General features: G+C 71.5%; 54 protein-coding genes (2 of these 54 running past the window's edge). 20 read left to right on the plus strand and 34 right to left on the minus strand.

The genetic code is table 11. The annotated features are described in order from the left end of the window. From ABXJ52_RS06590 to argH, 4 genes are all read right to left on the minus strand, one after another. Window positions 1-67: the start of an MFS transporter gene (locus tag ABXJ52_RS06590; RefSeq protein ID WP_367040078.1), read on the minus strand. The gene continues 1,472 nt to the left of window position 1, outside the view; 67 of the gene's 1,539 nt are visible here — the first part of the coding sequence; its start codon is at window positions 65-67; its stop codon lies off the left edge, out of view. Continuing rightward, window positions 64-615 carry a TetR/AcrR family transcriptional regulator gene (locus tag ABXJ52_RS06595; RefSeq protein WP_367040080.1) on the minus strand — a complete coding sequence of 184 codons (552 nt, stop codon included), beginning with the start codon at window positions 613-615 and terminating at the stop codon, window positions 64-66. Before ABXJ52_RS06595 ends, ABXJ52_RS06590 begins: the two co-directional genes overlap by 4 nt. Window positions 616-698: 83 nt before the next feature. After that, a complete protein-coding gene (locus ABXJ52_RS06600) occupies window positions 699-1,673 on the minus strand; it encodes an aldo/keto reductase (RefSeq protein WP_367040082.1) in 975 nt (324 codons plus the stop codon). Between the two features lie 125 nt (window positions 1,674-1,798). Further along, entirely contained in the window at window positions 1,799-3,229 is a 1,431-nt protein-coding gene (gene argH, locus ABXJ52_RS06605; protein WP_367040083.1) for an argininosuccinate lyase, read from the minus strand. A gap of 151 nt (window positions 3,230-3,380) precedes the next feature. Here argH and ABXJ52_RS06610 point away from each other — a divergent pair, with 151 nt between their 5' ends. From ABXJ52_RS06610 to ABXJ52_RS06640, 7 genes are all read left to right on the plus strand, one after another. Beyond that, window positions 3,381-3,968 (plus strand): pyridoxamine 5'-phosphate oxidase family protein, encoded by a 588-nt coding sequence (locus ABXJ52_RS06610; protein WP_367040085.1) that lies wholly within the window; start codon window positions 3,381-3,383, stop codon window positions 3,966-3,968. A gap of 3 nt (window positions 3,969-3,971) precedes the next feature. Further along, the gene (locus ABXJ52_RS06615) at window positions 3,972-4,685 is read left to right on the plus strand and encodes a L,D-transpeptidase family protein (protein WP_367040087.1); all 714 of its coding nucleotides are present in this window, start codon (window positions 3,972-3,974) and stop codon (window positions 4,683-4,685) included. Window positions 4,686-4,766: 81 nt separating this feature from the next. After that, a complete protein-coding gene (locus tag ABXJ52_RS06620; RefSeq protein WP_367040088.1) occupies window positions 4,767-5,750 on the plus strand; it encodes a bile acid:sodium symporter family protein in 984 nt (327 codons plus the stop codon). 79 nt (window positions 5,751-5,829) lie between these two features. Next, on the plus strand, window positions 5,830-6,546 hold the full coding sequence (locus tag ABXJ52_RS06625) for a GntR family transcriptional regulator (RefSeq protein WP_367040090.1): 717 nt from the start codon (window positions 5,830-5,832) through the stop codon (window positions 6,544-6,546). Next, window positions 6,546-7,550, plus strand: coding sequence for an ADP-ribosylglycohydrolase family protein (locus ABXJ52_RS06630; RefSeq protein ID WP_367040092.1), 1,005 nt, complete (start codon window positions 6,546-6,548; stop codon window positions 7,548-7,550). The genes ABXJ52_RS06625 and ABXJ52_RS06630 overlap by 1 nt, the downstream gene beginning before the upstream one ends. A gap of 65 nt (window positions 7,551-7,615) precedes the next feature. Continuing rightward, on the plus strand, window positions 7,616-9,085 hold the full coding sequence (locus ABXJ52_RS06635; RefSeq protein WP_367040095.1) for a cytosine permease: 1,470 nt from the start codon (window positions 7,616-7,618) through the stop codon (window positions 9,083-9,085). Continuing rightward, window positions 9,082-10,053, plus strand: coding sequence for a PfkB family carbohydrate kinase (locus tag ABXJ52_RS06640; protein ID WP_367040097.1), 972 nt, complete (start codon window positions 9,082-9,084; stop codon window positions 10,051-10,053). Before ABXJ52_RS06635 ends, ABXJ52_RS06640 begins: the two co-directional genes overlap by 4 nt. A gap of 164 nt (window positions 10,054-10,217) precedes the next feature. Here the strand turns inward: ABXJ52_RS06640 and ABXJ52_RS06645 are convergent, their stop codons facing one another. From ABXJ52_RS06645 to argC, 5 genes are read right to left on the minus strand one after another with little or no spacing between them, the layout of a single operon-like run. After that, window positions 10,218-10,772, minus strand: coding sequence for an arginine repressor (locus ABXJ52_RS06645; RefSeq protein ID WP_160503870.1), 555 nt, complete (start codon window positions 10,770-10,772; stop codon window positions 10,218-10,220). 7 nt (window positions 10,773-10,779) lie between these two features. Continuing rightward, the gene (locus tag ABXJ52_RS06650) at window positions 10,780-11,988 is read right to left on the minus strand and encodes an acetylornithine transaminase (protein ID WP_367040099.1); all 1,209 of its coding nucleotides are present in this window, start codon (window positions 11,986-11,988) and stop codon (window positions 10,780-10,782) included. Continuing rightward, the gene (gene argB, locus ABXJ52_RS06655; RefSeq protein ID WP_367048847.1) at window positions 11,985-12,938 is read right to left on the minus strand and encodes an acetylglutamate kinase; all 954 of its coding nucleotides are present in this window, start codon (window positions 12,936-12,938) and stop codon (window positions 11,985-11,987) included. The genes ABXJ52_RS06650 and argB overlap by 4 nt, the downstream gene beginning before the upstream one ends. A gap of 20 nt (window positions 12,939-12,958) precedes the next feature. Next, window positions 12,959-14,113: a bifunctional glutamate N-acetyltransferase/amino-acid acetyltransferase ArgJ gene (argJ, locus tag ABXJ52_RS06660; RefSeq protein WP_367040101.1), complete on the minus strand. Its 1,155-nt coding sequence runs from the start codon at window positions 14,111-14,113 to the stop codon at window positions 12,959-12,961. Continuing rightward, window positions 14,110-15,138, minus strand: coding sequence for an N-acetyl-gamma-glutamyl-phosphate reductase (gene argC / locus ABXJ52_RS06665; RefSeq protein WP_367040102.1), 1,029 nt, complete (start codon window positions 15,136-15,138; stop codon window positions 14,110-14,112). The genes argJ and argC overlap by 4 nt, the downstream gene beginning before the upstream one ends. A 184-nt stretch (window positions 15,139-15,322) precedes the next feature. Here argC and ABXJ52_RS06670 point away from each other — a divergent pair, with 184 nt between their 5' ends. The 3 genes from ABXJ52_RS06670 to ABXJ52_RS06680 all read left to right on the plus strand — a co-directional run bounded on the left by ABXJ52_RS06670 (window position 15,323) and on the right by ABXJ52_RS06680 (window position 17,504). Further along, on the plus strand, window positions 15,323-15,796 hold the full coding sequence (locus tag ABXJ52_RS06670) for a VOC family protein (RefSeq protein ID WP_367040103.1): 474 nt from the start codon (window positions 15,323-15,325) through the stop codon (window positions 15,794-15,796). Window positions 15,797-15,939: 143 nt separating this feature from the next. Beyond that, entirely contained in the window at window positions 15,940-16,926 is a 987-nt protein-coding gene (locus ABXJ52_RS06675; RefSeq protein WP_367040105.1) for an aldo/keto reductase, read from the plus strand. A 47-nt stretch (window positions 16,927-16,973) separates the two neighbouring features. Beyond that, the gene (locus tag ABXJ52_RS06680) at window positions 16,974-17,504 is read left to right on the plus strand and encodes a DUF6314 family protein (RefSeq protein WP_367040107.1); all 531 of its coding nucleotides are present in this window, start codon (window positions 16,974-16,976) and stop codon (window positions 17,502-17,504) included. On the opposite strand, the gene ABXJ52_RS06685 is transcribed toward ABXJ52_RS06680, so the two are convergent. After that, the gene (locus ABXJ52_RS06685) at window positions 17,419-18,057 is read right to left on the minus strand and encodes a deaminase (RefSeq protein ID WP_367040109.1); all 639 of its coding nucleotides are present in this window, start codon (window positions 18,055-18,057) and stop codon (window positions 17,419-17,421) included. The genes ABXJ52_RS06680 and ABXJ52_RS06685 overlap by 86 nt on opposite strands. 137 nt (window positions 18,058-18,194) lie before the next feature. Continuing rightward, window positions 18,195-19,640: a PLP-dependent aminotransferase family protein gene (locus tag ABXJ52_RS06690; protein ID WP_367040111.1), complete on the minus strand. Its 1,446-nt coding sequence runs from the start codon at window positions 19,638-19,640 to the stop codon at window positions 18,195-18,197. Between ABXJ52_RS06690 and ABXJ52_RS06695 the strand changes: the two genes are divergently transcribed. Together ABXJ52_RS06695 and ABXJ52_RS06700 are read left to right on the plus strand one after the other, a co-directional pair. Continuing rightward, a complete protein-coding gene (locus ABXJ52_RS06695; protein WP_367040112.1) occupies window positions 19,639-20,571 on the plus strand; it encodes a DMT family transporter in 933 nt (310 codons plus the stop codon). The genes ABXJ52_RS06690 and ABXJ52_RS06695 overlap by 2 nt on opposite strands. A gap of 91 nt (window positions 20,572-20,662) precedes the next feature. Then, on the plus strand, window positions 20,663-20,857 hold the full coding sequence (locus ABXJ52_RS06700) for a DUF1918 domain-containing protein (protein WP_367040113.1): 195 nt from the start codon (window positions 20,663-20,665) through the stop codon (window positions 20,855-20,857). A gap of 18 nt (window positions 20,858-20,875) precedes the next feature. Here the strand turns inward: ABXJ52_RS06700 and ABXJ52_RS06705 are convergent, their stop codons facing one another. Further along, window positions 20,876-22,108, minus strand: coding sequence for a family 10 glycosylhydrolase (locus ABXJ52_RS06705; RefSeq protein WP_367040115.1), 1,233 nt, complete (start codon window positions 22,106-22,108; stop codon window positions 20,876-20,878). A 179-nt stretch (window positions 22,109-22,287) separates the two neighbouring features. On the opposite strand from ABXJ52_RS06705, the gene ABXJ52_RS06710 reads away from it, so the two are divergent. Both ABXJ52_RS06710 and ABXJ52_RS06715 read left to right on the plus strand, forming a co-directional pair. Continuing rightward, window positions 22,288-23,148 (plus strand): 3-hydroxybutyryl-CoA dehydrogenase, encoded by an 861-nt coding sequence (locus tag ABXJ52_RS06710; protein WP_363210927.1) that lies wholly within the window; start codon window positions 22,288-22,290, stop codon window positions 23,146-23,148. Window positions 23,149-23,347: 199 nt separating this feature from the next. After that, entirely contained in the window at window positions 23,348-23,605 is a 258-nt protein-coding gene (locus ABXJ52_RS06715) for a hypothetical protein (RefSeq protein ID WP_367040116.1), read from the plus strand. Here ABXJ52_RS06715 and ABXJ52_RS06720 read toward each other — a convergent pair. From ABXJ52_RS06720 to infC, 10 genes are all read right to left on the minus strand, one after another. Next, entirely contained in the window at window positions 23,602-24,144 is a 543-nt protein-coding gene (locus tag ABXJ52_RS06720; protein WP_367040117.1) for an NUDIX hydrolase, read from the minus strand. The genes ABXJ52_RS06715 and ABXJ52_RS06720 overlap by 4 nt on opposite strands. Before the next feature lie 76 nt (window positions 24,145-24,220). Then, window positions 24,221-25,570 (minus strand): transcriptional regulator, encoded by a 1,350-nt coding sequence (locus ABXJ52_RS06725; protein ID WP_367040120.1) that lies wholly within the window; start codon window positions 25,568-25,570, stop codon window positions 24,221-24,223. A gap of 269 nt (window positions 25,571-25,839) precedes the next feature. Continuing rightward, the gene (locus ABXJ52_RS06730) at window positions 25,840-26,829 is read right to left on the minus strand and encodes a PP2C family protein-serine/threonine phosphatase (RefSeq protein ID WP_367048848.1); all 990 of its coding nucleotides are present in this window, start codon (window positions 26,827-26,829) and stop codon (window positions 25,840-25,842) included. A gap of 429 nt (window positions 26,830-27,258) precedes the next feature. Beyond that, window positions 27,259-29,769 (minus strand): phenylalanine--tRNA ligase subunit beta, encoded by a 2,511-nt coding sequence (pheT, locus tag ABXJ52_RS06735; RefSeq protein ID WP_367040123.1) that lies wholly within the window; start codon window positions 29,767-29,769, stop codon window positions 27,259-27,261. Then, window positions 29,769-30,899: a phenylalanine--tRNA ligase subunit alpha gene (gene pheS, locus ABXJ52_RS06740; RefSeq protein ID WP_367040124.1), complete on the minus strand. Its 1,131-nt coding sequence runs from the start codon at window positions 30,897-30,899 to the stop codon at window positions 29,769-29,771. The genes pheT and pheS overlap by 1 nt, the downstream gene beginning before the upstream one ends. 178 nt (window positions 30,900-31,077) lie before the next feature. Further along, window positions 31,078-32,229, minus strand: coding sequence for an ATP-binding protein (locus ABXJ52_RS06745; protein WP_367040125.1), 1,152 nt, complete (start codon window positions 32,227-32,229; stop codon window positions 31,078-31,080). 55 nt (window positions 32,230-32,284) lie between these two features. Then, window positions 32,285-33,130, minus strand: coding sequence for an RNA methyltransferase (locus tag ABXJ52_RS06750; RefSeq protein ID WP_367040127.1), 846 nt, complete (start codon window positions 33,128-33,130; stop codon window positions 32,285-32,287). A 152-nt stretch (window positions 33,131-33,282) separates the two neighbouring features. Further along, a complete protein-coding gene (rplT, locus tag ABXJ52_RS06755) occupies window positions 33,283-33,666 on the minus strand; it encodes a 50S ribosomal protein L20 (RefSeq protein ID WP_003970214.1) in 384 nt (127 codons plus the stop codon). A gap of 94 nt (window positions 33,667-33,760) precedes the next feature. Then, the gene (gene rpmI, locus ABXJ52_RS06760) at window positions 33,761-33,955 is read right to left on the minus strand and encodes a 50S ribosomal protein L35 (RefSeq protein WP_030560333.1); all 195 of its coding nucleotides are present in this window, start codon (window positions 33,953-33,955) and stop codon (window positions 33,761-33,763) included. A 105-nt stretch (window positions 33,956-34,060) separates the two neighbouring features. After that, window positions 34,061-34,735, minus strand: a complete 675-nt coding sequence (gene infC / locus ABXJ52_RS06765; RefSeq protein ID WP_367048850.1) for a translation initiation factor IF-3 — start codon at window positions 34,733-34,735, stop codon at window positions 34,061-34,063. Window positions 34,736-35,135: 400 nt separating this feature from the next. Here infC and ABXJ52_RS06770 point away from each other — a divergent pair, with 400 nt between their 5' ends. Next, the gene (locus ABXJ52_RS06770) at window positions 35,136-35,522 is read left to right on the plus strand and encodes a DUF1844 domain-containing protein (RefSeq protein ID WP_367040130.1); all 387 of its coding nucleotides are present in this window, start codon (window positions 35,136-35,138) and stop codon (window positions 35,520-35,522) included. A gap of 2 nt (window positions 35,523-35,524) precedes the next feature. On the opposite strand, the gene ABXJ52_RS06775 is transcribed toward ABXJ52_RS06770, so the two are convergent. The 4 genes from ABXJ52_RS06775 to ABXJ52_RS06790 form a co-directional block, all read right to left on the minus strand. Next, entirely contained in the window at window positions 35,525-36,259 is a 735-nt protein-coding gene (locus tag ABXJ52_RS06775; RefSeq protein ID WP_367040132.1) for an SseB family protein, read from the minus strand. Window positions 36,260-36,355: 96 nt separating this feature from the next. Next, entirely contained in the window at window positions 36,356-37,558 is a 1,203-nt protein-coding gene (locus ABXJ52_RS06780; RefSeq protein ID WP_367040134.1) for an IS110 family transposase, read from the minus strand. A 558-nt stretch (window positions 37,559-38,116) separates the two neighbouring features. Further along, on the minus strand, window positions 38,117-39,283 hold the full coding sequence (gene mycP / locus ABXJ52_RS06785; RefSeq protein ID WP_367040136.1) for a type VII secretion-associated serine protease mycosin: 1,167 nt from the start codon (window positions 39,281-39,283) through the stop codon (window positions 38,117-38,119). Beyond that, entirely contained in the window at window positions 39,280-41,064 is a 1,785-nt protein-coding gene (locus ABXJ52_RS06790) for a hypothetical protein (protein ID WP_367040137.1), read from the minus strand. Before ABXJ52_RS06790 ends, mycP begins: the two co-directional genes overlap by 4 nt. Window positions 41,065-41,452: 388 nt before the next feature. Here ABXJ52_RS06790 and ABXJ52_RS06795 point away from each other — a divergent pair, with 388 nt between their 5' ends. After that, the gene (locus ABXJ52_RS06795) at window positions 41,453-42,655 is read left to right on the plus strand and encodes an amino acid deaminase/aldolase (protein WP_367040138.1); all 1,203 of its coding nucleotides are present in this window, start codon (window positions 41,453-41,455) and stop codon (window positions 42,653-42,655) included. A gap of 35 nt (window positions 42,656-42,690) precedes the next feature. Here ABXJ52_RS06795 and ABXJ52_RS06800 read toward each other — a convergent pair whose 3' ends face one another. The 5 genes from ABXJ52_RS06800 to ABXJ52_RS06820 all read right to left on the minus strand — a co-directional run bounded on the left by ABXJ52_RS06800 (window position 42,691) and on the right by ABXJ52_RS06820 (window position 48,822). Then, on the minus strand, window positions 42,691-43,650 hold the full coding sequence (locus ABXJ52_RS06800) for a DUF2510 domain-containing protein (protein WP_367040139.1): 960 nt from the start codon (window positions 43,648-43,650) through the stop codon (window positions 42,691-42,693). Window positions 43,651-43,762: 112 nt separating this feature from the next. Next, complete coding sequence (locus ABXJ52_RS06805) at window positions 43,763-45,130, minus strand: haloacid dehalogenase-like hydrolase (protein WP_367040141.1); 1,368 nt, start codon at window positions 45,128-45,130, stop codon at window positions 43,763-43,765. 163 nt (window positions 45,131-45,293) lie between these two features. Then, window positions 45,294-46,076 carry a 3-oxoacyl-ACP reductase gene (locus ABXJ52_RS06810; RefSeq protein ID WP_367040142.1) on the minus strand — a complete coding sequence of 261 codons (783 nt, stop codon included), beginning with the start codon at window positions 46,074-46,076 and terminating at the stop codon, window positions 45,294-45,296. 6 nt (window positions 46,077-46,082) lie between these two features. Beyond that, complete coding sequence (locus tag ABXJ52_RS06815; protein WP_367040144.1) at window positions 46,083-47,444, minus strand: aldehyde dehydrogenase family protein; 1,362 nt, start codon at window positions 47,442-47,444, stop codon at window positions 46,083-46,085. A 7-nt stretch (window positions 47,445-47,451) separates the two neighbouring features. Further along, window positions 47,452-48,822, minus strand: coding sequence for a glutamine synthetase family protein (locus ABXJ52_RS06820; RefSeq protein ID WP_367040145.1), 1,371 nt, complete (start codon window positions 48,820-48,822; stop codon window positions 47,452-47,454). Between the two features lie 77 nt (window positions 48,823-48,899). On the opposite strand from ABXJ52_RS06820, the gene ABXJ52_RS06825 reads away from it, so the two are divergent. The 3 genes from ABXJ52_RS06825 (at window position 48,900) to ABXJ52_RS06835 (ending at window position 52,019) form a co-directional block, all read left to right on the plus strand. Next, on the plus strand, window positions 48,900-49,670 hold the full coding sequence (locus ABXJ52_RS06825) for an FCD domain-containing protein (protein WP_367040147.1): 771 nt from the start codon (window positions 48,900-48,902) through the stop codon (window positions 49,668-49,670). Between the two features lie 148 nt (window positions 49,671-49,818). Next, window positions 49,819-51,264: an ethanolamine permease gene (gene eat / locus ABXJ52_RS06830; RefSeq protein WP_367040149.1), complete on the plus strand. Its 1,446-nt coding sequence runs from the start codon at window positions 49,819-49,821 to the stop codon at window positions 51,262-51,264. Window positions 51,265-51,293: 29 nt separating this feature from the next. Then, window positions 51,294-52,019, plus strand: coding sequence for a gamma-glutamyl-gamma-aminobutyrate hydrolase family protein (locus tag ABXJ52_RS06835; RefSeq protein ID WP_367048852.1), 726 nt, complete (start codon window positions 51,294-51,296; stop codon window positions 52,017-52,019). Between the two features lie 452 nt (window positions 52,020-52,471). On the opposite strand, the gene ABXJ52_RS06840 is transcribed toward ABXJ52_RS06835, so the two are convergent. Next, window positions 52,472-53,458, minus strand: a complete 987-nt coding sequence (locus ABXJ52_RS06840; protein ID WP_367040151.1) for a LysR family transcriptional regulator — start codon at window positions 53,456-53,458, stop codon at window positions 52,472-52,474. Window positions 53,459-53,528: 70 nt separating this feature from the next. Here ABXJ52_RS06840 and ABXJ52_RS06845 point away from each other — a divergent pair, with 70 nt between their 5' ends. Beyond that, complete coding sequence (locus ABXJ52_RS06845) at window positions 53,529-54,716, plus strand: TDT family transporter (RefSeq protein WP_367040153.1); 1,188 nt, start codon at window positions 53,529-53,531, stop codon at window positions 54,714-54,716. Here the strand turns inward: ABXJ52_RS06845 and ABXJ52_RS06850 are convergent. Both ABXJ52_RS06850 and ABXJ52_RS06855 read right to left on the minus strand, forming a co-directional pair. Continuing rightward, window positions 54,643-55,356: a helical backbone metal receptor gene (locus tag ABXJ52_RS06850; protein ID WP_367048854.1), complete on the minus strand. Its 714-nt coding sequence runs from the start codon at window positions 55,354-55,356 to the stop codon at window positions 54,643-54,645. The two genes, ABXJ52_RS06845 and ABXJ52_RS06850, sit on opposite strands and share 74 nt — an antisense overlap. A 71-nt stretch (window positions 55,357-55,427) precedes the next feature. Beyond that, window positions 55,428-55,843, minus strand: the 3' portion of a protein-coding gene (locus ABXJ52_RS06855; RefSeq protein WP_367040155.1) for an XRE family transcriptional regulator. Its footprint extends 163 nt past the window's final position; the window shows 416 of its 579 coding nt (coding positions 164-579); the start codon falls outside the window, past its right edge; its stop codon occupies window positions 55,428-55,430.

Here is a 55,843-nt window from a genome sequence, read left to right on the forward strand (position 1 = left end):
GCGCGAGCCAGCGGCCGGGGCTGCGCTCGACCTCCGCCGACGCGGTCCGCTGTTCGATGCTGGTCATGGTTCCACTCTCCGTTGTGCGCCGCCGATCAGCAGCTCGGCGATCATGTGTGTGAAGTCGTTGGCGGCCACGCGGCCGTCCAGTACGGCCCAGGCGCCCGCGCCGATCAGGCCGTACAGCGCCTCTGTGAGCCAGACGGGGCTCAGGTCGATGCGGAACTCTCCGCCCTCCTGGCCGCGCCGGAAGAGGGCGCCGATGTTGTCGTCGAGCCGGGACCAGCCCTCGTGCTGTGCGTCGTCCTCGAAGAGCTGGTTCTCGGTGACGAGGAACGCGAGCAGACCAGCGGCCGGCTGGATCTCCTTCACCAGCCGGCGCAGCGCCTCCTGGGCGCTGTCGTCGCCGAGCCTGGCCGCTTCGAGCGCGGCCTCGCACTCCTGGATCCCGAGCTCTTCCAGGGCGCGTACGAGGGCGTCGCGCCCGGCGAAGTGACGGTGCAGGGTGGCCCGGCTGATCCCCGCCGCGCGCGCCACCTCGTCCATCGTGGACGAGCCTTTGCGGGTGAGGAGCGCCGCGGCGCTGCGCAGCACCTGGTCGCGATCGACTGACATGAGACAACCATAGACCACATGAGACATTTTTGTCTCACGGAATCTGCGCGCCTCTCACCGGAGGGGTGCCCTCCGGTGCTTTCTCAGTTCCAGGGCAGCTGCCCGCGCCGCTCCCAGTACGCAGCGGGCTCCTCCGCGAGGCCCGCGAGCCGCTCCAGCTGCCCGGCGTCGAGGTCGACGGCTGCCGCGTGCAGGTTCGACACGAGCTGGACCGAGGTGGCGGCGCCGGAGAGCACCACCCCCGCCCACGGCTGCCGGAGCACCAGGGCGAGGGCGACCGCGTCACAGCCGAGCCCGGCCTCCCCGGCGGTCTCGCGCAGGGCCGCCGGCGCCTGCGGGCCGGCGAGGCGGCCGTTGGCCATGGCCTCCTTGACCAGCACGGTGAGCCCCGCGTCGTGGGCCTCGGCGAGCGCGGGGCCCGCCGATGTCTCCAGGGCGTTGTACGTGGCCTGGACGGTGCGGAAGAGCGGCTCGCCGTCGACGGTCACCTCGAGCGCGGCGCGGATCGCGGCCGCCTGCTCCGGGCCGCTGACGGAGAGTCCGACCGTCACGCCCGCTGCCGCCAACTCGGCGAGTTTGCCGTGCAGTTCCTTGTCGGTGAGGGCGGGGCTCTCCGGAGTCACGGAGTGGATCTGATAGAGGTCGAGCCGCTCACCGAGCAGCTGGGCACTCTCCTCGCGCTGACGGACGTACGCGGCGACGCTGTGGTCCTTGACCTCGTGCGGGCCCGCGGCGTCGGCGTTCCAGGCGGCCGTGTACGTGTAGCCCCACTTGCTGCCGATCACGACGTCCCGGATGTCGGGCCTGGCGTGCAGCCAGTCGGCGAGGAACTCCTCGGAACGGCCGTACGAGCGGGCCACGTCGATGTACCGCACGCCCAACGCGTAGGCGGCGTCCAGGAGTTCGAGGGTGCGCTCGCGCAGGGCCTCGACGCTGCGGGATGGCGGCAGGTCCGCCTCGCGGCCGAGCGTGATGTAGCCGGGCCTGCCGACGGCGGCCAGGCCGAAGCCGATGTGGGCGGTGGGGGTGGTCGCTGCGGCCAGGCGCGAGAAAGGCATCGCGGGCTCCGTTCGGTCGGCTCCTTCGGCTCCTTGCGAAGACGACCAACGTAACCCGCGATGCCCACGTCAACGCGGCACGCACCGCCCCGGCGTCACGTGCGCGCCGCGACACTGCTCCCGCGTCACCCGCGCGCCGCGGCCCACTCCTGCTGGACCGTCAGGTCGGCCTTGACCTCGGCGAGCTGGGCGGCGACGGCCGAAGGGGCGGTGCCGCCACGGCCGTTGCGGGACGCCAGGGCGCCGGGGACGTTCAGGACGGTCCTGACCTCGGGCGTGAGGTGCTCGGAGATCTTGGCGAACTGCTCGTCGGTGAGCTGGTCGAGCTCGATGCCGTGCGCCTCGCACTCCTTGACGCACTCACCGGCGACCTCGTGCGCCACGCGGAACGGCACACCCTGCTTGACCAGCCACTCGGCGATGTCCGTGGCGAGCGAGAAGCCGGCCGGGGCCAGCTCCTCCATACGCTCGCGGTGCACGGTGAGCGTCGCCATCATGCCGGTGAAGGCGGGCAGCAGGACCTCCAGCTGGTCGCAGGAGTCGAAGACCGGCTCCTTGTCCTCCTGGAGATCGCGGTTGTAGGCGAGCGGAAGCGCCTTGAGCGTCGCCATCAGGCCGGTCAGATTGCCGATCAGGCGGCCCGACTTGCCGCGCGCCAGCTCGGCGATGTCCGGGTTCTTCTTCTGCGGCATGATCGACGAGCCGGTCGAGAACGCGTCGTGGAGCGTGACGAAGGAGAACTCCTTCGTGTTCCAGAGGATGATCTCCTCGGCGATCCGGGAGAGGTTCACGCCGATCATCGCGGTGATGAAGGCGAACTCCGCCGCGAAGTCACGGGCGGCAGTGCCGTCGATGGAGTTGGCCGCCGAGCCGCGCTCGAAGCCGAGGTCGGCGGCGACCGCCTCAGGGTCGAGACCGAGGGAGGAGCCCGCGAGCGCTCCCGAGCCGTACGGCGACACGGCCGTCCGCTCGTCCCACTGCCGCAGGCGTTCCCCATCCCGGGAGAGGGACTGGACGTGCGCGAGGACGTGGTGCGCGAAGAGCACGGGCTGGGCGTGCTGGAGGTGCGTGCGTCCCGGCATGGCGACGTCGGGGTGCGCCTCGGCGAGGCCGACGAGCGCGCCCTGGAGGTCGGCGATCAGGCCGCCGATGACGCGGGCGTGGTCCCGCAGGTACATCCGGAAGAGGGTCGCCACCTGGTCGTTGCGCGACCGGCCTGCGCGCAGCTTGCCGCCGAGGTCGGGGCCGAGCCGCTCCAGGAGGCCACGCTCCAGGGCGGTGTGCACGTCCTCGTCGGCGATGGTGCCGACGAAGGAGCCGTCGGCCACGTCGGCTTCGAGCTGGTCGAGGCCGCCCAGCATGCGGGTCAGCTCGTCCTCGGTGAGCAGCCCGGCCTTGTGGAGCACGCGCGCGTGGGCGCGGGAACCGGCGATGTCGTACGGCGCGAGGCGCCAGTCGAAGTGGACCGATGCCGACAGCTTGGCCAGGGCCTCTGCCGGGCCGTCCGCGAACCGGCCGCCCCAGAGCCGGACGTCACCGCCGTTGTTGCTGCTCACTTCACGTGCTCCTTAACCTGCATGCGCCGTAGTGCATGAGTATGCAGTGTGCCGTATGTTTCGTCAATCCGGCCACGATGCGAGACCCACCATGCGAGACATCGACCAGGTCGTTAGACAGGCGAACTAACTTTGTGAATAATCGTTAGGCATGGGAAAGACCTACGAACGCATAGACGGCAGACTCCGCTCGTTCATCGAGGCTCAGCCTCTCTTCTTCACCGCGACCGCGCCCCTCTCCGGCGACGGCACGATCAATCTCTCCCCCAAGGGCATCACGGGTTCCTTCGCCGTCATCGACGAACACACCGTGGCGTATCTGGACTTCGCGGGCAGCAACGCCGAGACGGTCGCGCACCTGCGCGAGAACGGCCGCATCACCCTGATGTGGACCGCCTTCCAGGGCCCGCCGAACATCGTCCGGGTGCACGGCCGGGGCGAACCCGTCTTCCGCGACGACCCGCGCTGGGCCGACCTGCTCGGCCACTTCCCCGCCGTCGACCCGACCCCGCACGGCCTGCGCGCCATCATCGTCGTGACGGCCGAACTCGTCCGTGACACCTGCGGATACGCGGTGCCCTTCATGTCGTACGACGAGGACCGCGACCTGCACGCCAAGCGCTTCGCGCGCGAGGACGACGCGTCGCTGAGCGCCTACTTCACCAAGAAGGAGCACATCGCGCAGAGCATCGACGGCCTGCCGGGGCTGCCGCTGCCGTTGCCGCCCAGTACGGTCTGAGCCATGCGCCCCCGTGCCGTCGCCCTCGCGTCCGTAAGCGCCCTCATCCTGGCCGTCGCCGGCACGCTCGGCGCCGCGCCCCACGCGAACCCCCCACTGCCGGACCGCATGGCCGACACGGGCGACGGCACCCAGCTCATCACCGCCGAGGCCGCGCGCACCAGTTCCACCACCGGCACGGTCACGTGGTGGGACCGCAGCGGCGGGCGGTGGGCAAAGACCGGGGCCTCCGCGGCCCGGTTCGGCGCGAAAGGCCTGACGGAGGGCGGCTCCCGCAAGCAGGGGACGAACACGACGCCCACCGGGCTCTTCCGGCTCCCGTACGCCTTCGGGATCAAGCCCGCGCCGCCCGGCACGGACTACTCCTACCGCCGCGTCGCGAAGAACTCCTGGTGGTGCCAGGACAACGACTCGCGCTCCTACAACCGCTGGACCCAGCCGCGCCCCGCCGACTGCCGCGCCGCCGAGTCCGAGCACCTCATCACGTACGACCCCCAGTACGCGCACGCCCTGGTGATCGGCTTCAACTACGACCGGCCGGTGCGCGGACGCGGCGCCGGCATCTTCCTGCACGTCAACGGGCGCGGGGCGACGGCGGGTTGTGTGTCCGTGCCCGAGGACGCGATGCGGCGGATCCTCGCGTGGGCCGACGAGGCGCGGCGGCCGCACATGGCGATCGGGACGCAGTCGGGGGCAACGGCCATCACGCGCTACTGACCGCCCGCCGCCAGCTCGGTGTAGCGACCACATATCGAGACGGGGTTGCGTCCGCGCGGCGTGGCGGCGTTGCATCGCCGGGTGCAATCCGAACAGACGATCCCCAGCTCAACGGAGAGCGGCGACAAGGCGGCCCGCCTCGCCGTCACGGTCTTCCCCGTCCTCGTGCTCGCCGCGGGCGCGCTCGGCCTGATGGCGCCGGACGCCTTCAAGGGCTGGGGCACGGACGTCCCGTACCTCCTGGGTCTCGTGATGTTCTGCATGGGGCTCACCATGACCCCGCTCGACTTCCAGGGTGTCGTCAAGCGGCCCTGGGCCGTCGCGCTCGGCCTTGTCGCGCATTACGTGATCATGCCGGGGCTCGGCTGGCTGATCGCGCACGCTCTCGGGCTCTCGCCGCAACTGGCCGCCGGTGTCATCCTCGTCGGCTGCGCGCCGAGCGGGACCGCGTCCAATGTCGTGACCTATCTGGCGCGCGGCGACGTGGCCCTCTCGGTCTCGGTCGCCACCGTGTCGACCGTGCTCGCGCCGCTCATCACTCCCCCGCTCACCCTCCTCCTCGCGGGCGAGTACCTGCCCGTGGACGCGGGTTCGATGGTCACGGACATCCTCAAGACCGTGCTGCTCCCGGTCATCGCCGGTCTCGTCGTGCGTCTGCTGTTCGGGCGCTACATCGGGCGTGTGCTCAGTGCGCTGCCGTGGCTGTCCGCCGTGACCATCGCCGTCATCGTGGCCATCGTCGTCGCGGGCAGCGCGGCGGCCATCAAGTCGGCCGCCCTGCTCGTGTTCCTCGCCGTCGTCCTGCACAACGGCCTCGGCCTCGCGCTCGGCTACGGAGCGGGCAAGCTGGCCCGCCTGGGCCCGCCCGCGTCGCGCGCCATGGCCTTCGAGGTCGGGATGCAGAACTCCGGGCTCGCGGCCTCGCTCGCAACCGCCCACTTCAGCCCGCTCGCCGCGCTGCCCGCCGCCGTGTTCTCCGTGTGGCACAACGTCTCGGGGGCGCTCGTCGCCGCCTGGATGTCCCACCGGGCGCGGCGGACGGAACGGCGGGCCGAGCAGGCCTGACGGGCACCCCGCAACCCCGCCACAAAGAATCTTCAGGCAGCCGTAGACAGGACGGATCAGCTCCGCTTAGCTTCTAGACATGCCTGGACAGGTTCATAAGCATCATCGTGTCGCGCACGTACTCGCCGACGAGATCCGCGCCGGAGTCCACGCCGACGGCAGCCGCCTGCCCGGCGAGCATGCCCTGCGGGAGCGGTTCGGCGTCAGCCGTACGACCGTGCGGCAGGCGCTCAGCGCGCTCGGCGAGCAGGGGCTCATCGAGACGCACGCCGGGATCGGTTCGATCGTCACGTTCGACGGCACCCCGCTCGACCAGCAGCTCGGCTGGACCCGGGCGCTCGCCGACCAGGGCACCGAGCTCTCCACCGAGACCCTCCGCTTCGAGCGGATCACGGACCCGGAGCTGGCCGCCGAACTCGGCCTGACGGAACCGCGCTTCGTCGCCCTCGACCGCGTCAGGCGACTGCCCGACGGCGCGGGCGTCTCCCTGGAGCGCAGCCGCGTCCCCGCCGTGCCCGCCCTCGCCGACCTGCCCGAGCGCGGCCTCGAAGGCGGCTCCCTCAACCGGACGCTGCTGGCGGCGGGCCGTGTCGCCGCGTCCAGCGACGCCCGCATCGCGGTGTCCGGCCTCGGCGACCGGGACGCGGGGCACCTCCACCGCTCCCCCGGTGAGCCGTTCATCCGGCTCACCCAGGTCTTCCGCGATGCCGATGGGGAGGTCGTGGAGCAGGTGACGAGCCTGCTCGACCCGTCCCGGTTCCAACTGCACGTACGCACCGGCCGAGGAGGCCACTGATGACCACCGCACCGCCCGACCTGCTCGACCGGGCACTCGGCGCCTTCTACGGGCTCGCGCTCGGCGACGCGCTCGGCATGCCGACCCAGGTCATGTCCCGCGAGGACGTCGTGCGCGTCTACGGCACGCTGACCGGGTTCGAACCCGCCCGTGACGACAACCCAGTGAGCGCGGGGATGCCCGCCGGCGCCGTCACCGACGACACCGACCAGGCGGTCATCGTGGCGCGGCTGCTCGTCGAGGGCGGCGGGCACGTCGGCCCGCTGCGGTTCGCCGACGAACTCCTCTCCTGGGAGCGGGAGATGAAGGCCAAGGGGTCCTTCGACCTGCTCGGCCCGTCCACCAAGGCCGCCCTTGACGCCGTCGCGGCGGGCGCCGATCCCAAGGAGGCGGGCAGGTACGGCACCACCAACGGCGCCGCGATGCGCGTCACCCCCGTCGGCATCGCCTTCACCGCCGATCCGCTGCCGGACTTCCTCGACCGGGTCGTGGAGTCCTGCCAGGTCACCCATGACACGAACATCGGCATCGCGGGCGCGGCGGCCGTCGCCGCCGCGGTGAGCACAGGGGTCGCGGGCGGCACGCTCGACGACGCCTTCGACGCCGCCGTCGCCGCCGCGCGGGCCGGAGCCCGGCGCGGCAACTGGATCGCCGGGGCCGACATCTCCGCCAGGATCGCCTGGGCCCGCGAGCTGGTGACCGGCCTGGACGAGGCCACGGCCCTCGATCGGGTCGTCGCGCTCATCGGCACCAGCGTCGCCAGCCAGGAGTCGGTACCCGCCGCGTTCGCCGTGCTCGCGCTGACCGGCGGAGATCCCTGGCGCAGCGCGCTGCTCGCCGCGAACCTCGGCGGCGACAGCGACACCATCGCCGCGATCGCGGGTGCGGTCGCCGGATCGGTACGCGGCCTCGCGGGCCTCCCCGCCGACGCCGTACGCACCCTGCGCACGGTCAACCACCTCGAACTGGAGCCGCTGACGGCCCAGTTGCTCACCCACCGCTGAGACCACCGAGAGCTCTCCGCCCACTCCCCGTCCCCGCCCCACGTACCGCGCAAGGAGGTTCCGTCATGGCCGCTTCGACGAAGAACGTGTCGGTCGGCACCGTGGAGACCCGAGGGATCGAGCCGGTCCCCGACAGCGAACGTCACGGCCACGCCGGCCAGATGTTCTGGACCTGGTTCGCCGCCAACATCTCGATCCTGGGTCTGCCGCTCGGCGCGACGCTCGTCGCCTTCCGCGGCCTCAACATCTGGCAGGCCGCGCTGGTCGCGATCGTCGGCTCGGTAGGGTCGTTCGCGCTGGTGGGGGCCTTGAGCCTGGCGGGCAAGAAGGGCGGGGCGCCTGCCCTCACGCTCTCCCGCGCGGTGTTCGGGCAGCGCGGCAACGCGGGCCCGACGCTCGTCAGCTGGCTGAGCAGGGTCGGCTGGGAGACGATCACGACGACCACGGCGGCGTACGCGCTGCTCGCCCTCCTCGGCGTGGCCTTCGACGTCCGCCGGAACTCCTTCCTGACCGTGCTCTGCCTGCTGGTCTTCATCGCCTGCACGCTGCTGATCAGCGGCCTCGGACACGCCACGATCATGTGGATCAACAAGTGGGCGACCGTCCTGTTCGGCGTCCTGAACCTGATCGTGATGGGCTTCCTGGTCGCGACCGTCGACTGGTCGAAGGTCCTCGAAGCCCCGGCGGGGCCGGCCAGCGGTGTCGTCGCCGGCATCGGATTCATCGCCGCGGGCACGGGCATCGGCTGGGCCAACGCCGGTGCGGACTACGCCCGTTACCTCCCCCGTACGATCCCCGGGCGACGCCTGGTCACCGCGTCGGCCTTCGGCGCGGGCATCCCGCTCGTGCTGCTCATCTCGCTCGGCTCGCTCCTGACAGCAGGCGACCCGTCGCTCGCCACGTCCTCCGACCCGGTCTCCGCGATCAACGCGATGCTGCCGTCCTGGATGGCGATCCCGTATCTGATCGCGGCCTTCGGCGGCCTGCTGATGTCCAACCACCTGTCGACCTACTCGGCGGGGCTCACCATGATCACGCTGGGTCTGCGGGTGCCGCGGGCCTGGGCCGTGGTCATCGACATCGTCCTGATGTTCCTCGGCGGCATCTACTTCATGCTGATCGCCGACGACTTCTACGGGCCCTTCTCCACCTTCCTCACCCTCCTCGCCGTGCCGATCTCCGCCTGGATCGGGGTGATCGCGGTCGACATGCTGCGGGGCCGCGACTACGACCCCGACGCCCTGATGGACACCTCGCGGACCAGCCGCTACTGGTACACGGGCGGCTTCCGGATGCCCGCCGTGCTCGCGTGGGTCGCGGCGATCGTGTCGGGGCTCCTGTTCACCACCGCCGGTACGGGCGCGGACGACGTGTGGTTCTCCGGGCCGCTGGCCGACACATGGTTCGGGGTCAACGGGCTCGGCTGGGCGGTGTCCATCGTGGTGGGCGCGGCGGTCTACGCGGCGCTCGGCGGACGCGGCTCCCTTTCATCAACTCCCGCGTCCACCTCAGCAGTCGAGGAGCCCGTCCGATGAGCACCACCGCAGCTTCTCCCCGCCTCGTCCTCGCGGGGAACGTCATCGCCGACCTCGTCATCGAGGTCCCCGCGCTGCCCGAACGGGGCGGCGACGTGATCGGCTCCCGTACGGAGCTGTACGCGGGCGGCGGCTTCAACGCCCTGACGGCGGCGCGGCGGCTGGGGTCGGAGGCGGTGTACGCGGGGCTGCACGGGACCGGGCCGTACGGAGACCTCGTCCGCCGCTCCCTCGCCGAGGAGGGCATCGGGACGCTGCTCCCGGTGCGTACGGACGGGGACACGGGGTTCTGCGTGGCGCTGGTGGACGCCGGGGGCGAGCGGACGTTCGTGACCAGTTTCGGGGTGGACGCGCGGATGACGGCGGCGGAGACGGGCGTGGTCGCGGGGGCGCTGCGGGCGGGCGACACGGTCCAACTGTCCGGGTACGGCCTCGTGATGGAGGTCAACGGTCCGCTGCTGTCCGCGTTCGCGGCGGGGCTGCCGGGCGATGTGCGGGTCTGTTTCGATCCGGCGCCGCTGGTCGCCGACATCCCGGCGTCCGTCCTGGAGCCGGTCCTCGCGCGGACCGACTGGCTGAGCTGCAACGCGCGTGAGGCCCGCCTGATGAGCGGCCACTCCGAGCCGCGGGCCGCCGCTGCCGCCCTGCGGGGGCGGCTCGCGCCGGGGGCGGGGGTGTTGGTGCGGGCCGACAAGGATGGGTGCTGGGTGACTGCGCCGGGCTTGGGTGGGGTGGTGCATGTGCCCGGGTTTCCCGTGGACGCGGTGGACAGTAACGGTGCCGGGGATGCCCATGTGGGCGCGTTCCTCGCCCTGTTGGGGCGGGGGCTCGATCCTCTCACCGCTGCGCGGGGCGCGAACGCTGCGGCGGCTTGTGCGGTGACGCGGCGGGGGCCCGCTACTTCGCCGGGGCTTGCGGAGTTGGTGGCGTTTCTTGGGGATGATCCGCTGGGTGGGGTGCTGGGGTAGGAGCACTACTCGTTCCCCAACCCCGCCCCTTCCCGACAGTGACATTTTGCGGCTCCGCCGCGGGCCGCTCGGCGCGGGGGCCTTGGCTGCCGCCATCACCGGCTCCGCCGAGTTCGTCCTCAAACGCCGGACGGGCTGGATTTCCAGCCCGTCCGTCGGGAAACTCAGTGTTCGTTCGAAGCCAGGCGCAGCAAGTGATCGGCCAGGGCCTGCCCCCCAGTAGCCTCCCTGCTGATCAGCATCAGCGTGTCGTCCCCCGCGATCGTCCCCAAGATGTCATGCAGCTCCGCCTGGTCGATCGCCGAGGCGAGGAACTGGGCGGCGCCCGGCGGCGTTCGCAGGACGACGAGGTTGGCCGAGGCTTCGGCGGAGATCAGCAGCTCCGCCGAGAGGCGACGCATCCGCTCCTCCTTGGCGGACTCCCCCAGCGGCGCACGCGGCGTGCGGAAGCCGCCCTCGCTCGGCACCGCGTAGATGAGGTCGCCCTCTGCGTTGCGGATCTTCACGGCGTTCAGCTCGTCCAGGTCCCGCGAGAGCGTCGCCTGCGTGACCGTGAGCCCGTCGTCCGCCAGCAGCTTCGCCAGCTGGCTCTGGGAGCGCACGGGCTGCCGGTTGAGGATGTCCACGATCCGGCGGTGGCGTGCGGTGCGGGTCTGCGGCACGGCGGGCCCGGCGTGATCCGGGTGTTCCGCGTGCTCGTTGCCTTGCGCCTGGCTCATCGTCGTCTCATTCTCCGGATCGTCCGTCCCCGTTGGCCACGGTGGCCTGGTCAAGCACGCCGGGCAGGGCCCGCAGCAGCGCGTCCACCTCGTCGTCGCGCACGTTCAGCGGCGGCATCAGCCGTACGACATCGGGGGCGGGCGCGTTCACCAGGAAGCCGGCGTCCTGAGCCGCCTGCTGCACCTGGGGCGCGAGCGGCTCGGTGAGCACGATACCCAGCAGCAGGCCCGCACCCCGGACATGGCCCACGAGCGGGTGTCCGAGTGACTCGATTCCGTCGCGCAGCCGCTCGCTCGTGCGCTTCACGTTGTCCAGGAGTCCATCGGCCTCGATCGTGTCGAGCACCGCGAGTCCCGCGGCGCACGCCACCGGGTTTCCGCCGAACGTCGTTCCGTGGTGGCCGGGCTTGAGGAGCTCGGCCGCCGCGCCGAACGCGACCGTCGCGCCGAGCGGCAGGCCGCCGCCGAGACCCTTCGCGAGCGTGACGACGTCGGGCTGGACGCCCTCGTGCGCGAGGTACTCGAACCAGTGGCCGGTACGGCCGATCCCGGTCTGCACCTCGTCGAGGACGAGGAGGGTGCCGGTGGCCTTGGTGATGTCGCGGGCCGCCTTGAGGTAGCCCGCGGGCGGCACGACCACGCCCTTCTCGCCCTGGATGGGTTCGATGACGACGAGGGCGGTCTCCTCGGTGACCGCTGCCCGCAGGGCCTCGACGTCGCCGTACGGCACATGCGTGACGTCGCCGGGCAGCGGCAGGAACGGCTCCCGCTTTCCGGGCTGGCCGGTGAGCGCGAGCGCCCCCATCGTCCGGCCGTGGAAGCCGCCGTCCGTGGCGACCATGTGCGAACGCCCGGTCAGGCGGCCGATCTTGACGGCGCCTTCGTTGGCCTCGGCGCCGGAGTTGCAGAAGTACACCCGGCCTTCGCGCCCGAAGAGCTGGAGCAGCCGCTCCGCGAGCGCGACCGGCGGCTCGGCGACGAAAAGGTTCGAGACGTGGCCGAGGGAGGCGATCTGGGTGCTGACGGCCTCGACGACCGCCGGGTGGGCGTGGCCGAGCGCGTTGACCGCGATGCCGCCGACGAAGTCGACGTACTCCTTGCCGTCGGCGTCCCACAGCTTGCTGCCCGCGCCGCGGACCAGGGGCAGCCTGGGCGTGCCGTAGTTGTCCATCAGCGCGTCCTGCCAGCGCTTGGTCAACTCCTCGTTGCCGGTCATGCCGCTTCCCCCTCCATGTCGTCCACAGGCGCGTCCGGCACGACCATCGTGCCGATGCCCTCGTCGGTGAAGATCTCCAGGAGGATCGAGTGCTGGACCCGCCCGTCGATCACGCGGGCCGTCTCGACGCCGTTGCGCACGGCGTGCAGACAGCCCTCCATCTTCGGGACCATGCCGCTCGCCAGCTCGGGAAGGAGCTTCTCCAGCTCCTTCGCGGTCAGGCGGCTGATCACCTCGTCGCTGTTCGGCCAGTCCTCATAGAGGCCCTCGACGTCCGTGAGGACCATGAGGGTCTCGGCGTCCAGCGCAGCCGCAAGTGCCGCAGCCGCCGTATCAGCATTGACGTTGTAGACATGTCCGTCGTCCTGGGAGCGGGCGATCGAGGAGACCACCGGGATACGGCCGTCGGCGAGCAGCGCCTCGATGGCGCCGGTGTCGATCTCGGTGATCTCGCCGACGCGGCCGATGTCGACCAACTCGCCCTCGATGCGAGGCTGGTGCTTGGTGGCGGTGATGGTGTGCGCGTCCTCGCCGGTGAGGCCGACGGCGAGCGGGCCGTGCTGGTTGAGCAGGCCGACCAGCTCGCGCTGGACCTGGCCCGCGAGCACCATCCGTACGACGTCCATGGCGTCCTCGGTGGTGACGCGCAGGCCCGCCTTGAACTCGCTGACGATGCCGTGCCGGTCCAGGGCCTTGCTGATCTGCGGTCCGCCGCCGTGCACGACGACAGGCTTGAGCCCCGCGTGGTGCAGGAAGACGACGTCCTGCGCGAAGGCGGCCTTCAGTTCCTCGTCCACCATGGCGTTACCGCCGAACTTGATGACGACGGTCTTGCCGCGGTGCCTGGTCAGCCAGGGCAGCGCCTCGATGAGGATCTGCGCCTTGGGGAGCGCGGTGTGCTTCCGCGCGGTCGGGTTGCTGCTCGTGTTCCCACTCGTGTCGCCGCTCATATCGCCGCTCGTGTCGCCGCTCATGAGGAGTACGCGCTGTTCTCGTGGACGTAGTCGGCGGTGAGGTCGTTGGCCCAGATCACGACCGGCTCGGCGGTGCCTGCCGCCAGATCCGCGGTGATCTTGATCTCCCGGTAGCGCATGTCGACCAGGTCGCGGTCCTCGCCGACGCTGCCGTTCTTGCAGACCCATACGCCGTTGATGGCGACGTTCAGCTGGTCGGGCTCGAAGGCGGCCTTCGTCGTGCCGATGGCGGAGAGCACGCGGCCCCAGTTGGGGTCCTCGCCGTGAAGGGCGCACTTGAGGAGGTTGTTGCGGGCGATGGAGCGACCCACCTCGACGGCGTCGTCCTCGGAGGCGGCGTTGACGACCTCGATCCGGATGTCCTTGCTCGCGCCCTCGGCGTCGCCGATGAGCTGGCGGGCGAGGTCGTCGCAGACGGTACGGACGACCTCGGCGAACTCGGCATACCCCGGGGCGACTTGTGAAGCACCGGAGGCGAGGAGCAGCACCGTGTCGTTCGTGGACATGCAGCCGTCGGAGTCGACGCGGTCGAAGGTGACCTTCGTGGCGTCCCGCAGGGCCTTGTCCAGGACATCGGCTTCAAGGTCGGCGTCCGTGGTGAGGACGACCAGCATCGTGGCGAGCCCGGGGGCGAGCATGCCCGCGCCCTTGGCCATACCGCCGACCGTCCACCCGTCCTGGGTGACCACGGCCGTCTTGTGCACACTGTCGGTGGTCTTGATGGCGATGGCGGCCTTCTCGCCGCCGTGCGCGGAGAGTTCACCGGCCGCGCTCTCGACTCCCGGCAGGAGCTTGTCCATGGGGAGCGTGACGCCGATGAGCCCGGTCGACGCGACGGCGACCTCGCCCGCGTTCAGGTCGAGGGTCTCGGCGACCTTCTCGGCGGTGGCGTGCGTGTCCTGGAAGCCCTGCGGGCCCGTACAGGCGTTGGCGCCACCGGAGTTGAGGACGACGGCGGAGATGAGCCCGCCCTTGACGACCTGCTCCGACCAGAGGACGGGGGCGGCCTTGACGCGGTTGGAGGTGAAGACGCCCGCGGCGGCCAGGCGGGGCCCGGTGTTGACCACGAGGGCCAGGTCCGGGTTGCCGTTCTCCTTGATCCCGGCGGCGATGCCCGCCGCCGTGAATCCCTTAGCTGCCGTGACGCTCACGGTGCCACTCCGATCGTAGAGAGCCCGGTGGCCTCGTCGAGGCCGAGGGCGATGTTCATGCTCTGCAGGGCGCCGCCCGCGGTGCCCTTGGTGAGGTTGTCGATGGCGCTGATCACGATGACGCGCCCCGCCGCCTCGTCGTACGCGACCTGGATCTGCACGGCGTTCGAGCCGTACACGGCGGCGGTCGCGGGCCACTGCCCCTCGGGGAGCAGGTGCACGAAGGGCTCGTCCGCATAGGCCTTCTCGTACGCGGCCCGCACGGACTCGGCGGTGACGCCGTCCGTCGCCTTCGCGCTGCACGTGGCGAGGATGCCGCGGGGCATCGGGGCCAGGGTGGGCGTGAAGGAGACGGTGACGGGGGCGCCCGCGGCTGCGGAGAGGTTCTGGATCATCTCGGGGGTGTGCCGGTGGACGCCGCCCACGCCGTACGGCGACATGGAGCCCATCACCTCGGAGCCCAGCAGGTGCGGCTTGGCCGCCTTGCCCGCGCCCGAGGACCCGGAAGCCGCGACGATCACCGCTTCGGCCTCGGCGAGCCCGGCGGCGTACGCGGGAAAGAGGGCGAGGGAGACGGCCGTGGGATAGCAGCCGGGCACGGCGATGCGCTTGGACCCTTCGAGGGCCGCGCGGGCGCCCGGCAGCTCGGGCAGGCCGTAGGGCCAGGTGCCGGCGTGTGCGCTGCCGTAGAACTTCTCCCAGTCGCCCGCGTCCGCCAGCCGGAAGTCGGCGCCCATGTCGACGACGAGGACGTCAGGGCCGAGCTGCTCGGCCACGGCGGCGGACTGGCCGTGGGGCAGGGCGAGGAAGACGACATCATGACCGGCGAGGACGTCGGCGGTGGTCGGCTCCAGGACGCGGTCGGCGAGCGGCATCAGGTGCGGCTGCAGCGCACCCAGACGCTGGCCGGCGTTCGAGTTGCCGGTCAGGGCGCCGATCTCCACCTCGGGGTGGGCGAGCAGCAGACGCAGCAATTCACCGCCCGCGTACCCACTCGCTCCTGCCACTGCTGCGCGTACCGCCATGGAACCCTCCTCCTAGATGGCATGACTATACGTGCAGCCGCAGTTTTATGCAACGAGATCCGGGGCGCCCACCTGCGATGAGTTCGCGCGAGGGCGAGGGTCACTACAGACAGACAGACGGCCAGCCAGACAGGCAGAGACAGTCAGACGCCCGCACTGACCCGCCCGACGACAGGAGAGAGTCATGCCTCGCATCACGCCCACCCTCTGGTTCGACACACAGGGCGAGGAAGCCGCCACGTTCTACGTCTCCGTCTTCCCGAACTCGAAGATCACGAACGTCTCCCACTACGGCGACGCGGGGCCGCGCCCTGCGGGGACCGTGATGACCGTCGAGTTCGAGCTCGACGGCCAGCCGTACCTGGCGCTCAACGGAGGCCCCCAGTTCACCTTCAACGAGGCACTCTCCCTGACGATCGACTGCGCCGACCAGGAAGAGGTCGACCACTACTGGACGAAGCTCTCCGACGGCGGCGAGGAAGGCCCCTGCGGCTGGCTCAAGGACAAGTTCGGCCTCTCCTGGCAGGTCGTCCCCACCGCCCTGGAAGAACTCGTGTCCGACCCCGACCCGGCACGGGCCCAGCGCGCCATGGCGGCGATGCTCGGCATGCAGAAGATCGATGTGGCGGCGCTGTACGCGGCGGCGGACCAGAAGTGAACGCCGGGAACGCAGGGAACGCCGTGTAAGCCGGGAACACCTCAAGGCCCCCCGAACTGGTTTGACTTGGAGTCGACTCCAGCTCCTAGGGTCGGAGCCGTCCGCCCGCACCAGGGCACACTGCTCCACCTGGAGGTACCGGCATGACCAGCGTTCCCACCCGCCGTCTCGGCGCACTGACCGTCTCGGCGCAGGGGCTCGGCTGCATGGGGATGAGCCATGCGTACGGCGCCTCGGACGACGCGCAGTCCATCGCGACGCTCCACCGCGCCCTCGACCTCGGCGTCACCCTGCTCGACACCTCCGACTTCTACGGCGCGGGGCACAACGAAGAGCTGATCGGCCGCGCGCTGGCCGGCCGGCGCGAGCAGGCCGTTCTCGCCACGAAGTTCGGCTTCGCCAACCGCCTCGGCGAGCCGGTGGAGATCAGGGGCGACGCCGCCTACGTACGTCAGGCGTGCGATGCCTCGCTGCGGCGGCTCGGGGTCGACCACATCGACCTGTACTACCTGCACCGCGTCGACCAGAACGTGCCCATCGAGGAGACCGTCGGTGCGATGGCGGAGCTCGTCGAGGCCGGGAAGGTACGTCACCTCGAGCTCTCCGAGGCGAGCGCGGGCACGATCCGGCGGGCGCACGCGGTGCATCCGATCGCCGCGCTGCAGAGCGAGTGGTCGCTGTGGACGCGGGACCTGGAGGCGGAGATCGCGCCGGTCTGCCGCGAGCTCGGCATCGGCATCGTGCCGTTCTCACCGCTCGGGCGCGGCTTCCTGACCGGGCGCTACACCTCGGTCGCCGGTCTCCAGGAAGGGGACATGCGGCGCAGCCAGCCGCGGTTCGCCGACGGGAACCTGGAGCGCAATCTGCCCATCGTCACCGCCCTCAACAAGCTGGCCGAGGAGAAGGGCGTCACCGCGGGGCAGCTCGCCCTCGCCTGGGTGCAGCACCGCGGCGACGACGTGGTGCCGATCCCGGGCACGCGCCGGGAGAAGTACCTCACGGAGAACCTGGGCGCGCTCGCCGTCGAGCTGTCCGCGGAGGAACTCGCGGCGATCGACGCGGCGGCACCGGCGGGTGCGGTCGCAGGGACGCGGTACGACGAGAACAGCCTCGGATTCGTCGACAAGTAGACATCCCGGGACGCAGGCCGGGGACGGCGGCCGCGTAGCCTGCGGGCATGCCCTTTCCGGATGAAGCAGCCACGCACGACGGCACGCGACATGGCGTGCCGGACGTGCTGGCGTACCTGGCCGGGGCCTGGCAGGTGGTACGGACGGCGCGGGATCTGGCGGGCAACGCGGAGGGGCACTTCTCGGGCACGACGGTGTTCACCCCGTCCGACGACGGCGGCCTCCTGAGCCACGAGTCCGGCGTCTTCACCTGGCGCGGCACCCCCCGCCCCGCCGAACGCACCCTCCGCTTCGTGCCGGGGGGCGACCCGGCCACCGCGCACGTCCAGTTCGCCGACGGCCGCCCCTTCCACGACCTGGACCTGCGCACCGGCCGTCACACCGCCGACCACCCGTGCGGACTCGATCTCTACCGGGGCGAGTTCGAGGTGTACGACGACCGCCGCTGGCTGACGCGCTGGCGGGTGGCGGGCCCCACCAAGGACCTGATCCTCACGACGGCGTACACGCGATGCGACCCCACAGCGCCGCGCACAGCTCCGCTACGTCCTCCGTCTCCGGAAAATCCGGACCGGTAGCGATCCGTACGGCTTCCGGGGCGATCGCCGCGTTGCTCCGCACGGTCGGATGCCCGGCGCCGCGCAGCTGCACGATGCCGCGCAGGAACAGGACGTTGGCACACGTCTCCCAGGCGACATCCCCCAAGGCTTCCGCCGACGACGACGGTTGCCCGGTGGCCAGCGCCCACGGGTCACGCGCGACGTACCGCACCGTCCCGACCCCCGTGAAGGCGGCCGCCGCAGCGCACATCGCGCACGGCTCGTGGCTGCTCCACAGGACATGACCACCCAGTTCCCGCTCCGTACGCACGCTCGCAAGTGCGTTCATCTCCGCGTGCGCGAGGGGCGTCCCCTGGAGGACGTCGTCCCCGCCCGGAGGGTCGTACGCCCGGTTGCGCCCCTCGGCGACGATCGCCCCCGCCTCGTCGGTGAGCACTGCGCCGACCGCGAGCCCGCCGCCACGCAGGGATCGGTGGGCGAGTTCGAGGCAGCGCCTGGCCGCCGGAGCGAGCCGCTGCCAGGCAGCGCCGAACTCCTCGGACAGGGCCTCCCCCGGCCATGCCGGACTCACGGCCGGCCCCCACATGTCGTGCGGCCCTCGGCCACCGAGACGCGAACAAACATGCGGTGATCCTGGAGGGCTCGGCTGCGCAGGTCAAGGCCGCACCGGAGCCACGAGCCTCGCGACCAGCCAGCAGCCAGCCCGCCTCAGCGGGAGGCCCCCCGCACCTCGTCGAACGCCACGCGCAGCCTCCGTACCCCCTCGGCGATCTCCCCGGCCCCGGCGACCGCCGCGAAGCTCATCCTCAGGTGTGCCGCCGGGGGTTCGGCCGCGAAGTAGGGGCGGCCGGGGGCCACCGCGACGCCTGCGCGGAGGGCCGCGCCCGTCAGGGCCGACTCGTCCGTGCCGTCGGGCAGGCGCAGCCACAGGAGGTAGCCGCCCGCGGGGATGTGCGGCAGGGCGAGTTCGGGCAGGTTCAGGCGCAGGGCCGCTGCCATCGCGTCCCTGCGGTCCTTCAACTCGCCCGCCACGCGCCGCAGATGGCGCGGCCAGGCCGGGGAGCCGACCAGTTCCAGCGCCGCCTCCTGGAGCGGTCTCGGCACGAAGAAGTGGTCGACGACCTGGATCGCGCGCAGCCGTTCCAGGACTGGCCCGCGGGCCGCGAGCGCGCTCACCCGGAAGCTCGGCGACGTGGCCTTGGTGAGCGAACAGACGTGCACGACGACTCCGTCGGGGTCGTCGGACTGCAGGGGCCTCGGCAGCGGCCCCGCGTCCTCGTGGACGAGGCGGCGCACGAAGTCGTCCTCGATGACGAAGGCCCCGGCCTCGCGCGCGATGCGCAGCACCTCCGGGCGCCGCTCGGCCGACAGCACCGCCCCCGTCGGGTTCTGGAACAGCGGCTGGCAGACGAACACCCGCGCCCCCGTGGCCCTGAACGCCGCGGCGAGCAGCTCGGGGCGTACGCCGTCCTCGTCCACCGGCACCGGGACCGGCCGCAGGCCCGCCGCGCGGGCGATGGCCAGCATGCCGGGATACGTGGGCGACTCGACGAGGACCGGCGCACCCGGCGGCGCGAGCGCCCGCAGCGCCGTGGTGAGCCCGCTCTGGCCGCCCGCGGTGATCAGCACCTCGGCGGCCGTGATCGCGCCGCCGATGCCCCGCGCGAACCACTCCCGCAGCTCGGGCAGGCCGTCGATCGGCGGCCTCCCCCACGCGCCGGGCCGCCGCCCCGCCCGGGCGAGGGCCGCCGCCATCGCGCGCTCGGGTTGCAGCGACGGGTGCAGATAGCCGCCGTTGAACTCGATGACGCCGTGCGAGGGCGCCGCCAGCGTGACCAGGACCCCGGAGGCGTCCACCGCCCGCGGCACGAGCTCCGTGGCCGCGTCGGCGCTCAGCGACACCTCCTGCCACGAGGTGTCCCCCGCGGGTGCGGCGGCGCCCTGCGGCTCCGCACGGAAGACACCGGCGCCCGGCCGCGTGACGACCAGGCCCTCGGCTGCCAGCTGCCCCAGGGCCCGCGACACCGTCACCGGACTGACCCTGAAACGGTCGACCAGAGACCGGCTCGACGGCAGCTTTTCACCGGGTGAGTAGCGGTTCAGCTCGACCCGCAACTGTTTTGCCAACTCAGCGACACTGCTACTATCTTGCATGACAGCACAGGATAGCGCTACTCGCCCGAGCCGGATAGCGGTTCCCGCAGCCGCGGAGATCCCGCAGGACAGCTCCCGCCGCGCAGGCACCGTCATGGCCGCGCTCGGCGTCACCGCCTTCTCGCTCACCTTTCCCTCCACCGCCTGGGGCCTGGAGGGCATCGGCCCCTGGTCGTTCGTGGCCCTGCGCGTCGTACTGAGCGCGGTCATCGCGGGCGGCGCCCTGCTCGCCCTGCGCGTCCCGCTGCCCGCACGCCGCCACTGGGCCGGGCTCGCCGTCGTCGCCGCCGGGGTCGTCGTCGGCTTCCCGCTGCTCACCACGCTCGCCCTGCAGACGTCCACCACCGCCCACGCGGCCGTGGTCGTCGGCCTGCTCCCGCTGACCACCGCCGTGTTCTCGGCGCTGCGCACCGGGGCACGGCCCTCGCGGACGTTCTGGACCGCGGCCCTCGCCGGCGCGGCGGCGGTGATCGCGTTCACGGTCCAGCAGAGCGGCGGCGCCCTGTCGACCGCCGACCTGTACCTCTTCGCCTCGCTCCTCATCTGCGCCGCCGGCTACACGGAGGGTGGCCGTCTCGCGCGCGAGATGCCGGGCTGGCAGGTCATCGGCTGGGCGCTGGTCCTGTGCCTGCCGCTCGCCGTGGCGGGGGCCGCCTTCGCCCTCCAGTACGAGTCCTTCCAGCTCACCGGGCACAGCACGGCGGGGCTGCTCTACGCGGCCATCGGCTCGCAGTTCCTCGGCCTGGTCGTCTGGTACCGCGGCATGGCGGCGATCGGCGTGCCCAAGGCCAGCCAGCTCCAGCTCGCGCAGCCGCTGCTCACGCTGGTCTGGTCGGTGTTCCTGCTCGGCGAGCACCTCACGATCGCCGCACCGCTGACCGCCGCCGCCGTCCTCGTGTGCATCGCGGTCACGCAACGGGCCCGCGGCTAGACGCCGACGGCCGGGCCCCAGGTCCGGCCACCGGACGTAGACTGACGGCCACGGAAAGCAACCGCAGGGTGGGACGAGGAGGTCGCTCCAGATGCGTGCAACCGTAGGCGACGAGCTGGTGCTGCACGGCAGGACCGTCGGGCAGCACGACCGGATCGCACAGGTCGTCGAGGTGCTCGGCGCGAACGGCGGTCCGCCGTATCGCGTCCGCTTCGACGACGGCCACGAGACGCTGCTGTCACCGGGCCCCGACACCGTCGTACGGCATCAGGACCCGGCTTCCTGACTCCGGGCGCGGGACCGGTCAGCGGGGTGGCTCGGCCGGCTTTCGGTAGTGGTCGGCGACCACCCGCGCCATCGCGCCGATCTTGTCCACGCCCACTTCCTTCGCCGAGAAGTACACATGGCCGCGCGCCTGCGGGAACTTCTTGGCGTACGTGAGGTGGCGGGACAGCTCGGCGGGGTCCTGCCAGGGGGCGGCCTGCGCGGGGTCGCCCGCCTTGTAGAGGGCCTCCCCCACATACAGCCGCACGCCCGTGCCCTCGACGACGTCGGCCCACCAGGGCAGCAGCTTGCCGTAGTCCGCGGCGGCGAAGCCGATGTTCCAGTAGAGCTGCGGGCAGATGTAGTCGAGCCAGCCCTTCTTGACCCAGCCGCGGGTGTCGGCGTACAGATCGTCGTACGTCTGCACGCCCGCCCGGGTGTCCGAACCGAGCGGATCGGTCGAGGCGTTGCGCCAGACCCCGAACGGACTGACCCCGAACTGCACGCGCTTACGCGCCTTCTTGATCCGCGTCCCCATCTCGCGCACCAGGCGGTCGATGTTGTCGCGCCGCCAGGCGGCACGGTCCGGGAAGCCGCCGCCGTGGAGCGCGAAGGCCTCGTCGTCGTCGAAGACCTGCCCGGCGACCGGGTACGGGTAGAAGTAGTCGTCCCAGTGCACCGCGTCGATCGCGTAGTGGCGCACGGCGTCGAGCATCGCGTCCTGGACGAAGCGCCGCACCTCGGGCAGACCGGGGTTGTAGTAGAGCTTCCCGCCGTAGGGCACGACCCACTCGGGGTGCAGCCGCGCGGGGTGCGTCGGGACGAGGCGCGAGGGGTCCGTGTGGTTGGCGATGCGGAAGGGGTTGAACCAGGCGTGCAGTTCGAGGCCCCTGCTGTGCGCCTCGGCCACGGCCGTGCCCAGCGGGTCCCAGCCGGGGTGCTTGCCCTGCACGCCGGTGAGGCACTCCGCCCACGGTTCGTACGGCGACGGCCACAACGCGTCGGCGGTGGGCCGCACTTGGAAGACCACGGCGTTCAGCCGGCGCCGTACGGCCGTGTCGAGATGGGCGATCAGTTCGGCGCGCTGCTCGGCCGCCGGCAGTCCGGGCTTCGAGGGCCAGTCGCGGTTGACGACGGTCGCCAGCCACATGCCCCGCAGTTCCCGGCGCGAGGGGGCCTTCCCGGGCACCGCCGCCGCGTCCCCCGCGGCTGTGAGCCCCGCCACCATCGCGGCTGCCGCAATCGTGAAACCTCGGCGTGACATACGCCTCATCCGCTCGCCCCCTGGCCTGTATATCCGCCGGAACCGCTGCTTGTACCGGACAGCATGCCCGACCCGGCACGTCACGCACCTGAGGTTCGGCGGTAACGTTCACCGCTGGGGCAGACACCGCATCCATACGGGGGACTGCCCGCCCGTTGATCAGCGAAAGGCACGAGGTGACCGACTCTATGCCCGACATCGCACGCGTCGGAGTAGTGGGCTGCGGCCAGATGGGCGCCGGGATCGCGGAGGTCTGCGCCCGCTCCGGACTGGACGTGATGGTCGCGGAGACCACCGGCGAGGCCCTGGAGATCGGCCGCACCCGGCTCTACAACTCCCTCTCCAAGGCCGCCGAGCGCGGCAAGATCTCGGAGGAGGAGCGGGACGAGACGCTCGCCCGCCTCAGCTTCACGACCGACCTCGGGGAGTTCTCCGACCGCGACCTCGTCATCGAGGCGGTCGTCGAGAACGAGGCGGTCAAGACCGAGATCTTCCAGGTACTCGACCAGGTGGTGACCCGGCAGGACGCGATCCTCGCCTCCAACACCTCCTCCATCCCGCTGGTGAAGCTGGCCGTCGCGACCTCGCGCCCCGACGCCGTCATCGGCATCCACTTCTTCAACCCGGCCCCGGTGCAGCAGCTCGTCGAGCTGATCCCCGCGCTCACCACGTCCGAGGGGACGATCAGCCGCGCGCAGTCCATGGTCGAGAAGGTGCTCGGCAAGCACGCGATCCGCGCCCAGGACCGCTCGGGCTTCGTGGTCAACGCGCTGCTCATCCCGTATCTGCTCTCCGCGATCCGGATGTTCGAGTCGGGCATCGCGAGCCGCGAGGACATCGACAACGGCATGGAGATGGGCTGCGCCCACCCGATGGGTCCGCTCAAGCTCGCCGACCTGATCGGCCTCGACACCGTCGCCTCGGTCGCGGACAGCATGTACGCCGAGTACAAGGAGCCGCTGTACGCCGCTCCCCCGCTGCTCCAGCGGATGGTGGACGCAGGCAGGCTCGGCCGCAAGTCCGGCTCGGGCTTCTACCCGTACGGCTGACGCGGCTCACACCTGCACCCGGAACTTCGCACCGCACGCGGGCCCGGCACTCGATCGAGTGCCGGGCCCGCGGCGTTCACACACCGTGTGCGCCATGGGCTCGCATATGCCCTTCGCACACTCTCCCGCCCCGGCCACCAGGCGAGTTGACTTTCCGTGTGCATCAGGGGGATCGACAGCTACAGAAAGGAGCGGACCAGTGACCGCCGACCCCGAGCATCGGGTGGTCCCCGAAGAACTCGCCGAGTTACGCCGCAGCTTGGACGTGGGTCTGACCCGCGTCGACGGACAGCTGGCGTTGCTCACCCAACACGACGAACAGAGCGTCAAGAACCAGGACGAGTTGACCGTGAGGATCACCGCACTCGAGCACACACGCTGGCCGCTGCCCGCACTTCTCGCCTTGACGGCGGTCGGTGCGTTAGCCGTGGCAGTTTGGCAGGCCATCGGTCGTTAGTGCGCGTCCTGGCCCAGGCGCAGGTGGTGCAGGAGAAGTAGGGCCGCCGCCATGTTGGCGGCCGGTACTTCTCCGCGGGCCACCATGTCAGGGACGAGTTTGAGTGGGACCCATTCACGGCGGTCGGACTCGAAGTCGTCCTCGGGATGACCGATGTAGGTGCACTCATCCGACCAGTAGATGTGGTGCCTCGCATCGGTGAGCCCATTGGACGGCTCGACACTCATCAGGTGTCGTAACGGGCCCGGCCGCCAGCCGGTCTCTTCCTCCATTTCCCGGGCTGCCGCGTACGCGAGGTCCTCGCCGTCCTCGACGACGCCGGCCGCGAGTTCCCAGCCCCAGCTGTCCGTGATGAAGCGGTGCCGCCAGAGCAGCAGCACCTCGTTGGACTCGTTGACCGCGGTGGCCACGGCGACGGGCCGCAGCCGTATCAGGAAGTGGTCGAGGTGCCGGCCGTCGGGCAGCTCCACGTCTGCCAGATTGACCGTGAACCACCTGTTTCCATACACAGTTTGTTCGCTTTGTTTCGTCCACTGCACGGTTCTGCCACCTTCCGCCGAGTAGATGGCAATATCGCAGCAGGAGGGTGTTCAGAGCAGTGGTGCGCGCCTCACGTCACAGCGGTACGCGCAGCGCCCCGTCGATGAGTTCGGCCGCCTCGGCCGTGCCCGCGCAGTCGCTGCGTACCAGGTGTTCCCGCACGGCCCGCAGCCGGTCGCGCAGCCGTTGGGACTCCATCCCCCGTGCCTGCTCCGCCATTTCCACCGCCGTGGCCACCGCCTCGTCGGTGTTTCCCTGGCGCAGTTCGATCTGGCTGAGCATGGCGAGCCGGTGCACCCGGCCCCGGTCGTGAGCCGGCGTGTCCACCGCCGCCGCCGCATGTTCGTACGCTCCCGCGAGGTCGCCGAGGCTGAGCAGCGCCTCCGCCACTTGTACGTTGACGAGTCCGGGCTGGACATAGCCCGTCTCGTCAGGCTCGCGCCCACGCCGGATGCGGTCCGCCGCGCCTTCGGCACGCCGGATGCAGGACAGGGCGCTGCTGCCGTCGCCCAGGTGTGCGTACGACTTGGCCTGCATGGCGTAGAGATCGGAGGCGAGTGCCGGGGTCAGTTCCCGCCCCGCGGCACGCAGGGCGGCCTCCGCGAAGGCCACCGCCTGGCGGTACTCGCGCATGAACAGGGACTGGTTGACGAGCAGCGCGATGACGTAGGCGCCAAGTCCCCTGTCGCCGCTGGCCTTTGCCAGGCGCAGGGCCTGGTGGAAGTAGCGCTGGGCCAGGCCGTGCGCGTCCGAGTCATAGGCGCAGATACCGGCGATGGCCACCAACCCGCCGGTGGATCTGTGCAGTTGGCGCCCCGTCTCGTCCGTGTAGCTGCCGCGCAGCAGGGGCGCGGCCTCGGCGTTGAGGAAGCCGACGATGCGGGTGCGGGTCGCGATGCCGCCGGCCTTGCGGTACATCTGCTCGTAGTGGGCGCGGGCCGCGCGCATCATGTCGATGTCAGCCGTGCTCACCTGGTGCCTGCCGCCGCGCGACACGTCCACGTCCTCGGGCGGGTTCTCCCACTCCCATACGGGCATCACCGCGGGTGTTCCCGTGACCGCGGGTGCGCCGAGGAGGTGCGGGCGCTGCTGTTCGTCCGAGCGCCACAGGGCCGTGGCCCGCTCCACGAAACCGGAGAGCGTCGAGGCCATGGTGTGGTGTCCGACGGCCGGCAGGCCCGGCACGCCGAGGCCGATGTCGTCGAGGGTGACGGTGCGCTGGAGCCGCCCCGCGAGTACCTCGCAGATCAGGTCGGGCACCTGGCCGCGTGGGCGCTGGCCCTTCAACCACCGGGAGACGGCGGTGTGTTCGTACCGCAGGGCGAGGCCGCGCCTCTTCCCCGCCTGATTGACGTGGGCAGCCAGGCCCGCGTGGGAGATTCCCGCCTCGTCGAGGATCGCGTCGAGCAGGGTATTGGGCTGCATGGAGGCCCTCCGGTGACTCGGTGTGGCCAGCGTAGTAGAGGTGGCTTCACACGGGGTGTGAACGGAACGCCCGAATCCGGGGGGTGTGCGCTCTGCCGTCGCCACTCCTGTCACGCTTGACTGGGATTCCTCACAAGGAGGCCGGCCGGGCCGCCGGCTCCCCCTCGAAAAGTACGGCGGTCCTCATGGGCGCCGTCCGATCCCCGTCGTCTGCCCGACACCTACAGGCGGGGTCGGGCGGCGCACGGCCGGCGGAGGTTGACGGTGCGTCACGTCATGGTGTTCTGCCGGCGCACCGTCTCCCCCTGCTGTACGGGCACGCGCCGGCGGTCGTTGCGCAGGATCAGGAGCGCGGCATCGTCGGTGGGGAACCGCCCCGCGTGGCGCATGAGTTGGGCGTACACCGCGCGGATCACGGTCTGGGGCGCGACCGGCGGGACGCGCACCGCTTCGGTGAGCGCCGCCTGGAGCGGGAAGAACCGTCCGGCCGCGTCCCGCGCGTCCTCCATGCCGTCCGTGTGCAGGACGAGTGCCTCCCCCGGAAGGAGTGACCCGCAGTGCAGCAGGGGCAGTTCGGGCGGGAGCGGGAAAGGTCCGAGCGGCGGCAACGGGTCCCCGCCCGCGACCGGCTCGGCGCACCCGCCCAGGCGGTACGGCCAGGGGTGCCCGCAGTTGAGGGCGGTCATCTCACCGTCCGGGCCGATCTCCATCAGGAGTACGGTGACGAACTCCTCGGCCAGGGGGCTTTCCGGTGCCGGAGCGCCGTTCGCCGGGTGCTCGGCCCGCGACCGCTCCCGCAGATGCCGCCCCAGGGCGCGCTCCAACTTCCTGAGCACCTGGGCCAGTTCGGGTTCCTCGTGCGCCGCCTCGCGGAAGCTGCCGAGCACGGCGGCGGCCGTGCTGATGGCGGCCAGGCCGTGCCCGCGCACGTCGCCCATGACGACGCGGACGCCGTGGTCCGTGGCCACCACCTCGTACAGATCCCCGCCGACGGAGGCGCCGCGGGACGCGGAGAGCCGTCCGGCCGCGACCGTGAGGCCTTCGACGCGGGGCGGCAGCGGGCGCAGCAGGACATTCTGCGCGGCGCCCGCGATCTCACGGAGCTGACGCAACTCCCGCAGCAGCGAGCCGCGGACCTGCAATATCAGACCGGCGCCGACGGCGAAGAAGACCGCGCTGGTGACGATCCGCGCCTCCAGGCCGTCCCGCTGGGCGAGCGGGCAGACGAGTTTGTACGTGATGGCGGCCGCGCCCCACACGGCGGGCAGGCCGAGCGCGAGAACGCGCCGGATCCGCGGCGGGTCCACCCGGAACACCTTCGGCCCGGCCCTCACTCGGAACCTTGCCCCGCTCGCTGTCCTGCTCGCGGCCCTGCCTGCGGTCCTGCTCCCAGCCCTGCCAGCGACCCTGCCCCTGACCCTGCTCCTTGCCCGGAGCAGCACCCGTCGGGGAGCTCCAGCCCTCATACGGATCATGCCGACGGCCCCCCTAAGGCCCTGTTCAGCGTGCGGTCCGCGCAGCCCGTACAGATCACGGCCCTTGCGGCCGGACTGATTCTGTCGACCGCCTGAGCCGATCGGACCAGGGAGGGCTCACTAGTCACTCAAACGAGTGAAGGGCGCATCCGTAGACCCGGATACGCCCTTCTTTGCGCCTCTTGTGCGCCTGGCGGCGACTACTGGCGGTGACTACGCTCCGCGCAGCACCGCGCCGGTCCGCTCGGCCGCCAGCGCGACGGCGGCGTCACGGGCCGCGGATGCCTCGTCGACGGTCAGCGTGCGGTCGGCCGCGCGGAAACGCAGCGCGTACGCCAGGGACTTCTTGCCCTCGCCGATCTGCTCGCCCTCGAAGACGTCGAACAGCCGGATGGACTCGAGGAGTTCACCCGCGCCCTCGCGCAGCACCTTCTCCACGTCGGCGGCGGGCACGCCCCCGTCGACGACCAGCGCGACGTCCTGCGTGGCGACCGGGAAGGTGGAGATCTTCGGGCCCTGCGGGACGCCGGTGCTCGCCTCCTCCAGACGGTCCAGATCCAGCTCCATCGCGCAGGTGCGCGCGGGCAGCGAGAGCGCCTTCACGACGCGCGGGTGCAGCTCGCCCGCGTGCCCGATGACCTGCTCCGCTCCATCGATCACGACGGCGAGCTCGGCGCACCGGCCCGGGTGCCACGGGCCGTACTGGCCCTGGCGCACGAGCAGTTCGGTGCCCGACTCGGCGGCGAGCACGCGCGCGGCCTCGATCGCGTCGGCCCACTCGGACGGCCGGCCCTTGCCCCACCAGCCGGCCTGCTCGCGGGCGCCCGCGAGGACGACGGCGGCGTGCCGGGGCTGGACGGGGAGCGCCTCGGTCAGGGAGGCGATCTCCTCGTCCGTGGGACGGCGGTCCACGGGAAGACGCACCGCGACACGGGCTTCGTCACGCGGCTGGAAGACCAGCCCCGTCTCGAAGAGCGCCAGGTCGTGGCTGCCGCGGCCTTCGTTGCGGCGCAGCGCGCCGAGCAGCCCCGGCAGCAGCGTCGTACGAAGAGCGGGCTCCTCGTCGGAGAGCGGGTTGACCAGCTTCACGACCCTGCGCTTGGGGTCGCCGGGCTCCAGGCCCAGCTGGTCGAAGACCTGCTCGCCGATGAAGGGGTAGGTCGGCGCCTCGACGAAGCCGCTGCCGGCGAGGGCGCGTCCGACACGGCGGTGCAGCCGCTGCCTGCCGGTCAGGCCGCGGCCCGCGGGGGGCTTGGGCAGCGTCGAGGGGAGGTTCTCGTACCCCTCGAGGCGGATGACCTCTTCGGCGAGGTCGTTCGGCTCGGCGAGGTCGGGCCGCCAGGACGGCACGGTGACGGTCAGGGCGTCCTGGCCGTAGACGTCACAGCCGACCTCCTGGAGGCGGCGCACGACGGTCTCGCGGCCGTACTCCACCCCGGCGACCTTGTCCGGGTGATCGGCGGGCATGGCGATCGTGTGCGGCGCGGAGGGCGCGATGACCTCGGTGACGCCGGCATCGGCGGTGCCGCCCGCGAGCAGCACGAGGAGGTCCACCGTGCGCTGCGCGGCGGCGGACGCGGCCTGCGGGTCGACGCCGCGCTCGAAGCGCTTGGCCGCCTCCGAGGGCAGCTTGTGGCGCCGGGCCGTGCGGGCGATGGAGATCGCGTCGAAGTGCGCGGCCTCGATGACGACGTCGGTCGTACCGGCGGCCTCTTCGTGGTCCGCGATCTCGGTGTTGGCGCCGCCCATGACGCCCGCGAGGCCGATCGGGCCGCGGTCGTCGGTGATGACCAGGTCCTCGGCGTCGAGGACGCGCTTGGCGCCGTCGAGCGTCGTGAACTTCTCGCCCTGCTCGGCACGGCGCACGCCGATCGTGCCCTCGATGCGGGAGCGGTCGTAGGCGTGCAGGGGCTGGCCGAGCTCCAGCATCACGTAGTTCGTGATGTCGACGGCGAGCGAGATCGGGCGCATGCCCGCCTTCTGCAGGCGGCGCTGGAGCCAGATCGGCGAGCGGGCCTCGGGCTTCAGGCCCGTGACCGTGCGCGCGGTGAAGCGGTCGCAGCCGCGCGGGTCGGAGATCTTGACGGGGTAGCCGAAGGAGTTCGGCGCGGGCACGTCGAGGAGCGCCGGGTCGCGCAGCGGCAGGCCGTACGCGATGGCGGCCTCGCGGGCGACACCGCGCATCGAGAGCGCGTACCCGCGGTCGGGCGTGACGGCGATGTCCAGGACCTCGTCGACCAGTTCGAGCAGCTTGATGGCGTCGGTGCCGGCCTCGTGCTCGGGCGGCAGGACGATGATGCCGCCGCTGCCGTCGTCGCCCATGCCCAGCTCGTCGCCGGAGCAGATCATGCCGTGCGACGTCTTGCCGTACGTCTTTCGCGCGGCGATCTTGAAGTCGCCGGGCAGGACGGCACCGGGAAGCACGACGACGACCTTGTCGCCCACGGCGAAGTTCCGGGCGCCGCAGACGATCTCCTGCGGCTCGCCCGTGCCGTTGGCCTGGCCGACGTCGACCGTGCAGAAACGGATGGGCTTCTTGAAGCCCTCCAGCTCCTCGATGGTGAGGACCTTGCCGACGACGAGCGGGCCGGTGAGGCCGGCGCCCGTCTGCTCGACGGTCTCGACCTCGAGGCCGACCTCGATCAGCTTGGCCTGTACGTCACGGCCGGTCTCGGAGGCGGGGAGATCGACGTACTCCCGCAGCCAGGAAAGCGGGACCCGCATCAGATCTCCATCCCGAAGGGCCGGGTGAACCGGACGTCACCCTCGACCATGTCTCGCATGTCTTCGACGTTGTGGCGGAACATCAGCATCCGTTCGATGCCGAACCCGAAGGCGAATCCGCTGTACTTCTGGGGGTCGACGCCGCAGGCGGTGAGCACCTTCGGGTTGACCATGCCGCAGCCGCCCAGCTCGATCCAGCCCTCGCTGCCGCAGGTGCGGCAGGGGCGGTCGGGGTTGCCCACGGACTCGCCACGGCAGACGTAGCAGACCATGTCCATCTCGGCGGACGGCTCGGTGAACGGGAAGTAGTTCGGGCGCAGGCGGGTCTTCATGTCCGCGCCGAAGAGCGACTGGACCATGTGGTCCAGGGTGCCCTTGAGGTCGGCCATGGTCAGGCCCTCGTCCACGGCGAGCAGCTCGATCTGGTGGAAGACCGGGGTGTGCGTCGCGTCCAGCTCGTCCGTGCGGTACACACGGCCGGGGCAGACGATGTAGACGGGCGGCTCACGGCGTTCCAGCAGCGCGCGGGCCTGCACGGGCGAGGTGTGCGTGCGCAGCACGACACCGGACTCGTCGCCTTCGGTACCCTTCGGGCCCTCGACGAAGAAGGTGTCCTGCATCTGCCGGGCCGGGTGGTCCGGGGTGAAGTTCAGGGCGTCGAAGTTGAACCACTCCGCCTCGACCTCGGGGCCCTCCGCGATCTCGTAGCCCATCGCGACGAAGACGTCGGCGACACGCTCCATGAACGTAGTCAGCGGGTGCCTGGCACCGGCCGGGACGCGGTCGTACGGCAGCGTGACGTCCACTGCCTCCTCGACGAGCACCCGGGCGTCGCGCTCGGCCTCGAGCTCGCTCTGGCGGGCGGCGAGCGCCTTGCTGACCGCGCCGCGCGCCATGCCGACGCGCTTGCCGGCCTCGGCCTTGGCCTGCGGGGGCAGCGCGCCGATCTCGCGGTTGGCGAGGGCCAGCGGCGAGGTACCGCCGGTGTGCGCGACCTTGGCCTCCTGGAGCTGTTCGAGGTCGCCCGCGGCGGCGAAGGCGGCGAGCGCCTCGTCCCGCATGCGCTCGATCTCTTCAGGTTTCAGTGCCTCGACCTCAACAGGGTCGTACGACTTGTTCGGTGCCGACATCTCTTCCCGTGCTTCCGGTTGGCTGGTGATGGTCCCCGTCTACGACTCGGAGACGAATCGTCCACAGATCAGGGACGCAAACGTGCCAAGGATCGAGTCTAACGGGGGTGACGCGGGTGAATGAGCCCGCGGGCTGTGCTCAGGCGGATCAGAAGTGATCAGTGGTGACCGGAGAAGGTCACAGGAGATACGCCGGAGTGCCCACGGGCAACGTAAATCGGAACTGGGCGCCGCCACCGGGTGCGCGGCCGACGGTGATCGTCCCGCCGTGCGCTTCGACGATGCCCTTCACGATGTACAAGCCAAGTCCCGTCCCGCCGCGTTTGCTGCCCCGCCAGAAGCGGGTGAAGACGCGGCCCATCGATTCCTCCGGAATGCCCGTTCCCTCGTCGCTCACGGTCACGGCCGTCTCGGCCCCGCCCCGCTCGCGCGGGGATGCCGTCGACGAAGCCGCTGCCACGTCGATGGTGACGGTTCCTTCGCCGTGCCGCACGGCATTTTCCAGCAGGTTGCTCAGCACCTGGTCGATCTTGTCGGGGTCGGCCCAGAGGTCGGGCATCGGCTGCTCGATCCGTACGAGGAAGCGGTCGGCGTCCTGGCCGGATGCGACATGGGCCTGGATGTGGCGGCCGACGGCGGCGCCGATGTCGACGGGCTGGCGGCGCAGCTCGAGCCGCCCGGAGTCGATGCGGGAGATGTCGAGGAGCTCGGCGATGAGGCGCGTGACGCGGTTGGCGTCGGCGTCCACCGTCTCCAGCATCAGCTTCTTCTGGTCGTCGGTGAAGCGCTCCCATTTGGCGAGCAGCGTCGCGGTGAAGCCCTTCACGGAGGTGAGGGGCGAGCGGAGCTCGTGGGCGACGGTGGCGATCAGCTCGGCATGGCTGCGCTCGGTGCGGCGGCGGGCCTCGGTATCGCGGATGGAGACGACGACGCGGCGGACGGGGCCGGTGGGCGCGGTGCGCACGTAGCGAGCGGAGACGAGGACCTCACGCCCGCCGGGGAGCAGCAGATTGCGCTCGGGCTGGGCGAAGCGGGTGGCAAGACCGCCGTACGGATCGGTCAGCTGCCACCAGCGGCGGCCTTCGAGATCCTCCAACGGAAGGGCGCGCTCGAGCGGCGCGCCCAGGGCGTCGGCGGCGCGCACGGCGGTGATGCGCTCGGCCGCCGCGTTGAAGCAGATGACGCGCCCCGTCTCGTCCGCGACGACGAGGCCGTCCGGCAGGTCGTCCGGGTCGAGGCCGAGCCCGCCGAGGTCACCGAGGGCGCCATGGTCCGCGCGAGTGGACAGGATGTCCTGTACCCCCGGTGATCTGCTCGTGCCGATGCTCATTCCCCGTACCCCACCTCTCGGACCGGCGCAGGAGGCCTCCGAGCCCGTCACCCTACTAGCTGGGGGTGACGGAACGGCACCCTCCAGCCGCACGCTGTGCACGGGCGGACGCATAGAGGCACACGGCTGCCGCCGTCGCGAGGTTGAGGCTTTCGGCTCTGCCGTGGATCGGAACGCGCACCACGGCGTCGGCGAGTGCGCGGGTCTCCTCCGGGAGCCCCCAGGCCTCGTTGCCGAAGACCCAGGCGGACGGCGTGCCCATGGTGCCCTTGTCGAGTTCGTCGTCGAGGTCGTCATCGCCCGCGCCATCGGCGGCGAGGATGCGTACACCCGCGTCCTTCAGCCCCTGGACGGCCCGCTCGACGGGTACGCCGACGGCGACGGGCAGGTGGAACAGCGAACCGACCGACGCGCGCACGCACTTGGGGTTGTAGAGGTCCACGGAGGCGTCCGTCAGGACGACGGCGTCGGCCCCGGCCGCGTCGGCACACCGCAGTACGGTGCCGGCGTTCCCGGGGTCACGGACGTGCGCGAGGACGGCGACCAGCTTGGGCCTGGCGGCCAGGATCCCGTCGAAGGGAGTGTCCAGGAACCGGCAGACACCGACGAGCCCCTGCGGCGTGACGGTCGTGGAGATGTCGGCGATGACGTCCTCGTCCGCCAGATGCACCCGGGCCCCCGCGGCACGGGCTTCCCCCACGATGTCGGCGTACCGATCCGCGGCCTCGACGGTGGCGAACAGCTCGACCAGCGTGTCCGGATGCGCGGCACCCTCCCGCACGGCCTGCGGCCCCTCAGCGAGAAACAGTCGCTCCTTCCCCCGAAAGTTCCGCTTGCCCAGCCGCCGGGCGGCGCTGACGCGGGGGGACTTGGGGGAGATCAACTCGGGGCTGGCGGGCATCAAGTCACTTTCGTGAAGCGGGGGCGCCCCGTAAGGGGCGCGGGGAACTGCGCGACCAGCCGAATGCGGCCGACAGTCGACGGACAACGGACGCAAGCGGACCCGCAAGCCACAGGCTTGCGGGTCCGGTCACGTTCAGCTCAACGCGAGGTTCAGGCAGCCTTCGGCGCGTTGACGTCCGAAGGCAGAGCCTTCTGCGCAACCTCGACGAGCGCCGCGAAGGCGTTCGCGTCGTTGACGGCGAGCTCCGCGAGGATCTTGCGGTCCACCTCGATGTTGGCGGCCTTCAGACCCTGGATGAGGCGGTTGTACGTCATGCCGTTCTGGCGGGCAGCGGCGTTGATGCGCTGGATCCACAGCTGACGGAAGTCGCCCTTGCGCTTCTTGCGGTCGTTGTAGTTGTAGACCAGGGAGTGGGTGACCTGCTCCTTGGCCTTGCGGTACAGGCGCGAGCGCTGGCCGCGGTAGCCGCTTGCGGCTTCGAGGATCGCCCGACGCTTCTTGTGGGCGTTGACTGCCCGCTTGACGCGTGCCACTTGTTAACTCCTTGTAGCGGGGCCGTGGTTGGACTCACACGACCCGGTATCGATTGGGTCCCGGTCAGAGTTCAGGCGCGGTGTGCGCCCGGACTCACTTGCCGAGAAGCTTCTTGATCTTCTTGGCGTCGCCCGGGGCCATCTCGGCGTTGCCGGTGAGGCGACGCGTCAGACGGGACGACTTGTGCTCGAGCAGGTGGCGCTTGCCGGCGCGCTCACGGAGCACCTTGCCGGAGCCGGTGATCTTGAAGCGCTTGCTGGCACCGCTGTGCGTCTTGTTCTTCGGCATAGCGCCGTTCTCTCCTCGTCAGTGGCACTCGGATGCCCGGTCGTGAAACCGGGCATCCGGGAACCGTATGTGTCAGTTGGCGATCCCCGGACTCGCGTCCTGGGATCAGGCCTCGGCCGGGGCCTCTGCAGGGGCTTCGGCGGCGGCCTCGGCAGGAGCCTCTGCGGGCTCCTCGTCCTCGGCGGAGTTCTGCGAGCGGCCCGGGTTGGCCTTCGCGTCCGCCTTGCGGACCGCCTGGGCCTCGCGAGCCTCGGCCATGGCTTCGGTCTTCTTCTTGTGCGGACCGAGGACCATGATCATGTTTCGGCCGTCCTGCTTCGGGTTCGACTCGATGAACCCGAGGTCTTCGACGTCGTTCGCGAGACGCTGCAGCAGTCGGTAGCCGAGTTCCGGCCTGGACTGCTCGCGACCACGGAACATGATCGTGATCTTGACCTTGTCGCCCTGCTTGAGGAACCGGACGACGTGACCCTTCTTGGTGTCATAGTCGTGCGGGTCGATCTTCGGCCGGAGCTTCATCTCCTTGATGACCGTGTGCGCCTGGTTCTTGCGCGCCTCACGGGCCTTCATGGCCGACTCGTACTTGAACTTCCCGTAGTCCATGAGCTTGCACACGGGCGGACGGGCGGTCGCCGCCACCTCGACCAGGTCGAGGTCGTACTCCTGTGCGAGCTCCAGGGCCTTGGCAAGCGGAACAATCCCGACCTGCTCGCCGCTGGGACCGACAAGTCGCACCTCGGGAACGCGAATCCGGTCGTTGATGCGGGGCTCGGCGCTGATGGATCCTCCTCGGTAGCACCACGCGGCGGTCTGGCGGACAGCCGCGTTACGTCTGTTTTATCGACCAACCGAGTGAGTACATGAAAAATGCCCCAACCGATCACAGGAAGGGGCTCCATTACTACCGGAGCACCTCCGCGATGATCGCGGGGCGCATCTCGGGCCTGCCGTAGTCTCGGGGACTGCGGCCGCCTGACCGGTGACCCGCCACTAAGGGAGCGGCAAGGTGGGAAGCGGAGCCTCCACTTGTGGGCCGGGTCTCTGCGTGGCACGCGAGTGTCCGGCCGGTCGTTACACAAGGTTAGCAGGTCCACGGGGGTGGGGCTAACCGACGGTGCCCGCGGGCTGCCGCGGACTCCCGCGGACCGCTCCGGGCAGGGCTCCGCTTATCGTGTGGGACATGAGCGACGCGACCCCCTCCCCCGAGTCCGGCACCGGCCCGGTCTCCGATTCTCCCGACTTCGACACCCTGACGCGTGACATCGCGGACGTCCCCGCGGTCGAGGTGATCACCACGGTCGCCGTCCACCTGATGAGCGCGGCAGCCGTGAACCTCGGTCTCGCCGAGGGCGGCGAGGGCCACAAGGACCTCGACGAGGCCCGCAAGCTGATCCACTCGCTCGCCGGTCTGATGGACGCGAGCGCCACGGAGATCTCCTCGTTCCACGCGGCCCCGCTGCGCGACGGCCTGAAGTCGCTGCAGCTGGCCTTCCGTGAGGCGTCCGAGGTTCCGGACGAGCCGGGTCAGGGCCCGGGCGAGAAGTACACGGGCCCGGTCTTCGGCTGAGCTCAGCCTTCCCGTACGTAGAAGGGCTCGCCCGGTGGCGTCGCCCCGGCCGGCAGCAGTGCCAGGTCGAGGCCGCTGACCAGGCGGGCCCTCAGTGTTTCGTCGGCCGCGATGTGCCGGGCGACGCGCTGCGCGGCTTCGGCGGGGTCGGCCGAGGGGTCGATGACGAGCGCGAGGGTGCCGTCCGCGGTGCCCGCGCCGAGGTAGGCCCGCAGGACTGCCGGCTCGCTGGCGACGGACGCGCGCACGGCGGCCGTGACGGCGGGGTCGGAGAGCGGGTCCCGGGTGTGGCGGCCTTCGGAGAGCGCGATCAGGGCGGGCCGGTTGATCTCGTAGGGGACGGGTCCCGCGAGGTCGAGGACGATCGTGTCGGCCTGCTCGTGCGCGGCGGCCTGGAGCGCCTGGTGCAGGGGGACGGCGACGGGCCGGGCCTCCGGGTCCCACAGGGCGAGGGTCTCGGTCGAGGTGAACGCGGGCAGCGCCTTGCGGTCACCCGCCTTGAGGGTGGGGACCGCCATGTCGCTGGTCTTCTCGCGGCGCAGCCCGTTCTCGTCCTCCTCGACCTCGCCGAGCACGGCGACGACGGGAACGAGGAGCCGGGCGCCGGCGAGTGCCTCCAGAACGGCCCCGTGGGCCGTACGGTCCTGCGCCCAAGCGGCCAGGGCCGCGGTGAGCCGGGGGTCACCGGCCCCGTCGTCATCGGAGAAACCGGGGTCCGGGATGTTCTTGTTCGCCACGACGCCGACCCTATCGAGCGCGCCGTCACCCCCATCGACCGGTTCCGCTCGAGGCTGCCGCCAACCGCGCCGGGGGGGGTGCCTCTATGTCTTTCGTCAAGCGAGGCGTGGGGTTCTGGGTTCGTAGAAGGTGCCGTCGCGGAGCATTGCAAACAGCACGTTGATCCGTTGTCGGGCGAGGCGGAGGAGCGCTTGGGTGTGGGTTTTTCCTCTGGCCCGGCATTTGTCGTAATAGGTGCGGGAGGCAGGATCGTGCAGGGCAGCGAACGCGGACAGGAACATCGCGCGTTTGAGCTGCCGGTTGCCGCCCCGTGGGGCGTGTTCGCCGTGGATCGAGGTCCCGGAGGACTTGGTGGTGGGGGCGAGGCCGGCGTAGGAGGCGAGGTGGGCGGCGGTGGGGAAGCTGGTGCCGTCGCCGACGGTGACCAGCAGTGCGGCGGCGGTCCTGACGCCGACGCCGGGCAGCGACGTCAGGACCTTGGAAAGAGGGTGGTCCTCCAGCAGGGCTGCGATCTGGGATTCTGCCGCCCGTCGTTGCTCGTGAACGGCGCCGAGCGAGCGGGCCAGCGAGGGGATCACGATGTCCAGGGTGCCGGTGCCCGGGACCACGACGGTCTGCTCGTCGAGTGCATCGAAGACGTCGTCGGTCAGCCGTTTTGCCATGCGCGGGGCTTTGGGCCGGACCACCTCAACCAGCCTGCGGCGTCCGGCTCTTCGCAGCGCGGCTGGGGATCCGTAGCGTTCCAGCAGCCAGGTGACCGCCGGGTGATCCAGACGCGGGCCCAGGACCCGTTCCAGGGACGGGTGGAACTGGGTGAGCAGGCCCCGGATCCGGTTGGATGTGCGGGTGGCCTCGGCCGCCAGGTCCTGGTCGAAGCCGACGAGGACGGTGAGCTCGGCGGTGATCTCGTCGGTCAGCTGAAGCGAGCGAAGGGTGTGCGGCATGGTGCGGGCGGCGTCCGCGATGACGGCCGCGTCGCGGGCATCGGTCTTTGCCTCGCCCGGGTAGAGGTCAGCGATCCGTCGCATCGAAAGGCCCGGCAGGTAGGCGACCTGGCAGCCCGTGTCGCGGGCCACTGTCAGCGGCAGAGCGCCGATCGAGGCCGGCTGGTCCACGACGACCAGGACGGTGCCGAACTTCTCGCGGAGCTTGTCGAAGACCTGCCGCAGCTTCGGTTCGGTGTTGGGCAGTTGCTTGTCGAAGACTTTCTTGCCGGCCGGGGTGAGTCCGTGTCCGTGGTGAGCGCTCTTCCCCACGTCCAGGCCCAGGAAGACACCTATCTCGTCGTACTCGTTCAAACCGTCCTCCCGAACGGACGTTGTGCGTGCTGGCCTGGGCGTTGGCGTCGTGCGCGCATCCACGTTATGCAGACCTGCCGCCTGCGAAGGACCGGGCATTGCGCTCGGCCGGGCGGTAGTCGGACCTCTCATCAGCGTCTCCAACGGCGCCTCTCGGGCCCGGTGGCACCACCCCCCAGGTCATCGCTTCGACAGGGGGGACCAGCCATGCCGGGCCCGGAGGCCAGCGGCCCTCTTGCAGGACCGCGGAAAACATAACGGGGGGGAGCCCGCCGCTACCCGGCCGCCAGCCGACCCGCGAGGCTGCCGTCGCTCCCGTCCGCCACGGCCCGGTGCCGGCCGAGGCTTCTCGCCGCCCGCACCCGGGGGGAGCCCGCCGCCACCCAGCCGCCAGCCGGCCCGCGAGGCAGCCGTCGCTCCCGTCCGCCACGGCCCGGTGCCGGCCGAGGCTTCCTGCCGCCCGCGCCGGGGGGAGAGGCCCCCGCCACCCGGCCCCAGTCGGCCCGAGAGCCGCCGTCGCTCTCGTTCGCTTCGGGTGCGGCCCCCGCTGCCCCAGCCCTACCGCGCAGAGCTGCGGCCGTTCCCGCGGCGCCCCCGCCAGAGGTAGACCGCTGTCGCCAGGAGCGCCGCGCCCATGGCGCCCGCGACCGGGCCCACCCAGGCCGCGGGACCGTCGTCCCTGTCCGCGTCCGGACCCGGGCCGAAGTACTTCTTTCCGTACGCCGCCGACTTCAGGCCGTCCGGTTTCATCTTGCCGCCCTCGGCGATCGCGGCTGCCGGGTCGATGAAGCCGAAGCCGTGTGAGTCGTCCCGGCCGCCGGTCGGGACGTCGCGGGCCGTGTCCTCCAGGAGCTGCTTGATCTGGGGTGGGGTCAGGCCGGGGTGGGCGGCGCGGATGAGGGCTACGGCGCCCGAGACGAACGCGGACGCGGCGCTGGTGCCCCAGCCTTCGTAGTACTCCCGGTCCGGGTCGGCGATGACGATGTCCTTGCCGGGGGCGCTGACCGTGGCGTACCAGCGGCGGGTGGAGAAGGAGGCGCGCTCGCCGCTCTCGTCGACGGCGGTGGCGGCGACGACGCCGGGGTAGGCCGCAGGGTACGAGATGTGGTCGCCGCGCTCGCCGCCGTTGCCCGCGGACGCGACGACGACGGCGCCCTTCTTCAGGGCGTACTGGACCGCGGCGTCCTCGGCGGGTTCGGGGTGCGCGGACTTGGAGTCGTCGCCCAGGGAGAGGTTGATGACGTCGGCGCCGTGGTCGGTGGCCCAGCGGATGCCGTCGGCCAGGGCGTTGCCCCGGGTGTTGCGCGCCTTCGAGCGGTTCGGGTCGCCGTCCTCCAGGATCACGCGGATCGGCAGGATCTTGGCCTCGGGCGCGATGCCAAGGACGCCGTCGCCGCGGCCCGCGCCGTGTCCGTGGCCCGCGATGATGCCGGCCATGGCCGTGCCGTGCCGGGCCCAGGGGCGGTCGCCCTTCTTCGCGCCGAAGCCGACCATGTCCTTGCCTTCGAGGACGTTGCCGGTCAGGTCGGGGTGATCGCGGTCTATGCCGGTGTCCAGGACGGCGACGGTGACGCCCTTGCCCTTGGTGGTCTGCCAGGCCTGGCTGGTGTGCAGGGCGTCGAGGGCCCATTGCTGGGCGCGTATGCCGTCGTCGGCGTGGGCCGTGGCGGGCAGGAGGGCGAGCGTCGCGGCGAGGGCGGCGACACCCAGGGGGCGGATTCTCATGGGGACTTCTCCGTGGCCGCGATGGTCTTGCGCAGCCGCCGCTCGACGCGGTCGGCGATGCCCTTCGCCTCGTGACCGAGGCCCGCCTGGGCGGGGGCCGAGGTGGTGGACGTCTCCATGGCCTCTTCGGCGGGCTCCGGTTCGGTGACCGTGCGGCCATCGGCGAAGCCGGACACGGAGAAGGCGACGACGGGGGCGTCCGGGAGCACGGACACGGTCCAGGAGGCGCGCTGGGCGTCGCCGAAGTCCGCGGCGGGGGTGCCCTTGGCCGCGTACGGCCGTGGCATGAGGTCGGGGCGCCGGTCGAGGCCTTCCTCCGTGAAGCGGTTGCGCAACGAGCTCATCGCGTCGGCGTCGGCCTTGGTGAACAGCAGGCCCACGGTGGTGACATGGCTGCGGGTCGCGTCCGTGTACGTGGCGCGCAGCAGCCGGAGGCAGCCCGCGGGGGCGAGTGCTTTGCGCAGGAGAGGGTCGAAGGCGCTCTTGCAGTGCGAGTCGGGGGCCACGGCGACGCGGGTCCAGGTGCGGTCGGCGCCGCCGGGGCCCGCGCCGTCGCCCTTGATGGCGGCGGGGAAGAGCTGGTCGACGGGCACGCTGTGCCAGAGCTCGCCCGCCACGGCGTACGTGTTGCGCGTGGTGGCCGTTCCTTCGGAGCCCCCGGTCAGCCAACTCCCGGTCGCCGCGCCCCCGATGAGCCCGAGGCCGAGCACGACACAGGCGGCCGCGGCGGTCACGCGGGGCTGCACCCAGGTGCGGATGGGGCGCAGCCGGGTGGTGCTGTCGTCGTACAGCGCGGGCCTGGCGAACGACACGAAGGGCCGCCCGGCGCCGGGCCCGGGGGTGAGATCGACGGCACCAACCGCCCGCCGTGCGGCGGCCGTTCGGGGGGACATGGGCTTGGGGATGCGGGCGGGCGGGACGGCGGGGGCGGAGAACCGGGCCTCGCCGCCGGGCTCGGGGGCGGGGGCCGAAGCGGGTCGCGCGGTCGTGAGCCGCGCGTCGGGCGCGTCCCACGACTCGGCCGCCTCCGTGGATGCACGGGGTACGGAATCGGGCGCGGGGGCCGACGCCGAAGCGGATCGTGCTGACCTGGGCCGCGCGTCAGGCACGTCCCAAGGCTCGGCCGCCTCCGTAAACGCACGGGGCGCGGGAACGGGCCCTGGGGTGGGCCCCGAAGTGGATTGGGTGGAGCCGGTGGCCTGGCCTGGCGTGGTCCGGGGGGAAGGCGTGGGCGGGGAGTCGGGCGCGGGTATGTCCGCCGTCATCGGATCCGAGAACCGCACAGGATCCGACAGCCGCCCCGGCTCCGACAGCGGCACCGGCGGCATCGGCGGACGCAGGGGGTACTCCGCGGCCCGCAGTCCGTCCTCCGCGTCCGGGGTGCCCACGCGCGGCGCGGCGGAAGGCAGCGGCGGGGACGGGGGCGGGCCAAGGGTCGGGGCGGCGGGCTCGGGGGTCCGCGCGCGCGTCCCTGTCATCGTTGACGGCGGGGCGTCGGGGAAGCGCGCCGACGCCGGCGGCGGGGGCGGAGACTGCTGAGCCTCGGTGGCCGCATCGCCGGCGTCGTCCGCCCCGCCCAGGTTGTCCGGCTTGTCCGCGTATCCCAAGGCGCCCGCGTCGCCAAAGTCGCCCGCGTACCCCAAGGCGCCCGCGTCGCCAAAGTCGCCCGCGTATCCCAAGTCGCCCGCGTCGCCCGCGCCGTGGGCATGGTCCGCGTTGTTCGCGTCGTCCCGTGCCACCGACGACCCCGGCATCCGTACCCGGTCGAAGGGCGCGAGCAAGTCCCCCAGGACGGAGTCCCTGTCAGCATCGGCGGGGGCGGGGTCATCGGCCGACGATGGCGATGGCGATGGCAGCACTGCGCCCTCGCCGTCGGGGGCGGGCTCCGGCTCCGGAGCGACCGTCGGCGGACGCACATCGGGGAAGCGGGCCGACGGCGGGGGCGGCGGAAGCGTCGAGGGCGGGCCCGGCGGTGGGGGCGGAGTCGTGGGGCGTGGTGGGACAGGGGCCCGTCGCGCTTCCGTGCTCATGCACCCCCCCGTTTCCGCACTCCTTTGCGCGTAACTCTAAGGGCAGATTCCGGTCGTGCGGGAACCGGTCCGCGGCCCCGGGCGATCTGCCCGGATCATCCCCCTACCCTCGGGTAATCGCGTCTGGCAGGCTTCCGCCATGACCTCCCGTGCAGCAGACCGGGCCCGCTACGACCGGGCCACCGCACACCTCGACGCCCCCGTCGCGATCGTCGATCTGGAGGCATTCGACGCCAATGCCGACGACCTCGTGCGCCGGGCCGGCGGGAAGCCGATCCGGGTCGCGAGCAAGTCCGTGCGCTGCCGGGCGCTGCTCGAACGCGTGCTGGCCCGCGACGGTTTCGCCGGGATCATGTCCTTCACACTGGCCGAGTCGCTGTGGCTCGCACGCTCGGGCTTCGATGACGTCCTCCTCGCCTACCCCTCGGCGGACCGCGCCGCCTTCGCCGAACTGGCCGCCGACCCGAAGCTCGCGTCCTCGGTGACCGTGATGGTCGACGACCCGGCGCAGCTGCGGCTCATCGACGAGGCAAGGGGCGGCGGACGCGAAGAGGTGCGGGTCTGCCTGGAGTTGGACACCGCCTACCGGGTCCTCGGGGGCCGGGTGCGGATCGGGGCGCTGCGCTCACCCCTGCACTCCCCCGCGCAAGTCGCCGCGCTCGCCCGCGCCGTGGCCCGGCGTCCCGGGTTCAGGCTCGTGGGCGTGATGGCGTACGAGGGGCATGTGGCGGGGGTCGGTGACGCGGTCGCCGGTCATCCCGCGCGCTCGCGGGCGATCCGGTTGATGCAGGCCGCGGCACGCAAGGAGCTCGGGGCGCGGCGCGCCGAGACCATCCGCGCGGTGCGGGCGGTCGCGCCGGATTTGGAGTTCGTCAACGGCGGCGGCACCGGCAGTGTGCAGCACACCGCCGCCGAGCGGGCGGTGACCGAGATCGCGGCGGGGTCGGGGCTTTACGTGCCGCGGCTCTTCGACAACTACACGTCGTTCAGCGGGCGTCCGGCCGCGCTCTTCGCCCAGCCCGTGGTGCGCCGCCCGAGCGCGGGCACCGTGACCGTCCTCGGCGGCGGCTACCCCGCCTCGGGTGCCGCGGGCGCCGACCGCTCCCCGGTGCCGTACCTCCCGGAGGGTCTGCGCTACGACCCGCAGGAGGGCGCGGGCGAGGTGCAGACCCCGCTGCTCGGCGCGCCCGCCGACGACCTGCGGATCGGCGACAAGGTGTGGTTCCGGCACGCCAAGGCCGGGGAGATGTGCGAGCGGTTCGACGCGCTGCACCTCGTCGGGGGCGACCGCGTGACGACCACCGTCCCGACGTACCGGGGCGAGGGCCGCACCTTCCTCTGACGGGGCCGGTACGGGCGGGGGCGGGCCAGCGGCCGTCAAGGCGGTGTGGCGCCCACGCTGTTGCCCACGCCGCCGCTGGTCTCTCCGCCGCCGACCGGGCGGATCCCCTTGGTGATCTCGTCGATGTCGGAGAGCGGCGGCGCGCCCTCGTCGGTCCGCGCGTCGATCGCGAAGCGGATGATCACCATGGCCTCGGATCCGACGCTGGAGGGGAAGGCGAGCGACTGGACGTACCCGCCGGGGCCCTTCTCGGTGCGGACCCGCCAGCGCACGAGGTAACCGGAGCGGCCCGCGACCGCGACGGACCCCTCCTTGACCTTCTCGTGGCTCGCGATGCCGCCGAAGGGCCGCATGCCGACCGCGTCCTCGTCGTACGCCCGGTCCGCCGCGTCCTTGATGTCCCCGAGCGCCAGCGTCTTCGGCGAGCGCTCGTCGGTCGCGGTCGATGTACGTGAGTAGACCGTGCCGTGCCGGCACAGGCTGCCCTCGCCCGGGCAGTCGTAGACGTCCGGGGTGCGGACGGTGGGGTCGCCGCCGACCGTGCTGTCGGCCTTCTCCCAGCCGTCGGGCACGGGGATCGTGATGCCGTTGAGCTGGTCGACGAGGGTGGAGGGGTCGGGGTCGGGCGCCGATGTGGTCGGGGCCGCCGAGGTCGGTGACGGCGGGTCCACCGGCTCCGACGCGCCCGGCACCGGCCCGTCGACCTGCGGGTCGCCTTCGTCCTCGCCCAGGAGCACCACTCCGGTGACGATCGATGCGACCAGGACGACCCCGGCCGTGGCGAGGGCCACCACCTTGCCTCGGCCCCCTCCGCCGGAGCTCGTCGGCCGCACCGGCTGTGGCGGGCCGAACGTCGGCTGCGCCCCGCCCATTTGGGGTGATTCGGGCGTACGCCGGTGCTCGGTCCACGCGGACCCGTCCCACCAGCGCTCGACGTGCTGTGCGGGCGGGGCCGACGGGTCCGGGTACCAACCGGGAGGGGGCGACATGCTCATCCCGGCACTCTAGGACGTGCTCTGAAGATCAGGACAGTCAGTACTCCGCTCAGGACAGTCAGTACACCGACTCCACTCAGGACGGTCAGTACACCGACTCCGCTCAGGACGGTCAGTACACCGCGTCCTCCTGGTCGGGTACGACCGAGCCGTCCTCGCGCAGGACCGGGCCCTTGCTGCCGTCCGGTGCGTTGTACGCGGCCGTCGAGCACGGGTAGAGATCCGGCTTCTGCTGCATGGGCTCGATGAACATGGGGTTCACGACCCAGCGGCCGTCGGCGTTGTCGTAGGCACGGCACATGAACTCGTTCTTCTCGCGGTTCAGGACGAGGTGAGCTCCTGTGGCGTCACCGACGAACGTCACGTCCGTGTCGGCGTCACCGCCGCCGAGCGCGATGCGGTGGGCCCGATCCTGCTTGTCCCAGGCCGACTTGCCCTCGACGCCGAAGATCTCCTGGTTGATCCAGCAGCGCTTGCCGTCGATGTAGGGGATGGCCTCGCCCTGGTTCACGGGGACGTTGCCGCAGCCCTGGTTCCAGGGGGTGATCCGGCCCTTGTGGTCGAGGACCGAGCGGATGGCGATGGTGTGCTTCCGGTCGATGCCCACACCCCCCTTGCCGCCTGCCCAGACCTCCGTCACCGGCTCCGAGCCCGCCGAGACGATGTAGACGTCGAACCCGGCCCTCTTGAGCGTGCGGATGAGGTCGCGCTGCTGGTCGTAGTAGCGGGCGTAACCGGGAATCTCGTGCGTGCCGACCGTCTGGGTGGCGCCCACGGGGGCGGCGAGCACCTGCTTGCGGGCCTTCGCGGCGTACGACTCCAGTTCGGGGACGGTGTGTCCGGCGAAGAGCTGGGGCACCCAGGCGTACTGCGGGACGGTGTGCCGGTGGTTCCACTCCCCCGCGAAGGCGGCGGCGCCGCTCATCGTCTTCCCGTCCTCGCGGACCTCGAAGATCTCGTCGGCGCAGTCGGTGTCGGTGGAGGTGGGCAGCGGCTTGCCGACCGGCACCTCCGTGCCGCAGGCCCGGGTGAGCGCCTTGTCGGCCTCGTCAGTCATCCACTTGCTGGTGGACTTCCAGCTCGCGGGACGCAGGATCTTGTCGTGGTGCAGGGCCCAGGCGATCGTCGCGTCGGTGATGTCGTTCTTGACGACGGTGTTGTCCCAGTCGAACGCGGCGACGGGACGCTTCTGGTCGTGGCCCCGGTGGGAGCCGCAGCGCCCGCGCTCGTCGATCATCCGCTGGAGCCGGGCACGGTTGTCGCCGAACCAGGTCAGCTTCTTGGACAGCTGCGGGCAACGGGCCTTCGCAGCGGCGGACTTCGGGGACTTCGCGACGTACGGGGAGTCCGCGACGTACGGGGAGTCCGCGACGTACGGGGAGTTCGCGGGCGTGGCGGCGGCCGCGGGGAGCGTCGCCGGCACGGCTGCCATAGTGGCGGCCGTGGCCAGCGTCAACGCCAAGGCATGTCTGTTGCGCATGCGCATGGACCGTACATCAATCTCCCGCCGCGAACGTGGGTTCCGTGCGCAGGTGGTCGGAGATTCCCGCACACTCCCGTGTCTGCGCAGGTCAGCCGGGCGTCGTGCGACGCCCGGCTGACGGGGTGGCTGCCGGAGGTTGAAGCGCGTTGCGGAGGATGGACTACACGGGCGTGACGTACGCGCCCGAGATGCCGCCGTCGACCAGGAAGTCCGTGGCGTTCACGAACGAGGAGTCGTCGCTCGCGAGGAACGCGACGGCGGCGGCCAGTTCGTCGGCCTCGGCGAAGCGGCCCACGGGGATGTGGACGAGGCGGCGCGCGGCCCGCTCGGGGTCCTTGGCGAAGAGCTCCTGGAGGAGCGGGGTGTTGACCGGACCCGGGCACAGCGCGTTCACACGGATGCCCTCGCGGGCGAACTGCACGCCCAGCTCGCGGGACATGGCGAGGACCCCGCCCTTGGAGGCCGTGTACGAGATCTGGGACGTGGCCGCGCCCATCCTCGCCACGAACGACGCGGTGTTGATGATGGAACCCTTGCCCTGGCGCCGCATGTAGGGGATGGCTGCCTTGCAACACAGGTACACGGAGGTGAGGTTGACCTCCTGGACGCGCTTCCAGGCCTCGAGGCCGGTGTCCAGGATGGAGTCGTCGTCGGGCGGCGAGATGCCCGCGTTGTTGAACGCGATGTCGACCGAGCCATAGGTGTCGTACGCGGTCTTGAAGAGCGCCTCGACCTGCTCGGCGTCGGTGACGTCGACCTTGACGAACGTCCCGCCGACCTCGTCGGCCGCGGCCTTGCCCGCGGTCTCGTCGATGTCGCCGCAGACGACGTGCGCGCCCTCGGAGGCGAGGCGGCGGGCGGTGGCGAGGCCGATGCCGCTGCCGGCGCCGGTGATGACGGCGGTGCGGCCGACCAGGCGGCGGCAGATGTTCTCTTCGGTCATGAGTGCTCAGGCCTCCGTGCTTTCCGTGCTGATGAAGACGTTCTTGGTTTCCGTGAAGGCGGCGAGCGCGTCCGGGCCGAGCTCACGGCCGAGCCCGGACTGCTTGTAACCCCCGAACGGGGTCCAATAGCGCACGCTGGAGTGCGAGTTGACGGACAAGTTCCCGGCCCGGACGGCTCCCGACACCCGCAGCGCACGGCCCACGTCGCGCGTCCAGATGGACCCCGACAGGCCGTACTCGGTGGCGTTGGCAAGGCGGATCGCGTCGGCCTCGTCGTCGAAGGGCAGGACGACGGCGACCGGGCCGAAGACCTCCTCCGTCGCCACCGGCGAGGTGGGGTCGACGTCGGTGAGGAGCGTCGGCGGGAACCAGAAGCCAGGGCCTTCGGGCGCCGTGCCGTGGATTCCGGTGCCGGAGGGGACGTACGAGCGCACGCGCTCCAGCTGGGACCTGGAGATCAGCGGGCCCATCTGGGTCTTCTCGTCGGACGGGTCACCGACGACGACCGACTCGACCGCGGGCCGCACGATCTCCAGGAAGCGGTCGTACACCGAGCGCTGGACGAGGATGCGGGTGCGGGCGCAGCAGTCCTGGCCGGAGTTGTCGAGGTACGACATCGGCGTGGCGAGGGCGGCGGCCTCCACGTCCGCGTCGGCGAAGACGATGTTCGGGCTCTTGCCGCCGAGTTCGAGCGTCAGTCGCTTCACGCGGTCGGCGCACTTGGCCATGATCTGCTGGCCGACGCGGGTGGAACCGGTGAACACGATCTTGGCGACGCCCGGGTGTTCGACCAGGGCGTTGCCCGCGACGTCGCCCGCGCCGGGCAGGACCTGGAAGAGCCCCTCGGGCAGACCTGCCTCCAGTGCGAGTTCGGCGAGGCGCAGGGCGGTGATGGGGGTCGTCTCGGCGGGCTTCAGGATGACCGCGTTGCCGGCCGCGAGCGCCGGGGCGGTGCCCCAGGCCGCGATCGGCATCGGGAAGTTCCAGGGCGCGATGACGCCGACGACGCCGAGGGGTTCGAGGATCGTGACGTTCAGACCACCGGGCACCGGGATCTGACGGCCGTTCAACCGCTCGACTCCCCCGGCGGCGAAGTCCAGGAGATCGCGGACGTTGCCCGCCTCCCATCGGGCGTTGCCGATGACGTGACCGGCTTCGCGGACCTCCAACTGGGCCAGTTCTTCCAGGTGTTCGTCGACGACGACGGCGAAGCGGCGGAGCAGGCGGGCGCGGTCGCCGGGGGCTGCGGAAGCCCACTTCGCCTGGGCCGTAGTGGCCCGTACGACAGCTGCGTCGACGTCCTGCGCGGAGGCGGCGGGGACGGTCGCGACCAGTTCCTCCGTCGCCGGATTCAGTACCTTGAGCAAGGGTGCCTCACATGCGTTCGAAGGAGCGGCGGAGCTCCCAGTCGGTCACCGCGGAGTCGAAGGCGTCCAGCTCGACCCGCGCCATGTTGCTGTAGTGCGCGACCACCTCGTCGCCGAAGGCGGCCTTGGCGATGGCGCTGTTCTCCCAGAGCTCGGCGGCCTCGCGCAGGGTGGTGGGGACGTGCGCGTAGTCGCCGGTGTAGGCGTTGCCGGTGCACTCATCGGGCAGTTCCAGCTTCTGCTCTATGCCGTGCAGACCGGCGGCCACGAGTCCGGCGACCGCGAGGTGCGGGTTCACGTCGCCGCCCGGCAGTCGGTTCTCGAAGCGCATGGAGCGGCCGTGGCCGACGACGCGCAGGGCGCAGGTGCGGTTGTCGTGGCCCCACGCGGCGGCGGTGGGCGCGAACGATCCGGGCCGGAACCGCTTGTACGAGTTGATGTTGGGCGCGTAGAGCAGCGAGAACTCCCTGAGCGCCGCGAGCTGCCCGGCGAGGAAGTGGCGCATGACGGGTGACATGCCGCCGGGATCGTCCTGGGAGCCGGCCATGGCGTTGGCGCCGTCGGCGTCGGCGAGGGAGAGGTGGATGTGGCAGGAGTTGCCCTCTGCCTCGTTGTACTTGGCCATGAAGGTGAGCGAGACGCCTTCCTGGGACGCGATCTCCTTGGCGCCGGTCTTGTAGATGGCGTGCTGGTCGCAGGTGACGAGTGCGTCGTCGTAGCGGAACACGATCTCGTGCTGGCCCGGGTTGCACTCGCCCTTGGCCGACTCGACGACGAGTCCGGCGGCCGCCATCTCGTTGCGGATGCGGCGAAGGAGCGGCTCGATGCGGCCCGTGCCGAGCACCGAGTAGTCGATGTTGTACTGGTTGGCCGGGGTCAGGGCCTTGTAGCCCGCGTCCCAGGCCTGCTCGTAGGTGTCCTTGAAGACGATGAACTCCAGCTCCGTTCCGACGTTGGCGGTGTAGCCGAGTTCGGCGAGCCGCTCCAGCTGGCGGCGCAGGATCTGGCGGGGCGCGGCCACGACGGGGGAGGAGTCGTTCCAGGCGAGGTCCGCGATGAGCATCGCGGTGCCTTCGTTCCAGGGGACGCGGCGCAGCGTGGTCAGGTCGGGGCGCATGGCGAAGTCGCCGTAGCCGCGGTCCCAGGAGGACATCGCGTAGCCCTCGACAGTGTTCATCTCCGCGTCGACGGCCAAAAGGTAGTTGCAGCCCTCCGTGCCGTGTTCGAGGACGTCGTCGAGGAAGAACTGGGCGGCGAACCGCTTGCCCTGGAGCCGCCCTTGCATATCGGGGAAGGCCAGGACGACAGTGTCGATCTCGCCGCTCGTGACGAGAGCACGCAGCTCCTCGATCCCGAGCGGGGGTGTGCGGTCTGCCACGGGAAAGTCCTCCTTGGGTCAGCCGAGAGCCATAAGGTATTGCCGAGAACCATTGATTGGGAAGGGGGTACGGCCAGATGTCGCACACGGATGCCGACGTCGCCGGTGAGGCGGGTCCGGATGGCTCCGCCGCGACCGCCGACGACCGGCTCACACCGGTCCTGCGCCCCGTACGGGCGGGCAACGGTTTCGAGGAGGCCCTGGAGCAGATCCTCCAGGTCGTACGCCTCGGTCTGGTGCCCGGCGGCGAACGCCTGCCGTCGGAAAGGGAGTTGGCCGACCGGCTCGGCATCAGCAGGGTCACGCTGCGCGAGGTGCTCAAGGTGCTGCAGGACCAGGGCCTGGTCGAGTCGCGGCGCGGCAGGTACGGCGGCACGTTCGTCCGTCCGCGCCCCGAGGCGGCCGGCGAGGACGAGCTGCGGCGGCGCGTGGCGGATGTCGACGTGGAGGACGCGCTGCGGTTCCGCGAGGTCCTGGAGGTGGGGGCGGCCGGGCTCTGCGCGGCGCACGGCCTGGGCGGCGAACAGCGCGAGCGCCTGCGCGCGGCGCTCGCACAGACGCACGACGCGCCCCTTGCCGAGTACCGCCGCCTGGACACCCTCCTGCACCTGACCCTTGCCGAGCTGTGCGGCTCGCCCTCGCTCACCGCGCAGTACGCTGCGGTCCGCGCGACGGTCAACGACCTCCTGGACTGCATCCCTCTCTTGGTACGGAACCTGGAGCATTCGCAGCGCCAGCACACCGCGCTGGTCGAGGCCGTGCTCGACGGGGACGCGGACGGGGCGCGGGAGATGATGCGCGAACACTGCGCCGGCACGGCCGCCTTGCTGCGGGGCTTTCTGACATAAGGGGCGGGGTGAGGGGTGATTAACGGTGACGTAACGCAGGGGTCTTGATTTCTCGCACGCCGCACGGCAAAGGTATGGATCCGTTCCATTGAGTCGCCAACCCGCCTACCGCAGTGCCGCCGCCGCGCAGTCGCTTAGGAGCCGTGCCATGACCGTGGAGTCCCCCAAGACGAGTACCGCCGAGCCGGCGGACGACTATCTGGAGCGGAGAACGCTGCGGCGGGGCAGCGCGGGCTGGCTGCTGCTCACCGGCCTCGGCGTGGCGTACGTGGTCTCCGGCGACTTCTCGGGCTGGAACTTCGGCCTGGCGGAGGGCGGTTTCGGCGGCCTGGCGATCGCCATGGCGCTGATGGGCGTGATGTACGCCTGCATGGTGTTCTCGCTGGCGGAACTCTCGTCGGTGCTGCCCACCGCGGGCGGCGGCTACGGCTTCGCGCGCCGGGCGCTCGGTCCGTGGGGCGGCTTCCTCACCGGCACGGCGATCCTCATCGAGTACATCCTGGCGCCGGCCGCGATCTCCATCTTCATCGGTGACTACGTCGAGTCCCTCGGCCTCTTCGGTCTGACCTCCGGCTGGCCGGTGTATCTGGCCTGCTTCGTCGTCTTCATCGGCATCCACCTGTGGGGCGTGGGCGAGGCGCTGCGCTTCAGTTTCGTCGTCACGGGCATCGCGGTGGCGGCGCTGCTCGTCTTCGCGGTCGGCGCGTTCATGGACTTCGACGCGTCGAAGCTGAACGACATCGCGGTGGACACCAGCGCCTTCGGCGCCAACTCCTGGCTGCCGATGGGTCTGTTGGGCATCTGGGCGGCGTTTCCGTTCGGCATGTGGTTCTTCCTGGGCGTGGAGGGGGTGCCGCTGGCGGCCGAGGAGACCAGGGACCCGGCGCGCACGCTGCCGCGGGCGATCCGCTGGTCGATGGCGATCCTGATCGTCCTCGCGCTCCTCACGTTCTTCGCGTCGGCCGGGGCGCGCGGCGCGGACGCGATCAAGGACGCGGGCAATCCGCTGGTGGAGGCGTTGCAGCCGGGCGGTGAGGCGACGGCACTGAGCCGCATCGTCAACTACGCGGGGCTGGCGGGCCTGGTGGCGTCCTTCTTCTCCCTCATCTACGCGGGCTCGCGCCAGCTGTTCGCGCTGTCGAGGGCGGGCTACCTGCCGCGCTTCCTCTCCCTGACGAGCAGCCGCAAGGCCCCCTACCTGGGCCTGCTGGTCCCCGGGGCGATCGGCTTCGGCCTGGCGGCGGCGACCGGGGACGGGGCGCGGATGCTGAACGTGGCGGTGTTCGGGGCGACGATCTCGTACGCGCTGATGTCGCTGTCGCACATCGTGCTGCGCCGCAGGGAGCCTGGCCTGGAGCGCCCGTACCGCACGCCGGGCGGCATGCTGACCTCGTCGGTGGCGCTGGCGCTCGCCTGCTCGGCGCTGGTCGCGACGTTCCTGGTGGATGTGACGGCGGCGTTGATCGCGCTCGCGGTATACGTGGTGGCGATCGCCTACTTCGGCGTCTACAGCAGGAAGCGGCTTGTGGCGCGGGCGCCCGAGGAGGAGTTCGCGGCGCTGGCCGCCGCGGAGGCGGAACTGGAACGCGACTGAGCGTGAGGGTCTTGAGCGGTATGAGCGGTATGAGGGAGAAGAGGGTGAGTGTGGCCGGCGGCAGGCCGTTGATCGGTGTCAGCACGTACCTGGAGTCGAAGGCGAGGTGGGGCGTGTGGGAGCTGCCCGCGGCGCTGCTGCCCGCCGGGTACCCGTGGCTGGTGCGGGCGGCGGGCGGACTCACCGCGATGCTTCCGCCGGATGATCCTTCGTACGCCGATGAGGTCGTCGCCAGGCTGGACGGCGTGGTCATCGCGGGTGGCCCCGATGTCGATCCTTCCCGTTACGGTTCGGAGCGTGAGGAGCGTACAGGCCCTCCGGCGCCGGAGCGGGACGCGTGGGAACTGGCGCTGATCGAGGCGGCGTTGGCGTCGGGGACACCGTTGCTGGGGATCTGCCGGGGGATGCAACTGCTCAATGTCGCGCTGGGCGGGACGCTGGTGCAGCACATGGACGGTCACGCGGAGACGGTGGGTGCCTTCGGCACGCACGAGGTGAAGCCGGTGCCGGGCACGCTCTACGCGTCCATCGCGCCGGAGGCGTCCGCCGTGCCCGCGTACCACCACCAGGCGGTGGACCGGCTGGGCAGGGACCTGATCGTGTCGGCCTACGCGGAGGACGGGACGGTGGAGGCGGTGGAACTGCCGTCCCCTGGCTGGGTGCTTGGGGTGCAATGGCACCCGGAGATGGGTGAGGATCTTCGGGTCATGTCGGCGTTGGTTCTGGCGGCGGGAGAGCGGCCTCGACCCCGGTGACTGGCGCCGCGGCGGCTCGCCCTCCGGCCGGGGGTATCCGTCCGGCCGCCGCCTTCTCGCGCTCCGGGGCATCCCCTCCGGCAGGTCCTCTCCCACCCACCCACCCGATCACCCGGCGGGCCACACGTCCCCCGCCCCGATCCGCACGGCTCAGCCCCGCCGGACCGGCGACGCCAGGTGCCTCCTCGGCGGGCGGCCACCGGCCCAGCCAAACCGCACCGCCAAGCTCGCCCCAGCCAGGGCTTTTCCGCCCACCCACCCGTTACCCCGGGGCAACGGGTGGGTGGGCGGGAGAACCCCGCCGAAGGCGGAATCACCCCCCGCCGGAGGCGGGAAGGCCCTCCGCCGCAGACGAAAGCCGTCCGAGACCCCGGGGGCTCAACCTCACGAGGGACGGCAATCGGGTGGGTGGGCGGGAAAACCCCGCCGGAGGCGGGTGGGTGGGAAAGCAGTCACCCCCGGGAGGACGCCGCCCCCGCCCGAGTGAGCGACAGCAGATCCCGCGCGGGCCCCGAGGGCCGATGCCCCGTCGGCCACACAGCCCGTAGGGCCCTGCGCAGCCGAACCCCCTCCAGGGGGATGGCCACCAGGCGCCGAGCCGACAACTCCTCCCCCACCGCGAGCTCACTCAGCACCGCGGGCCCGGCCCCACTCACCGCGGACGCCTTCACCGCCGTGGTGGACGACAGCTCGATCAGCGGGCGCGCGAGACCCCCCAGGGCCGCGTCGAGGACCTGCCGCGTCCCCGAACCCTCCTCCCGGAGAATCAGCGGCGTAGCCGCCAACTCCCCCGCTCCCAGCGGCTTTCCGCGCCGCGCCCAGGCGTGGCCCGGCGCCGTGACGACGATCAGGCTGTCGTGGGCGATGACCGCGGAGTCCAGGCCGGTCGGCACGGCGAGCCCCTCGACGAAGCCGAGGTCCGCCTCCCCCGCGAGCAGCCGCTCCGCGACGGCGGTGGAGTTGCCGGCCGTCAACGACACCGCCGTGTCCGGCCGTTGCGTGCGCAGCGCGATCAGCCACCCCGGCAGCAGATACTCGGCGATGGTCATGCTGGCCGCGACGCGGAGCCGTGAGTCCCGCCGGTCCCGCAACGCCTGCGCGCCCGCGTCGAACGCCTCCGCGGCCTCCACGATCCGCCGCGCCCAGTCCGTGACGAGCGCCCCCGCGTCCGTGAGCCGGGAGCCGCGCGGCGAGCGGTCGACCAGCGCGACGCCGAGCTGCCGCTCCATCGACCGGATGCGGCTGCTCGCGGCGGGCTGTGTGATGCCCAGGTCCTTCGCGGCCCGCCCCAGGCTGCCGAGCCGTGCCACGGCGAGCAGCAGCTCGAGCGCCCCGAGGTCCGGCACCCGATGTGCGAGCGGCTGCGCACCCGGTGACGTATGCGGATCGGACGCACCGGACACACTGGACACACCGACAGGACCGGAAGGCTTACTCATAAGGCCAGGTTATGCCCTCATACGAAGATGACTCCTGGTGGGGGCCCCGCCGAACGGCGACCGTGGACGCATGGTCACCGTCGCCCACCAGCAGGCACCTCCGAGAACCCCCGCGATCCCCCTCACCCCAGCCCCGGCCCCTGCCCCCGCCCTCTCCACCCGCCACCTCGGCCCGAACTGGTACGCCTCCGTCATGGGCACGGCGATCATCGGCGGCGCGGGCGCGACCCTGCCGGTCCACCTCCCCGGCCTGCGGACCGCCTGCACCGCGGTCTGGGCGTTCTCCCTGCTGATGCTGGCCGCGCTGCTCGCCGCCCGGACCCTGCACTGGATCCACCACCGTGACCAGGCCCGCGCCCACCTCCTCGACCCGGCCATCGCCCCCTTCTACGGCTGCCTCTCCATGGCACTGCTCGCGGTCGGCGGCGGCGCGCTCCTCGTGGGCGAGGACTGGATCGGGACGGGCGCGGCGGTCGCACTCGACGCCGTGCTCTTCACCGCCGGTACGGTCATCGGCCTCGCGGCGGCGGTGGCGATCCCGTACCTGATGGTGGTGAAGCACCGTGTGGAGCCGGGCCAGGCGTCGCCGGTCTGGCTGCTGCCCGTGGTGGCGCCCATGGTGTCCGCCGCGCTCGGCCCCCTTCTCGTACCGCATCTCCCGGCGGGACAGCCCCAGGAGACGCTTCTCTTCGCCTGCGTCGCGATGTTCGGCCTGAGCCTGCTCGCCACCCTGGTGATGCTGCCGATGATCTTCGCCAGGCTGCTCACCGGCGGCCCCTTCCCCCTCGCGCTCACTCCCACGCTGTTCCTGGTGCTCGGCCCGCTGGGCCAGTCGACGACCGCCGTGAACAAGTTCGCCGACACCGCCGCCACGGGCGTCGTCCCCGCCCCGTACGACCAGGGCTTCGCCGTCTTCGCCGTGCTCTACGGCGTCCCGGTGATGGGCTTCGCCCTGCTGTGGCTGGCTCTCGCGGGCGCGATGGTGGTGCGGGCCCGGCGTCGGGGCATGGGCTTCGCGATGACCTGGTGGGCGTTCACGTTCCCCGTCGGTACCTGCGTCACCGGCGCCGAGGGTCTGGGCAAGCACACCGGACTCGCGGTCTACGACTGGCTGGCGGTCGCCCTGTACGCCTTCCTGGTGGCCGCCTGGGCGGTGGCACTCGTCCAGACCCTGCGCGGGCTCCTCAACCGCACGCTGCTCGCAGCGCCCTGCCGAGCACAGCCGGCGCCTCAGCGAGGGACGGTCCGTACCACGTGAGGTGGCGGCCGCTGACGAGCGCCGCCGGGGCCGTGAACTCCTCGGGGCCGTCCTCGCGGGTGAAGCGGTAGGGCTCGTCGGGCAGGATCACGACGTCCGGGCCCACGGCCCGCAGTTCATCGAGCGTGACCCGCGGATATCGCTCGGCGTGCGTCGCGTACGCGTTGTCGACGCCGAGGCGCCGCAGCAGGTCCCCGGCGAACGTGTCGCGGCCCAGGACCATCCAGGGGCGCCGCCAGATGGGGATCACCGCCCTCAACCGGGCTTCGGGAGGCGGCAGTTGCCCCCACGCCGACTCCGCCTCCTCCAGCCACTTCGGCCGCCCCGCCCCGCAGGCGGCGAGCACCCGGGTCAGCTCGCGGAAGGCGCCCGGCAGATCACGTACTTCCGTGACGAGCACCTGGAGCCCGGCCGCCCGCAGCGCCGCGAGGTCGGGCGCGCGGTTCTCCTCTTCGTTGGCGATCACCAGATCCGGGGCGAGGCCGATGATCCCGCGCACGTCAGGGTTCTTCGTACCGCCGACGCGGACGACGTCCAGGTCCTCCGGATGGCTGCACCACTCCGTGGCCCCCACCAGCGCTCCCGGCACGCTCACCGCGACTGCCTCGGTCAGCGAGGGCACCAGCGAGACGACCCGCACTCCTTGAGCTCCCCGCACTCCTCGAGCTCCCCGTACTCCCCGTACTCCGGCCACCGTGCGATCCCCTCATCTCAGCGCCGCGAGCCGTCCAGTGCTTCGATGTGATCGGCCACGGCCACGACGAGCACCTGGCTGTCCGGCACCGTCGCCCGCCACCGGTGGCGCACCCCTCCGGTCAGATACAGGCTGTCGCCGCGCCCGAGGCGGTACGCCCTGCCCTCCGCCTCGACCTCGACGGCGCCGCCCACCACGTACATCAACTCGTCGTTCCGGTGCTGGAACTCGCGTCCCTCGTCGTGGTCGCCGGTGAACTCGACGGCGTGCAGCTGATGATGACCACGCACCAGATTGCGTACGCGGGCGTCGTCGTCCGGCGGCGAACCCTCGCCGTCGCCCTCATCGGCGCGCATCAGGTCGACCGTGCACGCGGGGTCGGCGGCGGCCAGCAGTTCGACGTCGGTCGTCAGAAGGGCGTCGGCGACGCGCT

Origin of the sequence: Streptomyces sp. Je 1-332, assembly GCF_040730185.1 — a bacterium.
In the GTDB taxonomy this organism is placed as follows: Bacteria; Actinomycetota; Actinomycetes; order Streptomycetales; family Streptomycetaceae; genus Streptomyces.

Coding starts and splice junctions, on each gene's coding strand:
- ABXJ52_RS06595 (WP_367040080.1), bottom strand. CDS start 615: ATGTCAGTCGATCGCGACCAGGTGCTGCGCAGCGCCGCGGCGCTCCTC.
- ABXJ52_RS06600 (WP_367040082.1), bottom strand. CDS start 1,673: ATGCCTTTCTCGCGCCTGGCCGCAGCGACCACCCCCACCGCCCACATC.
- ABXJ52_RS06610 (WP_367040085.1), top strand. CDS start 3,381: ATGGGAAAGACCTACGAACGCATAGACGGCAGACTCCGCTCGTTCATC.
- ABXJ52_RS06615 (WP_367040087.1), top strand. CDS start 3,972: ATGCGCCCCCGTGCCGTCGCCCTCGCGTCCGTAAGCGCCCTCATCCTG.
- ABXJ52_RS06625 (WP_367040090.1), top strand. CDS start 5,830: ATGCCTGGACAGGTTCATAAGCATCATCGTGTCGCGCACGTACTCGCC.
- ABXJ52_RS06630 (WP_367040092.1), top strand. CDS start 6,546: ATGACCACCGCACCGCCCGACCTGCTCGACCGGGCACTCGGCGCCTTC.
- ABXJ52_RS06635 (WP_367040095.1), top strand. CDS start 7,616: ATGGCCGCTTCGACGAAGAACGTGTCGGTCGGCACCGTGGAGACCCGA.
- ABXJ52_RS06640 (WP_367040097.1), top strand. CDS start 9,082: ATGAGCACCACCGCAGCTTCTCCCCGCCTCGTCCTCGCGGGGAACGTC.
- ABXJ52_RS06645 (WP_160503870.1), bottom strand. CDS start 10,772: ATGAGCCAGGCGCAAGGCAACGAGCACGCGGAACACCCGGATCACGCC.
- ABXJ52_RS06650 (WP_367040099.1), bottom strand. CDS start 11,988: ATGACCGGCAACGAGGAGTTGACCAAGCGCTGGCAGGACGCGCTGATG.
- argB (WP_367048847.1), bottom strand. CDS start 12,938: ATGAGCGGCGACACGAGTGGGAACACGAGCAGCAACCCGACCGCGCGG.
- argC (WP_367040102.1), bottom strand. CDS start 15,138: ATGGCGGTACGCGCAGCAGTGGCAGGAGCGAGTGGGTACGCGGGCGGT.
- ABXJ52_RS06670 (WP_367040103.1), top strand. CDS start 15,323: ATGCCTCGCATCACGCCCACCCTCTGGTTCGACACACAGGGCGAGGAA.
- ABXJ52_RS06675 (WP_367040105.1), top strand. CDS start 15,940: ATGACCAGCGTTCCCACCCGCCGTCTCGGCGCACTGACCGTCTCGGCG.
- ABXJ52_RS06680 (WP_367040107.1), top strand. CDS start 16,974: ATGCCCTTTCCGGATGAAGCAGCCACGCACGACGGCACGCGACATGGC.
- ABXJ52_RS06695 (WP_367040112.1), top strand. CDS start 19,639: ATGACAGCACAGGATAGCGCTACTCGCCCGAGCCGGATAGCGGTTCCC.
- ABXJ52_RS06690 (WP_367040111.1), bottom strand. CDS start 19,640: ATGCAAGATAGTAGCAGTGTCGCTGAGTTGGCAAAACAGTTGCGGGTC.
- ABXJ52_RS06700 (WP_367040113.1), top strand. CDS start 20,663: ATGCGTGCAACCGTAGGCGACGAGCTGGTGCTGCACGGCAGGACCGTC.
- ABXJ52_RS06705 (WP_367040115.1), bottom strand. CDS start 22,108: ATGAGGCGTATGTCACGCCGAGGTTTCACGATTGCGGCAGCCGCGATG.
- ABXJ52_RS06710 (WP_363210927.1), top strand. CDS start 22,288: ATGCCCGACATCGCACGCGTCGGAGTAGTGGGCTGCGGCCAGATGGGC.
- ABXJ52_RS06725 (WP_367040120.1), bottom strand. CDS start 25,570: ATGCAGCCCAATACCCTGCTCGACGCGATCCTCGACGAGGCGGGAATC.
- pheT (WP_367040123.1), bottom strand. CDS start 29,769: ATGCGGGTCCCGCTTTCCTGGCTGCGGGAGTACGTCGATCTCCCCGCC.
- pheS (WP_367040124.1), bottom strand. CDS start 30,899: ATGTCGGCACCGAACAAGTCGTACGACCCTGTTGAGGTCGAGGCACTG.
- ABXJ52_RS06745 (WP_367040125.1), bottom strand. CDS start 32,229: ATGAGCATCGGCACGAGCAGATCACCGGGGGTACAGGACATCCTGTCC.
- ABXJ52_RS06750 (WP_367040127.1), bottom strand. CDS start 33,130: ATGCCCGCCAGCCCCGAGTTGATCTCCCCCAAGTCCCCCCGCGTCAGC.
- rpmI (WP_030560333.1), bottom strand. CDS start 33,955: ATGCCGAAGAACAAGACGCACAGCGGTGCCAGCAAGCGCTTCAAGATC.
- ABXJ52_RS06770 (WP_367040130.1), top strand. CDS start 35,136: ATGAGCGACGCGACCCCCTCCCCCGAGTCCGGCACCGGCCCGGTCTCC.
- mycP (WP_367040136.1), bottom strand. CDS start 39,283: ATGAGAATCCGCCCCCTGGGTGTCGCCGCCCTCGCCGCGACGCTCGCC.
- ABXJ52_RS06795 (WP_367040138.1), top strand. CDS start 41,453: ATGACCTCCCGTGCAGCAGACCGGGCCCGCTACGACCGGGCCACCGCA.
- ABXJ52_RS06800 (WP_367040139.1), bottom strand. CDS start 43,650: ATGAGCATGTCGCCCCCTCCCGGTTGGTACCCGGACCCGTCGGCCCCG.
- ABXJ52_RS06805 (WP_367040141.1), bottom strand. CDS start 45,130: ATGCGCAACAGACATGCCTTGGCGTTGACGCTGGCCACGGCCGCCACT.
- ABXJ52_RS06810 (WP_367040142.1), bottom strand. CDS start 46,076: ATGACCGAAGAGAACATCTGCCGCCGCCTGGTCGGCCGCACCGCCGTC.
- ABXJ52_RS06825 (WP_367040147.1), top strand. CDS start 48,900: ATGTCGCACACGGATGCCGACGTCGCCGGTGAGGCGGGTCCGGATGGC.
- eat (WP_367040149.1), top strand. CDS start 49,819: ATGACCGTGGAGTCCCCCAAGACGAGTACCGCCGAGCCGGCGGACGAC.
- ABXJ52_RS06835 (WP_367048852.1), top strand. CDS start 51,294: ATGAGGGAGAAGAGGGTGAGTGTGGCCGGCGGCAGGCCGTTGATCGGT.
- ABXJ52_RS06840 (WP_367040151.1), bottom strand. CDS start 53,458: ATGAGTAAGCCTTCCGGTCCTGTCGGTGTGTCCAGTGTGTCCGGTGCG.
- ABXJ52_RS06845 (WP_367040153.1), top strand. CDS start 53,529: ATGGTCACCGTCGCCCACCAGCAGGCACCTCCGAGAACCCCCGCGATC.